This window comes from Vibrio sp. Vb0888 (assembly GCF_033338835.1).
GTDB lineage: Bacteria > Pseudomonadota > Gammaproteobacteria > Enterobacterales > Vibrionaceae > Vibrio > Vibrio alginolyticus.
Genome location: NZ_JAWOTL010000001.1, coordinates 459149 through 501194 on the forward strand (window position 1 = coordinate 459149; position 42046 = coordinate 501194).

Sequence of the window (42046 nt, forward strand, 5' to 3'; positions counted from 1 at the left end):
CACTATTGAGACCCGAAGCAAACCAAACAATCTTGTTTAACAGTGCTTTTTCGCTACCACTTGCCGATTTACCATTCTCTACCACACGGCACTTTATCATTTTGTAGGTATTTTTGTCGATCTGGTATGGATGGGTCTCCTTCTCTTCTGCATACAGGTATTCAAGTAATGTTCCTTTAGACATCGACTGTTTTTTTTCACCAGAATTAGTAGGCACATCACTATGTTTGAAAGTGCGTACATTTCTCGCTTCTTGTAAACGGTAACGCGTGGTTATAGATGAATTGGCGCCAATATCTGAAGGTGGCGCAAGGTGCATATAAAGTGTATAGAACTTAAATACATCTTCATTATCTTCGGGGTTTACAGCCTCATGCTCGATAAGCACAAAGTTATTACTATACTTAAACTCTTGCTCTTGGTACGTTGATGTTAGGTAATCAGGATTTATGCGAAATGTCACTATTTTTCCATCAAGCATCGCTTGAATAGGTCTGAGCCCTTTCCCCCACGGTAACATTTTTGATGTTAAGTGAATGCCACTATGCCAACCGTACCCTTGTCCTATTAAATAACGACCGCTCTTAGCTTGATCAAACAATTTCGTAAAATCACTGAGCGTGTAGTAAGCGTCACCTTCTCGTTGCGCTATCGGAAAAACTGCATCCATGATTTAAATGTCCTAGTCAGAAAAGTTATCGTCAAAAGTGACAAATGATGGGCGGTTCAAGTTGTTTGACTTCGTGTACACCACCGCATTAACCCTACCTAAATTAGTAGCAAAGCTAGATTGGCTCGCTATGTTAACGGTACTCCCAAGGGCCATTGCCGATATAGAAATTAGGGTGTCATTTTTGGTTTCGAAAATTTGGCTAATGACGTCAGGAAGTGCTTGTTTGAAGTGGTTAAGTGCTTTTTTATAACCGTTTATACCCTCTTCAACAGAACTCAACGATCTTGCAGAAGCTTGGCTTTGTATGAAATCTAAACGACCGATGATTTCACTGTTTAGCTCATCGATGTATGAACAGATTTGATTGTTTATCAACGTCCATAAAACAAACTGCAAATACTTCACAGTATTCCCAGTCCCTAAAAAGCGAAGCTTCGCTAATAATTCATAGGGAGGCTCAAACACATCAGCTTGATATAAGACTCTCAATATATCGCCATTTTCGTGCACTTGCTCCAAGAGCAGTTCAACTAAAGGTTCATATTTCTCTAGCGCAGTAGTATCAGTTTGGATGTGATAAAGTGCCGAAACATAAGCATCAGAAAAGTCTTTAGAGTGATTTTGACTAATCGCATAAGGAGACGATATACGGCTTTGCTCTAACACAATGTCTTTAAAGTCATCATCACTGAAGGATGGGGACATCAATATCCCCCAGTCATTAGCAACCCCAACACGATCTTCCCAAAATGGTGAGCGGCGACCTGCGACAAACGTACAAAAATCATTCGGATCAGGGTAAGTTTCCGTCACAATATTTTCAGCTAAAGATTGGTTCGGGGTGTAAGAGTCTTGAGTTTCACTGAGCACTAACTTGCATTCTTTTAGAGCGAGACCATTAACAGATGCTTTTCCGCTAGAATCCAGCACTCCACTCCCAATGACAGCACCTGAAGGTTCGACTAAAGAAAATTGTGCATTAGAGTAAGGGAGCCCATTTGGATATTTGCATTCTATATCCAGCGTATACGTCCCTTCCTGCTCTTCACTCACAGAAACCGATGGATTTTGTGCGCCGCCAAGACACACAGTGTTGGCTTTATTCATGGTCATTTGATCGGACAGGCGACATACGCCCTTACCTTCAAACTTAACCGTTGGTGAAGCTGAAATGAATTTTGCTTCGGCTTCTATCGTGCCTGAGGCAACGCCTTTTCTGTCACCGCCCGCATCGCCGGTACTTTTTGAGAACGTACTGCCCTTGATAGCGACACTGTTACCGCCATCCATAGAGACTGTCGTAGTCCCACCTGCAAGGTCTGCTGATTTAGCATTGTTGCCATAAGGGATAGGAACGACTGGCTTGCCGACCTTAGTTAAACAAACATCTGGGAGCGTTGCATTCGCTTCACCACCTGAGCCTTTATGAACTATCGAAAGTCCATTCGCACCAACTGTTACGCCCATAACCAATCCATTTGAATTTTATTGATTGAATGATAAAAGAGATCGCAAACTGCAATCTCTCTAAATAACTAGTGAATTTCACTAAAAGACCAGTGATATTCACAATAAGCCCTAAAACTGACAGAAGATCTCATTTTAGATCTCTGGTTATCTATACATTTCAAGCAGTTGCTGAAATTTTAAGTCTATGACGATGTAGGTTGCCGCATACATAAGCGCAAACGTCATCGCACTAAGACTCAAGATCAGCTTGGGTGAAATTACCCTTTTTAACGGCTTCTTTAGGTATTTAGCTTTAAGGTTGATTAAAGAAACTTTTTCTTGTTCTGCTAGGCGGTCATCTCGCACTAATCGATAAATGGTGCTGCCAATTTCCGCTAACTTTTCGTTACCACGCTCTTCACGGCCGTACTTGCCTTGGAAACCAAGTTGAAGCAATAAATAGAGAAACTCTATAACGTGACGGTATTTGCGAGGGTCGGCTTTTAAGCGGTCGAGAATAACGAAAAACTTGTCACCACCAGATGTTTCGTTATGGAATTCAGACAGTAAGCTGTTCTGGCTCCAGTGACTATTTGCCCCCCACTCTTGCCGACAAACAGATTCATCAATCGCCGCACACAAGCAGTAACGAATAACAAGAACCGAAGCACGATCGAGCTCCATTTCATTAAGTTTTCGTTCACCTTTTCGAATCTCACGTGCCACTTGTTCACGAAATGGCATCGGGTCATCAAGCCAAGGGATCGAAGACATACAAGACAGACTAGCGATCAACCATGAGAACTGGTCCACTAGCGGGTTAATACCCATGTTATCGATAGATAGATCTTGTACTGCGATGTTTCTCGACAAGTCAGGCGCTGGCATTACCTCCATTGGTTTGCCAGGCTCTGGTTGGAATAAGACTACGGTGACGTCGGTTTCTGCGTAACTCATAGACGAACGGCCCAAAGTTGCAATGATAAGTTAGCGAAATCGCCCGCAACGTGAATCGCAATCGCAGCAGTGTTCTTCAATGCCATCCACTCTTCGCCCGTTTTATCGAGCTCGAAATAGGTGTAGCCAGCGTGATACGGCAGCGCGCGTGGCACAACTGGCATTGGTTTGATCTCAATCCCAGGCAGTTGAAGGTTAATCAAGTCACGTATGTTATCGATAGAACCGATCTTCGTTTGGCTGACAAACTGGGTATGCAGAACATCCAAGGTCACGTCGGCTTTAACTGCGAGGATAAAGGTTGTCGTATCAATGATCTTATTGTCAGGGATTGCTGCCGTTCTGATGCCATAGTTCTGATCTTTTAAGGTCAGTGGAATTGCTCTTTGCTCAGACATCACGCTCAATGTCATTTTTGCACTGTCTAGGACGCGAGAAAGACAGCTAGTAAGATCACCATGATTGTACTTCGTAAACTCAATAGGTCGGCGTGTCGTTGAGCACAGCGTCGAAAGCTCACCTTCTGCCTGAAGAAGAATTCGATACAAAGACTCAGGATGCACAGCTTCTGTGCTGGCGAAATGCCAAAACAAGGGTTCGTATCGGTTGAGCGCTTGCAATAGCATAAAGTCAGAAACCGATGATACGCCTTGTTGATCCACCACCCCTAATCGCTGAACTATCGATTCCGCGCGATGCTTCAACATAGAAGCAAACTCGGTCGCAAATTTACTCAGTACTGTCGACGCATGAATATCGATACAGGTAGGAATGAAACTATCATCTAAGATCACGCTGCCATCAGGCTTCACTTCTGAGATCTTTAAGATCGGAATAGACGTGTAAGCACTCTTATCTTCATGATCGTACATTAAGCAAAAGTTAAGCTTACCGACGACGATATTTGCCATGTCTTCCGAATCATAACAAGCGTCAACCGCTTCTTGAGATTCCATCGTATAGCGCGCACCGTCTTTTTTGGTACCAAACAACTCAGAACGTTCCGATGGTAACGGACAGCACAAATAAACGACTTTATCGGCAATCGAAGGATCTACATCTTTCACTTCAGGCAGCTCAGCAAGCAACGGAAGCTCAAATGGTGTCCGGTCTTGTAAAATACCTTCAGCACGAGTAATACCGATTTTACCCAGTGCTAGTAACTGAGAGTTGATTTCTAAACGTTTAATTCCCCAATGCAAAGGCGATGCATTGGCACTCAGTAGGCTCGATAGTTTACTTTGCGAACGATCGAGTTGTTGAAAATGCTGCGGCTTCATGAACATTCCATCTTGCCAAACAACTGGATTGTATAAAGACATGTTTCTATCCCTTAAAAGTAAACCTGTTCAATGCCGCGAGTGTTATCAGAAATTAACTCACTGCCCTCTAACTTGAGCTTGATGTAGTACTCGCTCTTCTCTTCAATAACTTCCACTTTTCGCCATGACGAACCATCAATATCACGAAAAGCCACTGAAAAACCGACGGCACGAGTGTCAGGGTCTAGCGTTAGCATTTCATGAACTTTTCCACCTGGCTGTATTTGATATTCGTAACGTTTGATGTACTCATCACCCAACGACGCTTTATCGCTCTCAAACAAGGCAAAGAAATCTAAGCTTCGGAACAATACTGGCGAACTTAATTCGTGAAGACGGAGAATAACTGGAGATGACTGGCCCCCATTTCTCACATTGAGTACAGGTGATGCCTCAATAACCAATTCAATCGACGAAGTTTCTGGTGTGATACCAGTGGACTCTTTAAATTGATCCCACATGGAACAACCGGACAACATGGCAAATCCGAGTAATACGGCGATACTACGCATGGTTTCCCTTAATCACTTTGTTATAGTTTTTCTTAATCAGCCCTTTTAAGGATGTTTCATTAAGCAGGCGACGATTATTAGTGTAGAAATCTAGGTATTCGGCCCACAGCTTTGACTTAGTTGAGAACAAAGACTGGCTAGCGACCCTGTTAGCAAATGCTACGGGATCGTTCGTTTCTGACTGTTCTAAAATGAGCTCATTCAGTGCTTTGTTAAACATAACTTGGTGGTCGTTCAGCTCATCGAGCATTTGTTCAACCAGTTCATTTGGAGCCAGTAATTGCTGACTATTCAAAGTAAGCATTAGCTCTGCAATGTTCGAGTTAGCCTCACTCGCACTCTGCTCATCTTTTAACGATTCCACTTCGTGCAACTCTTTCTGTAGGTTATCAATACATAAACGCAAGCAAGTACCCATTTGCTTGAATAACTGCGCCTCGTTTGTCATCAACTCTGGGTTTCGAATACCCAAACCATCAAAAAACGCTTGCGCTATATCTTGAGAGCAAACGGCCGCATCAGTATCGACTTGTGCTTTCGTCGTACTGTTTATCGCGTGCTCTGCCGTAGGTATTTGAAGTTGCTGATTAGTGTTAGGAGAAGGCGTAAAAGATTGGGTCATCTCTTCCCATTTTGACCCTGTGTTAGCCTGTTCTACGACCATCTCAGTAACATTATGCGTACGATGTTGTCTTTGAATCGTGCTATCTGGGGCTACTGTGCCAAGTTGCATCACCTCAGCTGAGGCAATATCGGCTCTATGTGCCTTACCGCTTTCTGGCGCTAATGCATCATTGACCGATGCGTTACTCTTGGTTTCCACAGCCATCCAGTCTTCAGGGATTAGGCTTGGTTGATCAAATTCGGAATATATACTGAAACTGTCATCGACCACCTGACGTGTGCTTTCCACGGTTCTAGGTTGTTCAGATTCTGTACGCTCATTATCACGAATTAAGTAATCGTCATCTCGCTGCATCGAAAAGTTAAGGTGAGCAACAGGATCATGACAATCAATGTCATCCTGTTTAGTCTCCATAAACAAATCTTCTAAGGCACCGACTTTTTCTTCCTCTTCGACAACCGCATCTCCTAGACTAACCAGAGGATCGCTAGATACTCGCTCAGGAGCAATATCAGCGGCGATGTCTAGTGTTGAGGTAACGTGCTCAAGAGAAACACCAATCTCATATTGCCCTAAAGAAATGATGTCGCCATCAACTATCGCAACGGGTTGATTTTTTAATATTTTATTCCCATTTACCATTGTGCCGTTAGTTGATACGTCACTTATATAATAGGTATCTCCATACACGCTGAGCAAACAATGAGTGCCCGATATAAAGCGGTTGTGATCGGCTAAAGACACGCTACAGCTTGGGGAACGACCTATCGAACCACCACTTTCAGGCATTTCAATATGCTTTGCACCGGTGTATTCCTCTGGACACTTTGAGATAAATAAAACTAGCTGATTTGAGTACATTTACGAACCTCAAAAGAGCAAAGAAACTGATAGTTCAAGCCCACCAATTCCATCATTTACAACCGGAAGGATATAAGAGGCCTGCGGGATAATTTGTATATGGGCGTCAGGATTACTGCCTAACTTTATAGCAGTACCAAGGGTCACAACCGCACCTAACTCAAACTGGTCGATGTCTTCAACACTCTCATAACGATAGCCCTCTTGGTCTACTTGCCAGCGATTAGAATATTGCGAGTAACCGACAGACAAGCCCGCACCAACGTATGGCGTGAAAACACTCCAAGAAGTCAACGCATATTGAGGAACAACACGAAGTTCATAGTTCGTCGCTTCTTGATATAAGCCGTTTGCTGGCGCTTCAATATCTTCTGCTAGATAGTTTAGCCCTAACCACCAACGCCAACGGTTATTGTTTTCATCAATAGGACGAGTATGAACCAAGCCGAACCTAAGCGTATCCTGCTCACCACTTTTACCTTCATCGTATTTAATGCTATCGATAGTCAACATACTGGTAGAGAGTCCATATCGCTCCCCTTTTGCCATTGCAACAGAAGAAAATAGACACATGGCTGAAATCAGCCCAATTTGACTTGGTTTTAGCATTTCGTCCCTCTAGGAAAACCGATATTCTACTTAGAGGCGAAAGATATCAATTATATTCTCTTTTTCAATAAGCCTAAAAAAACACCTATAATTTAATACATTTCAACTATCAGGTTGGTTGTTTTACCTACAAACAAAAACTAAAGAACCGACTACAGATTAAGTGACGAGACAGTAAATCTTTCTATTTAAATAGAAGTCACAGAATTTGATTGCTAATTGAACAAACCGTAATCTCCGATAACAATTTAGTTACTTTTTAATCAACGTTCTCATCTTCATATATAAGTTTCTTCTTATAAATAGACTTAACTATTGATATTAATATTATGAACAAAGATCACACTAAAAGTAATTTAATTTCTTTTAATGAATTTTTATTATCTAATCCGCTTATTTTGTCTATAGAATTGCGGCAGATGTGCACTGCTTATAATTTAATATAACAGTAGTGAAATCCTATATAACTTAATACTTCTATATGATCAGTTGGAACTTTCCTTATGTTTTTTACCGACTTCGCTCGAAGACCAATCGATGAAAATAACCCAAGCGGCTCTAATCCTAATGGTTCTGAGGATTTTGACGAAATTAAACGTCAAATAAACAACCTGAATAAAGTCACAGGGAGAGTCTCGTGGAAAACGGTTCAAACACTCTCAAAAAAGATCTTGAGTACCCAAGCGAAAGACCTACGTTGTTGCTGTTACTTTACCGTTGCGTCAACCTATAACGACGGCTTAAGAGGCCTTGTTGAAGGGTTAAACTCAATACTTGATGTGTGTGTCGTATATTGGTTCAACGCGTATCCAGAGCATTCAAAGTCAAAGGCACGAATGAGCGCTATTGAATGGATGGTAGAGCATACTGAAAAACGAATTAATAAGCATCGAGCGTTACCAGAAGAGCTTCCATTGATAGAGGCAGCACATCAGTTATGCTTGAGGATTGAGGAAGAGCTTCGTCTTCATTACGGTATTGAAGCGCCGTCATTAGGTCGCATTCGCCGTATTTTGAATCAATGGATTGAGCAGATAAAAGAACAACAGATTGCGGCTGAGTTACGCGAGAAAAAACAAGCCAACACTAGCGCTCCTGCAGCAACGCAGAAGGCACCTGAAATTAAAGTGAATGTGTCTCCCTCTCCAGCACCGGTGTCACCACCCAACCTAAATAGCCAAGAGAAAGCATCACCGGCAAAGTCTGGTCGATTTATGATCTACTTCGTTATTGGTTTGATTGTTACTGCGATATGTTCACATTTCATGTACGAGCAACAACGTTATCGAACATTGGAACAAAAAATTAATCAAGCTTCACTTAATGAACTTGTAAATTTGGTCGCCTCGTTAGATTACGAAAATAAAAAATATGCTCAGTCATTGAAAACGCAGGCCATTAATCGTGTCGATATTATGATGAATAACTGGTTTTTAGACTCGGCAAAAGTAAGTAACGTCAGCGAGCTCGATAGCTTGACCAATGAATTAATCGCGATCTATCCGGATTCGTCTTCTGCACAGCAACTACGTCAGAACTTTTTGACACAGAGCGCCCATTTAGAAGACCAGTTTATGGATGTTTATAAGCGATTCTCAGACGCAAGAACGGTGTTTGCCAACGTAGCTAGACAGAATGTAGATAAGAACTCTGAAAAGGCGTACGAATACAGTAACTCGTTATTCCCGCTTTTAGGTCGTATTGAATACGCTGAAAAGTATTCACAGCAAAAGGAAATTGACCGCGCAACCCTTTTACTGAACATCTACCTATATAAATTGAGTCAGCTACAAGCTGAAAAAACTGACAATAAATAACAATACAATTAAAGAAGTTTTAGGCTTATGTTCAAACAAAAACTGTTTAGAAATCCAGTGGTGATTTCTACTATATTGATGTTTTTAGTGGCTGCAATTATCACCACTATTTATCTGCTTTTTCTTGACGAAATCGATCAACTTTATCTTTGGCTGACCCTTGGTGCTATCGCCATTGTTTACGTCACTTTTCAATTCACATTATGGTTGAAGAAAAAGAACAACGCTAAAGCTCAACATTTGGAAACCGAGGAAGAAGCACTTTCTATGGTTATCCAGCCTCTTCTTGCTAACTCAGGCAAGAAACCAATTTACCTGATGCTTGGTAATAAAGGGTCAGGGCGACGTCAATTTTTATTTAATTCTAGTGCAATCAAACCGATGGATCGCACTAGAACCGCTAAGAATGACTTTTTTGAATGGTACGAATCTGACAGCGCTGTATACATCAAACCAGACCAACGCTTAGTGTTCCAGGAAGTATCAAGCAGTGATGCTTCTTTATGGAATACGTTCATTGAAGAAGTTATTCATCATCGACCTCGAAAGCCATTTTCAGGCTGTCTATTCTTCACCGATTTCGAGTTCATGATCGTCTCTGAGCCAGAGCAAAAAGAGTACACCATTTCGTCGTTATTGGCGCGCTTGAGTACCATCAACTCTAAAACGTCTTCGGCATTGCCAATCTATTTGATTATGTCAAAGCTAGACAAGTTAGATGGCTTTAAAGAATACATGCACTTTAGCTCTCTCAAGACACGTGTTGAGTTCCTCTCTATCCCACTAAAAGAAGCCAAAGGTGTATTTGCAGAGTACTACCGCGATAGCTATCGAAATCTAGTGAGAGTGCTTGAAAGTAATGCGCTAGATGCATCCGCTAATTCAACGGACATTGATGAGAAACAAGCAATACTCGCTTTTCCTAAGCAGTTTGAGCTATGTCAGTCTGAGGTCAGCTATGTGCTTGAGCGTCTATGTGATGTTAACAACGGTGTCTATTCACTAGACATCCGTGAGATTTTCTTTAGTTCGAGTCTGCAAGGCGGTCGCAAGTACAATTTACTTGCAAAAAGTTGTAGTAATTACTTCAACTTACCTATTATCGCGTCAGAGCATACTCAGTTAACAGAAACGCCTTATTTCTCTCGCTTTCTGATTGATTCACAAATATTGCCGGAAAGCGACTTTGCGGGCGAAAACAAGACGTATCTTCGTCTAATTCAGAGACAAAGCCGTTTGGCAATACTCGGCTCTATTATCCTGCTTACTGGGGGCAGTTACTTCTTTTTCACGACATTAGACAGTAACTTACATGTGATGAATCAACTCTTGAGTATCGATGACAAATCACAAGTGGAGCAAGATGCAAGATTCAAAGAGCTTTTAGCGAAGGCGACGAAAGCAATAGAGCCTTCTTATGGGGCGTGGCTTAAAGGTTCTAAGGCTTTGGATGAAGAGATATTACCACTCAACATTAGCCGTTTGGATCAAAGCACTCGCATCGCATACGAAGCATTACTTAAGGACGTTGCTCAACAGTTGATACCTCTCATTGAGAAAGGTTACCGTCTACAACTGACACAAAATCAAAACACTTTTACACGCGCTTTACCTCTATTGAAGGGGTATCTAATGCTAAACGATCCAACAAAGCGTGATACCCGTTTTTTGCGTCATCAAACTCTCCAAATGATGAACGACTTGAGCAACCAAAGTGACGTCGTCAATCAGGCGATGCGCTATTTGGACGCTTACTTTCGCACGCAGTTTGAGCCAATTGATATCAATATGGATCTTGTTCGCGCAACACGTCGCTCATTGCTAGCAAATTCGAATGTTGATCTCGTTTATGCAGGCATTTTAAACGAAGCAAATTCGATTGATTTAGGAACCCTAGATCTGCAACGAGCTGTGGGTTTTGAGTTTAGCAATGTATTCAACACACCAATCGATAGCGAACGCTTGATCGTAGATAAGATCTATACCTCCACTGGTTTTAGCACTTTTTATCGACCACGCGTGGACCTAATGTCACAACAAGTCATCAGTGACAACTGGGTTTTAGGTCTGTCACAACACGTTATTCCTACTAGTGAAGAACAAGAAGCCTTCAAAGAGGAAGTACGTAAAAAATACACTGATGACTACATCAGTAATTGGCGCAATGCGCTGAGTGAACTAAAAGTCCAGAACTATGACAATGTCGGCGATCTAACGAACGCGATAGACTTAATCTCGGGCCCTTCTTCACCAATGACAACCGTACTGAAACAGGTCTATGCCAACACACAATTTTCACCCGTTGGTGAAAAAAATGCTCTGATTTCAAAACTAGACCCGAAACTCGTGGCAGCGGCAGACTCCGCATCAGACGCAGTAGAGGAAGTAGTTAAGCCTGATTACTTGTTGATGAAACGTGTTGAACAAGCTTTTCACTTATTAAACCAACTTCAGGTCAGTGAAACACCAAACTCCCCTACTCCTTGGGATGAGACCGTAACAGCGTTAAGCCGTGTTCGCACATATATGAAAGACATCGCTGATGCACCTGACCCGCAAATGGCGGCGCTAGCGGCAGCTCAGCATCGAATGAACAGCAGTGAAGCTGACCCATTAATCAAACTTAAACAGATTGCCCAAAAATCACCGGAACCCGTTCGTAGCTGGTTGTTAGATGTGGTTCAACAAAGCTGGTCAGTCATGATTAAAGAGTCCGCTAAAGGCATTCAAACCCAATGGTACAGCGAGATTTACACCAAGTTTAAAGAGATAGGGCTGGGACGATACCCATTTGATCTAACAGCGACCGAGGAAATCTCAATTGAAGATTTTGAATTACTGTTTGCTTCAGGTGGCTTGTTAGACACATTTATTCAGAAAAATTTTGCACCGTTCTACGATACCAATTTATGGACGCCCAAACAGGTGGATGGCGAGACGATGCCAATCTCTCCGGCTCTGTTAGTGCAACTGCGTAACTATAACGTTATTCGAGACACATTAATTAATAAAAGCACTAACCGCGTTCATATTCCGTTTAGTGCAAGAGTACTCGATCTTGATTCTAGTGCGATTAGAGCGAGCTTAAAAATTGCAGATACCAATATAAGTTACTACCACGGTCCAAGCCGCATTCGTGAAATGGCATGGCCACCGCAAAATGGTGACTTCAATATTAGTATCACACTCCAGGATGTAACCGATGAAGGCAGACAGCACGTTTTAAATAAGAGTGGTCAATGGGCGATATACAGATTGCTAGGTGACTCGACCTTGACAAACACTCATAACGGCAGCTTTGTCAGTGACATAAAAGTGTCAGGGAGGGACTTGAGCTTACGCATCACTCCGTTGACACAGAAAAACCCATTCACTCTTGCTGAGCTGTATAACTTTACGCTCCCAGAGTCGATTTAATAACAATATAAAAACAAAATAGGCAGAACACATGATTTCAAACATGACTTTACAAGGTTTAGATAAATTAGATCGAAAAATACTTTCAAGTCTATTGTCGAATGGGCGAGAGTCGATTGCGAATCTATCCCGAAACATTGGTTTGTCTCGAACAGCAGTAGCAGAAAGAATTAATCGTTTAGAAAAGACCGGTATTATCAAAGGCTATACCGCACAGATTCGTGTAGAAAATGAAGGGCGAAAAGCCGCTAGTTATCTACTGATCTCTTGTGAAAAGGGTAAGAAGAATGATGTAACGAATGCACTTAAAGAAATCCCTGAGGTTCGCTTAACGAGCGTTGTTGGTGGCAACTTTGATATTATTGCCCTAATTGAAGCGCCCGACCTGCAGTCTATTCATCATCTTTGTAATGAAATTGAATCATTTAACGGCATTCAAAGGCTTGATACTACCGTTGTACTGCACCAGCCGATCAGTCGTTAAGCTTTTCTGACCTCTTTGAGGAAAACATAAAGGGCCGCTCGTTGAGCGGCTTTCTTATATGCTTCCGATAAGTCGAATTTTGGCGTCTTTATCACCTGGGTTGCCAAGCCAGAACGTTTGACCTAGTTGGTTCCCTTCTCCATTACCCAGTTTGTTTTCTGGAATACTGTCGAGGTTAACTGTCAACTTTAGGTCCCACGACATTGGGTCACGCAGAATAAAGCGCATCAAGCCCACCAGCGTCTTATGTAACTCACCATCGTAGGAAAACTGCTTAAACGTTTCAAAATCAATGTTGTCGATACACAAGTTAAACTTGCCGTTCAAATCCGCAATGCTTTGTCCCAAGTGTAAGCTTTGCCCCAATACACAATTGGAACGATTGAGTTTGTTACGCTGGCTTTCAGCGATTTCTACGCGTCTATAAACCCATTCTTCGATTCGCACATTCGGCAGCGAAAAGTAGTGCGAAACAATACCGGAAATAAGCTTGGGTGAGCGTGTACGCGTAGATAACTGGTTCACGTAAGACAGAACTTTCGCTCGATCTAACTCCGCTACTTCACAATCTTGCATAACGCTAGAAAGACCAGCCAAATGCAGTATGCGCCCAGAAAAAGCATCGCTTGCCCCGCTTTTGTACTGCACGTGATATCGGTATTTCTTCCAAACACGATACAGTAAGCTTGTATAGCGGTTGTGGAAAAAGTCGAAGAAATCCTTCACTGGGTTATCATCGGGATCACGACCGACGAGTTTCTCAGTGTAAGACGCAGGCAGGGGCGAGCTTGAACCATGCAAGCCAAGAAAGTTCGTCTCAATACGTGAATATTGCTGTCCGTTTCTTTCCATATGAGTAATAAAGTCCATATCACTCTTTGGAAAGCACAGGTTTGGCGACACGCTGAACTCAATTCGCTCTTGATGGAAGTATTTGTTCTCGCCCACGGCAACAAAATTTGAGTTTGGCTCCAGCTGGTAGTGTTTCTCTAACAGCAACACTGCTTGGTAGAAACTAAACTCATTCGACTTATCAGAAAGTGTATTAATCATAGTATCGTCTGCTGCCCGATTAGGCTTGCCCAGTTGTAAACCTCGCCCGTCGCTTCATCGAACACCTCTAGTTCGGTAAAGGAGTTCACACTCGAATACAAACGGATAAATTCATTCAATACCGTGGCCATAAGGAACATATCGCCTTCATTTACGAAGAACTTAGAGTCCGTCACGAGCTTGAATTGGTTACCACGCACAGATACACCACGAAATACGCGATCGATTGGTTTCATCTCTGAAGAAATAATGCCATCAAGTCGATGAATCGACGCGCGGTGGGCTTGTCTATCGATTCGAGAGTGGAAGTCGTAAGTCGAGAGCAACACTTTCAACACATCGATATTGGCCAAAGACAAGTAGTTGAGCGACATGTTGGCAATCAACTGCCATTGAAGTTCACCATTAACCTGAGGACTTACTGACTGTGTTGGCTTAGTAATGTTTTTAAACGTCGCATACGTTGGCGATTTGTGCGTCGCGTAAGTGATGTCTCCTACTGACAGGCGCTCCGCTAAGTCTGCGTTACTGCATTGCAGTTTCATCAATACTGTTTCAGTCCCTAAATCCGCGATGTCGCCATTGTGAGTATGGAATGAGATATAGCGCTCTAACCCTCTTCCGCTTACTCGCTCGCCCACTTTGGATTTGTAGAATTCTCGCTTATCACGCTGGTTGATTTGGTGCTCAAACGATTCAAATTCAATCAGTGGTTTTCGGCGACGCTCGTCTTTACTCCAGCTCTCCACTTGCTCAATGGAATAAACCTCGTAATGCTCCTGAGTGTTACTTTGTGGACGCACCTTGTACTCGTTTCGTCGATGCTCTAAGCGGATTGGATCGCCGTCTTTTTCAAACAAGTTAACCGCAGGTGTGCAGTGCAACCTTAAGTGTTTATCTTTAAGTACCACTTCTGAAGGCAAAGCACGCTTAAAGTGGAATTTGATTTTGACCGTGCTGCGTTGCGGAATGCCTTTTAGCCACTCTAAGCCCTTGATGTCGAAGAACATGAACTTATCTGGCAAAGAGAAGAATTCTTGCAGCAAACGGTAGCCTGCAAAGGAATTTTTGCTGTAAGGCAACAGCGCCTCGTCCTCTTCATGCCCGACTGGCTTAACGTATTCTGGCCCTAAACGATGTTTGTAGCCGCCACCAACATCCAGCTCGACGTGATCTAGATAACGGAACAGCCATAAGAAGACAGTGCGAGTAATATGAATCTCACCATGCAGGTGCAATCGCAGCGTGTCTAAACCTATCCGAGACAGCTCAAGGCCATGCTCCGTCGATAACGTCACATCAATCATCGAGCTGGTGCGGCTGTTAGTTTGTTCGATGTTAGTAATCGTAATTGGGTATAGATTGACGTCATAACAAGTACGGAACAAACACTGCGTGCCTTCTACCTGCTCGCTGGCCATTTCCGCACCACGTTTCACCACGGTTTTCTCAGTAACACTTCCGGTATGCGGTTTTAGTTCGCTAATACACAAAGACGGAATCGAACGCATGTAATGTGGCCACAGCAAAGTCATCAGAGATTGCGTTAGCTCAGGAAGTTCATCGTCAATCTTTTCGCGGATGCGTCCGGTCAAAAAAGCAAAACCCTCCAGCAATCGTTCGACATCTGGATCAAAAGTTCCTTCAGAGAGAAAGTGAGTTAACTTCGGATGATATTTGGCAAACTCACTACCCGACTCGCGTAAATACGTGAGTTCATCTTGAAAGTATTTACTGTTACTCAAGTGGCACCTACTAAACGTTAAATTGGCCGTCGGTTCCCATGTAGACATCGATCGACATTGGGACTTTACCGCCGTTATGGGAAACTTCGCCGCGAATACCAAAGCCGAGTTGTAATGGATTATGGTGATCTTCACGGTAATGAACCTCGACATTAAGCAATCGGGGCTCAAAGCGTTCTATGGTTGACGTAATGTTTTTTTGAATATGGCGAACGAGGTTTGTGTTGTTAGAAAGTACGTCGTTAAAATCTGGCAGACCATACTCATTGTCGATCATTGCGTTGCCGGAATGCGTATTCAACAAGTCAGCGAGATGCGAGTGAATGGATTCAATCAAATGCTTATGAGACACCACTTTCTCGTAGCAGTTTTTTGGTTCTCCTAGCTCGATCCGCTCTAAAAGACGGTAACCTTTTTCCATATGCGGTCCTACGAAAAAAGCAGCCAGTCTTCACTGGCTGCTTGATGGTTTCAGTAATGGGTTATTGGTCTAGCTTACCAACTAGAGACAAGTCGAAGCTTGCGCCCATGTACTTGAAGTGAGGACGTACAGACATCGATACTTTGTACCAACCTGGATCGCCTTCTACGTCTGATACCTCTACCTTCGCAGCGCGAAGTGGACGACGACCACGGACTTCCGCTGGCGGGTTCTCCTGGTCAGAAACGTATTGACGGATCCACTTGTTCAATTCGATTTCTAGGTCAGAACGCTCTTTCCAAGAACCAAATTTGCTCACGCTGTAGAACTTTTATGTAGTGCGCTAAACGGTTGATAATGAACATGTAAGGAAGCTGAGTACCTAGCTTGTAGTTCATCTCGGCTTGTTTGCCTTCAGGCGTGTTCGCAAACACTTTTGGTTTTTGAACAGAGTTTGCAGAGAAGAACGCCGCGTTGTCAGAACCTTTACGCATGGTTAGCGCAATGAAACCTTCTTCTGCTAGCTCATACTCACGACGGTCAGAAACCAGGATCTCGGTTGGGATCTTAGTCTCGATTTGACCCATAGCTTCAAAGTTGTAAACCGGTAGATCTTGTACAGTACCACCGCTTTGAGGACCAATAATGTTCGGACACCAACGGTACTTAGCAAATGATTCACTGATCTTAGACGCCATCGCGTACGCTGAGTTACCCCATAGGTAGTTATCATGGCTGTCTGTCACTTGCTCATCGTAGTCAAACGCCTTAATTGGGTTATCTTCAACAGAGTAAGGCGTACGTAGCATAAAGCGAGATGTACATAGACCTAGGTAACGTGCATCTTCGTGCTCACGCAGACCACGCCATTTCGCGTACTGTGGACCTTCGAATACAGACTTAAGATCTTTTAGGTTTGGCAGCTCTTCGTAGCTGTCTAGACCAAAGAATTTAGCCGATGCCGACGTGATGAATGGTGCGTGAGACATTGCACCTACGTTCGCCATATATTCCATCAGTTTGATGTCAGGCGACGAAGCTGACATAGCGTAATCACAAATGACGGCGCCAACAGGTTTACCACCGAACTGGCCGTATTCACGTGTGTAGATTTGCTTGTACAGGCCAGACTTCACCACCTCTGGCGCGTCTTCGAAGTCATCAAGAACTTCGTCTTTCTTTGCAGAGATCAGTTCGATTTGAATGTTCTCGCGGAAGTCAGTGTGATCAACCAGGTACTTAAGGCCACGCCACGTTGATTCAATCGCTTGAACTTCTTCGTTGTGAAGAATTGCATCAACTTGCTTAGACAATTTTTGGTCGATTTCAGAGATCATCAGATCAACCAGAGATTGGTCGACTTTCTCTGTGTTCGAACTACTTAGTAGCTCACTGATGAATGCTTCTACGCCGCGTTTTGCAACGTCAAAACCTTCATCACTTGGCTTTAAACGTGTTTCGTTAAGAATGCTATCCAGAAGTGAGCCTGATTCAACTAAGGCTGCTTCTTGTTCTGGCGCTTGTGCTTCTGCAGACATGATATCCCTTACTCTTCTTTCGCGTCTTGGTCGTTGCCAATGCTTAGTTCATCCAACAGTTTCTTTCTCGCTTCTTCATCTTGAAGAACCGATGCGATCTTCTTACGGAACGCAGGAACATTTCCTAGAGGACCTTTCAGTGCAACCAAGGCTTCGCGAAGCTCAAGTAGGCTGTTTAGTTCAGGTACACTTTTCGCGATCGCTTCAGGAGAGAAGTCCTTCATATTTTGGAACGTCAGATCAACACCAATCTGGCCGCCTTCTTCATCAGAAAGACGGTTTTCAACGTTGACTTTAACGTTTGGAGACATGCCCTCTAGCACTTCGTTAAAGTTGTCTTTGTCGATGTTAATTGGAGTACGTTCTTCAATTGGTGTCTCATCTGCACGCGCAGTAAAGTCGCCAACTACCATCATGCTTAGCGGCAGCTCTACGTCTTCTTGCGTATCGCCAGTTGCTGGAACATAACGGATATTAATTCGCTCTTTAGGAGCCACCGAGCCGTCACGTGACATAATTCGTTCCTTATCTAACTCTTTAATTAGTCGTAAATTGCTTTCCACTCTTCATACTTCTCAGGTAGAAGATCCTTGCTTCCAAATAACCGATGGAGTGTTTTTCGAATTAGGTCTTCTAACTGTGACGATAAGTGGGGTTCCCAGCTCGCGAGATTAAACGCTTTTTGTACTTCCCACCCCTTCTCAAGATACGGCAAACACAAAGGGTATAATCCAACAGACTGGTAAGCTGCTATCAATTGCAAATACAGCATGAACTGCCCACGTCCCGAGCTATCCAGCTCAAGTTTGCGGGCAAGCTCTGCGGCACATTCCCCTAGATTTTCTAGAGTGATATCCTCCATTGGCAGCGAGTCTTCCTGCGAAATCACAACCGTTTGAACAACGGGTTGAGAAGTCGAAGAAGTAGTATCTTGAGTCGATAACCAGCTCAAGGTCGCTTCATCTGCAAATGGTATAGAATTCTTAAATGAGAGGTGCTCGATGCCCTCTAGCGATTCAACAAAACGCGTCACTTCTTGTTTCACAGCAAGCGCTGCATCATCAAAGCCCAAGTTATTAAGCATCGAATACACGAAGTAATGGCCCGTCAGCCAAAACGGCGCATCCGTTAATGTGCGCTCCAAACGCTTAATGGTGTCGATGTCGCTTTCTTGTTCAGCTTTATCTCGGTATTCCGCTTGTTGATCGGACGACACTGCCAAGCTCAAAGGCGTTTGATTATTTTGGTGGTCGGGTAGACCATCAATGTCATCCCAAGTCAGATGACGATAAATCCGGTAAGCCAGCGGATCACTTGGGTTCGCATGAAGCATGACTTCCGCAACCTTCTTCAAGGTGCGCTTAGAAGCCGTAGGCGAAGAGAAGTCCGTATCGACATCGACTTCTTTTGCTACCGCTTTCTTAACTGGCGCAGGTTTAGGGGCCGGCGGAACCGCCTTCACCGGTGCGGTTTGCACTTCATTCTGCGCTGGCGTTTCTTCGGCAGCAGACTGCGTAGCTGGTGCAGGCGCCGCTTGTTCAACGTTAACGACTGCATCATCGCTCTGCTCATCAGCCGCCGCTTGTTGAGATAAAACATTGAGTTGAGTGCGAATCTCAAAGAAATCCGCTTCTGAGTCTTGATAAACCTCGTCGTACTGACGCTGCACTTCTTCAATAGTCGAAATGCAGTTTGATACCAAATCCCATGACTGAGCACTTTCCGCTAACTTGCTGCTGACCAGTTTAAACTGATGGTTCAACCATTCGACCGCGCCATCTCGACCCCGCTTTCGGGAAGGATACAATTCAACGCCAAAGCGACTTAACGCCTCACTAAGCAGCTTCAGACCTTGTTCAAAGCCTTGCAGACCAAACTCTTCTGTTAGCGCGCGAACGAGGTAACAAATGGCTTTTAAGTCTTTACTGTGGTGCTCTAGAACTTCAGTCGCGTGCGTTTTTACCACGCTCCAATCTACTGTTTCGCCAAACAAGGAACCGAATTTCTTCACTTCGGATTCCATCATTTCATAGCAAAACTCGTAACGGGCATCGTTACCCACTGGAGATTCATCAGAAATAGGATTAAGCAGACGATCGATATCAATGTTGGACAAAATTCACGTCTCCTTCAGTCAAGTAATCTCTCAACGCACGCGCTACCGCAATTGCGCCATTTGCTGGCTTAGATAATCGATGGCTCTGCTCTATCGCATCCGACGCCATGCTATCTAGAATTTTCGTGATTTCTGTAAATTTACTTGGTGCATTCCGTTCTAAATCGGCAAGGGATTCATGTAGCTTTTGTTTGTCGTAAACGGATTGCTCCATCACGGTGCTAAACAAAATAAATTCGCTTCTTGCGACGATTAAATCTTTTATTTTTTTGTCTAGTTCTGGCGTATTCCCGAAGTAGGCTTTGGCTAATTCAGCTTCTTCAATTGCTTTGGTGTAAAAGTGCGCCTCTGCATGTTTATCGATGGAGTCATTAATATTTTCCATCACAGCCTTTGGTAAGATTTGGTTGTAGAAATAGGCTTGTGACTGGTTTAACAACCATGCCTCTTTCATTTCATTTTCTGCGAGCTTAGCTTCACCATCTAAAATTAAGCGAGCAATCTGCTTATCTCGACTGCCAGCTATGGCAGATACTCTCATGGAATCGATAGACGCGACATTTAACCCAGACATCACTTTAGTCAACGCCTCATCTGCATATGGAAACAGGGCACCGTCACGAACAAGGGTTTCTCGCAAGGTGACAAGCTCCTTACGTAATTCGACTAATGCCATTGGTAAGCCATCCGCTAACGATTGATACGACGTTAACTGAGCCTGTTTTTCTTCATATAAATTCGAGAGGCTTAACTGCTGAGCTTGATATGCTGTTCGATAAGCTTCTGTCATATCAATACTCTGAGTAGCTTGAGACAATTCTTCTTTGATTTTCCATGGAGGCTGAGCCAAAAAAGAAGCCGTTTCAGAGGGCGTAATAACGTGAGTTACAGTAGTGACACCTCGGGAAAAAATGGCATCCAATTGATCTTTATTCTGTTGATACAAATAACTTCCTGCTGTTGCCAGCACACTCAACACTAAGCTCGCCTCTAATATTTTAAAGCGACCATACGCCGTTTTATCATTTGGCTTACAGTGTGTAAGCAGCAAATCCGCGTTACGCAAGCTACTGAAAATTGGTGCGTTAGAATTTGAGCTAATTGATTGCGTATCGATTCGCGCTAACTGTTGAGCAAAAGAAATAGCGGTATAGCCATGCCCTCTTGGTTTGTTGATGACTTCTTTCAGCAATTTCCAAATATGAACCGGGATCAAAGCTGGACGCTTTCGGTCTTTTAACTGCTTATTCCAAGCATCACCAAATATTGAGCCTAAAAATAGATGTCCAGCGAGCAAAGCGAGAGAGTAAACATCATCTTGCGGTTCCGCGATGCCAGTTTCTATATAAAGAGGGGAAGCGTAGCTCAAGCTTGCTTCTGCGTAAGGTTCTGTCTCTCCAATGTAACGAGCAGCGCCGAAATCAATGAGCTTAACGTAATCGCCTTCACTCACTAATACGTTAGATGGTTTAATATCAAGATGGCAGATACCTCTTGTATGCATAAACTCTAGAGCGCCAGCGAGTTGATACACCAACCAAGCGATGTGGTCGTGGCGGAAGCCTTTAGAAGAATGACGCTCCATTTTTTCTGCCAGTGACTCACCTTGGATCCACTCGTACATCAAATATGGGCGTTCGAATTCGTTGCCGATTTTTACAAAGTTAGCCACGCTAGGGTGTTGAGAAAGCTCCAGCCTGCTCGCTTCGTTAATCAACATTTTGCTCGCAAATTCTGGCGAGTCATCATTGATAACTTTGCAACAGATTTGCTTCTCTGGCTGCCCTTTTTTTGCAAGATGGTAAACCGTTGTCTTACCATTTTTAGAAGGAAGCTTGTCTAATACATCAAACTGTGAAAAAAGCACGTACTCAAGCTTCGGCTTATTTTTTTCTGCTAGCCTTTGCTCATTCAGTTTCTTTTTCTCAATAGCTTTAACAACCAACTGATCGATATATCCTTTGGCTGTACTCTGATTATTAGACACTTAGTACTCTTTCATAGAATAAATATTATTAGAGTTGAATAATATTTTCTTGAACGTACTTGTATCAAGGTTGGTATTTAAAACAAACAGTAAGCCTATTATTTTAGTTATTATTACTAACTTATTAGACCTTTTTACTTACGCTTTCACTGCATGAGTTATACGCTTTTTCGTGTTACAAACTTCAACCTAATAATATGAGTATATTTTCATTGCCATTTGATCGATGAGTGCCCGCTAACATTGCAGTAATTGGAGAACTCCTTTGTCACCATGAAAGTCGAACATTAACAACGTAGTTGGTTGCTTAAAGTGGTGCTCTCTGACCGCAAAGGCAATTAAAGCGAGAGAAGAACAACTGCCCATTGTGCCCCACAACTCATTGATAAGCTGCGGTTGTTCTGGGTTCGTGAATCGTTCTGCTTTAGCCCCCAGAGCAAAACCGTAATCTTCCGAATGCATGCGCAGGTTCGTCATATCGGAATACACTTCACCAAATGAATCAAGCTTTTTACTCGCACGTTGAACAAGTCGAAACATGCCTCTTCGGTCTGAAGTGTTTAATTCCGTATCAATGTAGCCAAGCTGCGCTTGAGGCTTAAGTTTCAATGTTTCTACGGTGTTTTTTCGACAAAGAATTAAACCCGCCCCACCCTCGCTCGGAATAACGCCCCATGGATTATTGGTACTCATTACCATCGCATCGTCGATGAGTGTTTGCATCGAACTCACCAAGGAATCGACACTGATACACATCATAGCATCATATTTATCCAATGATTTCATGGCCTGGAGAACGAAACTGGGCCCACTGGCATGAACAGCATTCACCACAGAGAGAAATTCAGCATAGTTACTTTCACCAAGCCATTCTTGCACCTTTACTAGTGAAACAGACGCAGGCACCGCTATAAGCAAAGGTATTGGTCTCAATGAACGTGGTAACTGTGCTAACAATGAATCAAGCAAGTGGGTGATTAACTCACACGTTTTCGCAAACTGCTCACTTTCTTTGGTGTATTCGATTTTGGCGTAAGTAAAACGCTCGATACCATCATCCCCTAAACATTGGTCGAATCTTCCTAAATCAGCATACGAAACTGCACTAGCAATATCTAAATTCATACCGGTTGGCGTCATCACTTCCATCCCTAGCACGTAACGGCCTGTTGAATTATGCATGCTCGCTTACCTCTTCCAACTTAGTGATCGATGTCGACACCAACAAATGCTCCTTGCCCTGACAAGGAAACGCAGCGGTGTAACTGATTGATATAGTTTTCTTTTCCGCATCAACGAATAAGGTGTACATCGCCATATCAGCTTGATAACTTTGATCTTTGAACGTCGCGATCGCACGGTATTTTTCTTTAGGAATTCGAAATGAAAGCGTGTCATCATGACAAAAGCCACTCATCATCAAACGCTCCCCCCCACGAAGGAAGCCTTTGCTCTGTTGATCAATAGGCGCGCTTTGGAAGAACCGCTTATCAAAATCGAGTGGCAACATTGGCTTGCGGTTCTCAATCCAATCGTCATCGAACGTGCCGGCCAGCTTCTGGCGCACCTCAAAGAACGGAGGTACTGGCCCGAACCCCGCAACGCGTAGTTTTTTCGCGGCGGCACTCCAGTCCTCTCGGGGATAAAAAACCGAGGGTACTTTCTGTTCAAGCAATTCTTTGTTGGAGTCGGCAACCCCACCACCTATCCGGTTACGTAAATCACCGCCTACCGCGCAAGTGTAATCAATGTCTTTTTCAATAAATGGGACTGGATTGCTCAGCGTGATACTGCCAGCATGCTCAACCCATACGCGATCCCCGTGAATAGCGAGAGTCTTATCGATATGACCATCAATCAACACACGACACTCTTGGTATGTCACTGGCTTTTTCGCGTAGCTGCGCGCTTTGCCGTAAACAAGCACATCTGTGTTGTCTTTGGTATACGCAAACTCGTGGTCAACTTTCATCGCAGAGAAACCTTCTTCGCCCAAATATTGGGGATCATCAAAGATTTCACTTTCACCTAATTCGTGCCAAACCACACCATCGAATTGCCAAGTACGTTTAGCGACCACAACCCACACTTCATCGCCGTTTTCGTCACGTTGAAAACGACCTTTAAGTGATAGCTCAGGGTGCGCCTCAATATCCCATAACTGCATTGCTATTCCTTAAGTTGAATCGTTCGCTCGCAGAAGGTGCGGCCTTTAAATTGTTAAAGTTCCAGTCTTGTTGATGAATCGGCATTGCCATATCCCAAGGCACGTAGGCTCTGGATTGAATACAGATTTGGCGCCATAGCCAGTCGCGGAACAGCACATCAACGTTAGAATCTTGCATCGCAGCTAACGTAGACTCGAAGCTCAATGCGTAACCCAAGCGGCTTGGTAGATTTTGGATATATTTTTCATCTTCCACCCACTCATTGAGCAGATCGACGATCTCTTCCCATTCATACTCGACACCAACATCTTGGGGAGTCAGAGGAAGAAGCTTTCCGTAGACGACATACAAGGCATGAAGCCAAATTTCACCTTCAGCTTCCTCCAAACTTTCCAAGTGCTCGATGATTTGGGGCACCAGTTTCCAATCACCACTCAGCGCAAAATCAACAGGTGCTAATGAAGAAGAGATATCAAACGCCTCAAACTCTTTTAACTCAAGCAACTTGGCATAAGTGAGCACTTGCGCTGATGGTAATCCATTTGGTTCGATGCCAAAGCACTGACGGAACCAAGTGCCTCTGTCACGTTTGGTAATCAAACGTTCAAATAGATATTGTTCGCTGCCTGCATTGTCATTGAGCCAATCAATCCCCTCTTTCACGTCTTGTAAAGCGAGCAGTGGCAAAGCAACATGAGAGCTAATGATGCTGGCTTTGTGCCAGCGCTTGATGAGAGAAACACTTAATGTTTGACGTACACGTAAGCATTCAAAGTAAAACGCACTGGATGTCGCATTACCCTCAATAAGCTCCGAAAGCGTGCTATCCATAGATTCAACCGGAGATTGTACGGCAATGACCATTGCGGTTTTAGCGTCAATATCTTCGAGTAAAATCAAGCCGCACAAAAGGTTATCCAACTCTGAGCCCAACTCGCCCTGCAGCATCAGCCAGCTGTAGATTTCTGGCTCTTGGCCTCTTAATTGATGAATCAAGCCCGGTGCTAATCGATAAAACGACAAGTAGACCTGCTTGAGCTCTTCAATTTGACGTTCAATAAGTTTGAGATACTCCAACTCACGACTTGGATAACCCCTTTTGTGAATTTGAACTCGCTGCCTGATTAAAAACCCGATACTTTCAGAAGCAATGGACAGCTTTTCATTACAGAAATCCAGCCATGTTACTGGCAACTGGGAAAGGTCATTCACAGCGCGCTCAGCTTTTGCTAACGCGCCTTCGACTTCTTGATTGGTTATGGGTGCCTTTAGGTGCTCAACACCGATTCTTTGTCGCATCTAGTTATCCGTTATTAGCGTGCCATAACGCGATTGCAATTAGTTAATACAAAGTAATTAGCTAACTCGACGTAAATTAGCTAATGCTAGGTAATTAGTTAATTGCGATCGTTCCGCCTTGAATTTTTTGTGCTTTTTCTGCTTGAGAAGTGACATACTTTGCTTTAGTGGTAATTCGTCCATCGCGCCCGCTATAGCGAGTTTCTGTCTCACCACTTTTGACTACCAACTCTTGTTCTGTCTCGATAACCATCTTCTTCGCTCGCAATACAAACTCGTCAGAGTCATCCAGAATGGAGAAGAGAATGTCCGTCACAAGAGGCAAGCTTAAGTCGTCGTTCAAAAACTCAACTCGACAACTTAATCGATTATCGATAGCCATTTGCAGTTCAGAACGACGAAAGCCACGTCCTAGTCTCGCAGTGAGTGGCTGCTTAAATGGGTTACCATCAAAATCAACTCGCACACTGCCCATAGACTCATTGATAGCCACTATTCTTCCAAAACGCGAAAAGCAAGCCGTTGATTCGGCTTGCTGCTCTGATATTACTTCTGTTGTAAGAGGTTGTTTTTCCATTGTTAGTTAACCACTACGTTGCCACCTTTCACGACGACTTTGTCACTGCCTTCGATCGTAATAGCCGAGCCTGATAACTTTATTGAACCATCACTGTTCATCACTAAAGAGGAGCCACCCGTTTTCAATACAATCTTGTCGCCACTGATAATTTGCGTTGCACCATCAGCTTTATAAGCGGTGTTCCCTTTCACTGATACCGTTAAGTTGCCACCAACCGTCTGGTTATCATCCGCACCAATATCTGAACTCTTAGACGCACCGATAGTAAGGTTACTGTTTTCGCCTATATCTAAGTCATCATTTTTACCGATCTTAGTCGTACGGTTATCACCAATTTCTAAGTCAGAATTGTTTTTCACATACTGGGCTTCGTTCGCGTTGTATGTGACGGTAACGTCTTGCTCGACTGTCTCGGTAAACGTACTGTTTACCTGTGTCGTTTTATGCCCATGAATGGTTTCTTTATGGTCACCATGAACTTCATTCGTTTGGTGACGTGCAACCTTCAAGAATTCATCTTGACCGATATCACGGTAACGGTTGTTGAGCACCTTGGTCGACATGTCTTTTTGAGCGTGAATATAGACTTCTTCTTGGTTCGCTTCGTCTTCAAAACTCAACTCGTTGTAACCTGTTCCTTTGTGCGTTTGCGTGCGGAACGTGGTACGAGTTTTGTTTTCTGGCAAAGAGTAAGGTGGGAAATGCAAACCGTTGTAAACTGCGCCCGTAACTAACGGACGATCTGGATCCCCCTCAAGGAAAGTTACTACGACTTCGTGGCCAATACGCGGCAAATAAACTGCGCCCCATGTTGGCGCCGCCATGGATTGGCTTACACGAATCCAACAGCTTGAATGCTCGTTGTTATCACCGTAGCGATCCCAATGGAACTGTACTTTCACTCGACCAAGCTTGTCGGTGTAAATCTCTTCACCTTCTGGTCCTACAACAACCGCCGTTTGAGGGCCATCAACCACTGGTGCTGCTAGTTTAGGCGCTTTAAATACCACATCACGTGGAATACATGAGAACTGGTTGTAGTAAGTAGTTGGCATACCACTCGCTTCATCTTCATGCACTTGCGGATCTTGACCTGTGTGCATTACAGACAACATAAGGTAATCACGGTTAATCTCAGAACGCGGGTGGTCACTGACGTTAAAGCTGTAACCAGATGCTAAGCGCATTACGTCACTCGTTGCTTCCACTTGTTGATTATCGACTATGTGTTCCGACATCCACTCCGTGGTTCTCACCTGCCCCATCAGCGGGTCGACGTATCGTCCAGGATAATCAAACTGCTTGAGATCTTGGTCTAGCTCGCCAGCCTGTGTCATCTCTTGTGGAATTTTAGGGTGTTCGTAGTTGTAATCTGTGTACGTAACCTGTCCCGTTCTAACGCGGTTAACTAACTCGAGATCAGAGATATGTTCGCGATCGGCAACACCGCCACCATCGGCATGATAAACAATCGGCCCAATGTAAGAAGCATTTAGTGGCGAGCTTATCAAAGGTGCAATCGCGTCATTACTGTCGACAATGACCATCGTATGATTTGAATCGCTATGGTCAAAGTAATACCACATACCGTGTTCAGCCATCATACGCTGCACGAAGTGCAAGTCAGACTCACGGTATTGCAGAACGTATTCTTTTGGAGGATAAGTACCCGACACTTCAAATCGGTAATCGGTGACTGCCCCATCATCGAGTACTTCTGTGATGATGTCTTGCGCTGACTTTTGCTGGAAAATACGACAATCTTGGCGCTGAGATAAGAACCAAGCTTGAGGAACCAAGACTAATTGATAACGAGAAAAACGACGCCCAGTCCCTAAGTAACGAACTTCATTCACCACGCCGTTGAACACACGCGCAGCCCCAACACCTTGTCCGTAAAGTGTCAATGTTCCTGCTTTACGTATTAACTCATCGAACGAGATATCTGGATCAAGTGAAAGTAATGAGAGATTGATGTGGAAAGGCTTAGATAACTCTTCATGAACATGAAAGCTCTCGACCCGAAATTCATGCCCACATCCAGGCACTTCAAATTTAAATTCTACGTCATTCACCATATCTTTTACCTGATACAAATAATCGAATTAGGGCCAACAATCGTTGGCCCTGAATCTTTACGCGACGAGCAATTAAGCTTCGCGTGGAGCACGCCAGTCGTCGTTACCCGCAGTACCACAGTTTTCGTGAGTTACTTCGATCGCACGGTAAGTGAACTTAAGCACTTCTTCTGTCACGCGGTCAGCTGTTGCTGCGTCTTGACAGTGGTTCATACGAGTTTGGATATCGACAAGTAGCGCATCAATCAATTTGATTGAGTAGTAGTGCTCTTGTTTACCTTGAACTGAAGTGCGGTAGAAGCGGATCACACACTCAGGAAGTTTTTCGCCAGATACTAGTGCGTTGAATAGTAGTGGAGATGAGCGATCTTGAACTTTAGTTACAACAAGTGGACGGTGTACACGTTGACCAGTTGGCTGACCACTTTGTGGATCACGTGGAACTGTTAGCACGTGATCAAGTTCTTGTACTAGGAACTCATCAACGTGAGCTTCTTGCCATGTGTTACCTACTGAATCTGCAGAGTAAGTATCTTTAGTAATATGGCCTTGAGTCTCACCTTGGATAGACATATATGCTGGAGTTGGCATCGCTATTTCCTTTTCTAAAATCTGTTTTGTTTAAATCACCAAATCGCTTATCACCGCGACTAGTTGGTATAATCAAAGTCCGTGCCAACTTTAAAAATCAAACAAAAACAACAACTTAAGTAATACCAGGCATTGTTCACTAATATATTGAGTACAATTTATTGGATAAAAAACCAAAAAGTTGGATTAAGATAATAATAAATTGTTCTAACTTTAAAAAGTGAAAATAACCATATAAAACCGTGTAAATAAAGTCATTAAAACTAATAAATCCGACACTTTTACTATCAATTAATTTAGAATAACAACGCCATTAAAATAACCACAAACATTAATGTCACAATAATCATTAAAAATAACCAACAAACGATAGTCAAAATATCTTGATAAAAAAAGAACGCAATTACTTTTAGTATAATAGCCGCTACCTCTTTTCCTCTAAAGAATAAAATGGCTATGATAAATATAAACCTTTCTTCATTAATTCAGCGTCTACACCCGATTGCAAAAGTAGCATTAGAAGACGCCGCTGCACTTGCAGTCTCTGAAAAAGCAAACGAAGTTCAAATTGAGCATTATTTACTGAGTCTATTAGAAAGGCCAAATAGTGATTTTGACGTCTTATTGAGTCATTTTGATTGTTCTGAGAACTTATTAAGACAATCGGTTCGATCCACACTCGACACCAACGCCAAAGGAAATGGCAGCAAACCTGTTTTTTCTGCTTTATTAATCGAATGGTTGCAAGAAAGTTGGCTGGTTTCTTCTTTAGATCTATCCGAAACACAAATCCGCTCTGGTGCCCTGCTCCTTACTCTTGTTAGCAACCCTCTCCGTTACGGCCAACATGGTTACGCCTCTATCCTTGAAGCGGTAAACCCTGACAGCCTTAAGCGTAACTTTGCAGAGCTAACAAGCCACTCTATTGAGGCGCAAGTTGCTACTTCAGAAAAAACACAAGCTCGTGAAGATGGTTCAGCACTGAGCAAGTTCACAACCGACTTCACTGGTAAAGCACGCAAAGGCGAAATCGACCCTGTTTTCTGCCGCGACCAAGAAATCCGCCAAATCGTGGACATCCTTGCTCGTCGCCGTAAAAACAACCCTATTGCTGTTGGTGAACCGGGCGTTGGTAAAACCGCAGTAGTAGAAGGCTTGGCACTTAAGATTGTACAAGGTGACGTACCAGACAACCTCAAAGGTGTTGAGCTTTACGGCCTGGACATGGGTCTTCTGCAAGCTGGTGCAAGCGTAAAAGGCGAATTCGAAAAACGCCTAAACGCAGTATTGGATGAAGTGAAAAACTCGCCAACCCCTATCATTCTTTTCATCGATGAAGCACACACCCTTGTTGGCGGTGGTAACCAAGCGGGCGGCAGCGACGCGGCAAACTTGCTAAAACCAGCCCTAGCGCGTGGTGAAGTGAAAACCATCGCTGCGACAACATGGTCGGAATACAAGAAGTACTTCGAGAAAGATCCTGCTCTTGCGCGTCGTTTCCAATTGGTGAAACTCGACGAACCGTCTCCTGAGCAAGCAGCATTGATCATTCGTGGTCTGCGCCCAGCATACGAGAAGTCACATAACGTTTACGTGCGTGACGATGCTATCACTGCTGCGGCAGCACTTTCTGCTCGTTACATCTCTGGCCGTCAACTGCCAGACAAAGCGATCGATGTACTAGATACGGCGTGTGCACGAGTGAACATCAGCCTTAATGCCATTCCTGCTTCTGTTGAGACTCTGCAGCAAGAACTTGCAGCTCAACAGCGCGAGCTTGAAGCACTTGAGCGTGATGCTCTGCAGCAAACTGGCGACAAGCACAGCCTTGCTAACATTCCAGACCTAAAACTGGCAATGGAAACAACGAAAGAAGAGCTAGCAGAACAAGAAGCGCAATGGCACAAAGAAAAAGAGCAGATCCAAGAGATGATTGCTCTACGCTCTCGCTTACATGAACTGGTCTTTGGCGAAACAAACGAAGAAGAGCTTGTTGCAGACGAAGATTCAGAACAAGAGCAAGACGTTTCTCCATATGCAGAAATGGATGAAGAAGCCGTTCGCATTGCAATTTCGGGCTGCCAAGAACAGCTAGATGTAATCCGCAATGGCAACCCACTGGTTCACTTTGAAGTGGGCCCAGATGAAGTCAGCCATGTGATCTCGGACTGGACTGGTATTCCAATGGGTAAGATGCTTCAAGACGAAGCAGAAACCACGCTAAAACTGAAAGAAAGCCTAACACAAAGCATCAAAGGCCAAGAATACGCTATCGATGCACTGTCTGAAGGCATTCAAACCGCAAAAGCAGGCTTAGGCAACCCAGACGCACCAACAGGCGTATTCCTGCTGGTTGGCCCAAGTGGCGTGGGTAAAACCGAAACTGCTCGTGCAATTGCTGATCAAATGTTTGGTGGTGAGCGCTTTATGACGACCATTAACATGTCTGAGTTCCAAGAGAAGCACACGGTATCTCGCCTAATTGGTTCACCTCCGGGTTACGTAGGTTACGGCGAAGGCGGCATGCTGACAGAAGCGGTTCGTCAACGTCCATATTCTGTTGTTCTTCTTGATGAAGTGGAAAAAGCCGACCCTGAAGTGTTGAACCTGTTCTACCAAGTGTTCGACAAAGGCACGCTGAACGACGGCGAAGGCCGAACCATCGACTTCAAGAACACGCTGATCATCATGACCAGTAACCTTGCAACACACGAGATTGAATCTTTGGTTCATCAATCAAAAGACATCGATGCAAACATCATCGCAGAAGCTATTCGCCCTACATTGAACCAACATTTCAAACCAGCGCTGTTGGCACGTATGTCAGTACTACCATTTGTTCCGCTGTCTGATGAAGCAATGACAGAAATTATTCACCACAAGCTGAACAAAGTTTCTCAGCGTCTACAGAGCCATCACAAGTTGTCGCTAAGCTACGAAGACAGCTTGGTTGAGTTCGTACTAGGTAACTGTCGCCTTGCTGAAACGGGCGCGCGTAACATCGACGCGGTCATCAACCGTCAGTTGCTGCCGCAACTATCGACTCAGCTATTAGTGCATGACAAGGATGATTCACATACGCAAATCGAAGTGTCTGTCGATGAGCAAGGAACACTAACCTATGCGTTCAGCTAACCATAGCGAACTTAGTAACGCCCTACTTGCGATCAGTCAGTCTTTGGCTGATCGCAGCCAGCTTACCCAAACCTTGGATGCTGTGTTGACCGCTGCGAGACAAATGACCCTCGCAAAGCACGGCATCATTTATGTTTTGGACCAGACTGGCCAGGCGTTGATTCCAAGTACCGCTCACCATAACGATAAAACGATTGTTTCCCACCCTTGGGAGGCATTGCAGATTGATTCCGCTAGTGAGAACGATCCATTTAACTTTGCCATTCGTAATGGTGAAGTGGTGTTGATTAACGAGTTGTATAAGTACAACGGCTATGACTGCGAAAGCATCTATCAAACAGAACAGACGCTAGGGCTAAAAAGCGAGAACTTACTGGCTTGGCCTTTGATTGATAGCGAAAGCAAAACCATTGGACTGTTAGTCTTACTCGATTTAAGTGTTATCGACAATGAAGCTGCATTGACTGAGTTTTGTCGTATGGCCGCGAGTAATATTCGCCAAGCTGTGTGGTTAGAGCAATACGGGCAAGTGATTAAAAATCTCAATGCAGACAATCACGCCCTAATGCGTGAGAACACTCAACTCAAAAAGCGTACCCAAAAAACCTATCAGGGTCCTATTGCAGAGAGCGAAGAAATGCTCAATGTCTTGAATCGTCTTGATAAGGTGCTATCTCTTCCTGTCGACGTTCTGTTGCGTGGTGAAACGGGCGCTGGTAAAGAAGTGATCGCGAAATACATTCACGAAAACTCTAATCGTTCAGAACAACCTTTGATCGTACAGAACTGTGCCGCAATCCCAGAGCAGTTATTAGAGTCAGAACTCTTTGGCCATAAGAAAGGCTCATTCACTGGCGCGGACAAAGACAAAGTCGGTTTGTTTGAAGCAGCCAACGGCGGCACACTATTTTTGGATGAGATTGGTGATATGCCAATGCTACTGCAGGCTAAATTGCTGCGTGTGCTACAAGAACGTAAAGTTCGCCCAATCGGCACCAGCAAAGAGATTGATGTGGACGTGCGCGTAATCGCCGCAACCCACTGTAATCTTATGCAGCAAATCAAAGATGGCGGATTCCGTGCCGATTTGTTCTATCGTTTGAATGTCTTCCCGATTACATTGCCACCTTTAAGAGCACGCAAGTCGGACATCCTCCCTCTCGCAGAGCACTTCGTGCAACACACCACCAACACGCTAGGTTTGCCGCAAGCGCCAGGGTTAAGTGCCAACGTACGTAAACAGCTGCTTGCCTACCAATACCCAGGGAACGTGCGTGAGCTTAAGAACATCATTGAGCGCTCGGTGCTACTGTCCGATTTTGAAACCATTACTCACATTGAGTTTGGCGAACAAATCCCAGAAGATGTACCAAGTATCGACATGAAAGCAGCTTCACCTACCCCAGAGCAACCTGCTTACGAGCAGCAAGCACAAGCGGATTTAGAAGACGTTTCAAAGAGCCTTAAAGACGTCGTTAGCCAATACGAGCGTACAGTGATCATCGATTGCTTAAATGCCTGCAATTGGCACACCAAGAAGGCCGCTGAGCAATTGGCGCTGCCAATGAGCACACTCAACCACAAGATGAAGAAATACGACATTTCTGCAGCGGGTTGATGGGGCTTAAAAAGAAAATTCTAAATTCAGTATGAAGTCATAAGAAAAGAAAAACCGCCCGAAGGCGGTTTTTTTGCATCTAGGAAGGGTTATCAAGTGACTTTTCCAAGGGCTTGGGTGCTTGAGTTACCGCAGGTTGTTTCTCAATCCAATCTTTCAACCATTTCTTGCGTTGAGATTCGTTATACTGCTTCCAAGTTTCAGCCGCAGACTTGTCTACGCCTTCCTCTGTCGACTCTTTCTCAATTAACCAAGGCATATCACTAAAGAAATTACCAGCCAAAGCACTATCCGCATTTAAAGAAGGAATAGAAATTACAGCATCACGACCAATATCATAGTCATCAGCTCCATTTAATCCGACTTGTTTTAGATGAGCAACCGAAAGCTCCAAGTTCGCTTTACCACCAATTACACCACCAAACGGTCTTAGACCTTTTAACCTAACTCCCGTTGGTGCAACATATTCCAAGTTAAACCTCATGCAGTACATCGTATAGTTTTTGCTCTTAGATAGTTCATTCTCTTTAGTGAGACTACCTACAGCTTCACCTATAAACTCACTCATGGCATCAACTTGTTCTCGATGGTTTTCTGAAATAGATTCAGTAAACATCCATTCTTCGTTTTTATAGGCAAACTCACCAATATGATACATATCGGTGAAGTAAAGAGGACCTTTAACTGGCTTGCCATCATTTCCGTCGAGCGCCAGTTGAATACACATATTCACTGCTTCCCACGGCATACCCAAACGTTCATAAAGTGCTTTTTCATGACTCTCACCCAAAATCAGTACATAAATACTGGCAGGATCGTCTTTCTTTTTGTTTCCCCATGAGAAACCATCACGCCAGATATTATCAGCCGATTGGTACCACTTTCTTTCACTGAAAAAGTTCAAACCAGACGCTTTGGTGTCTATAGCCACCAATTGCTGTTTAATGCCATGAAGTATAGGGATGGTATTTTTGTCTCCCTCACCGGCCATTAAGGTAAAGCTCTCTACCATAAGGTCCTGTTCACGTAGACGCAGTTGCTGCTCTCCCAAGTAGGTATCAAGCAAAACCAGTCTAGTTTCTGTACTTAAAGCGCCAATTTGCAACTCATCTTCAGCATCATCAAACTTCTGCCCCAGACTGTACTCTTGTGGTAAATAAAAACTATGTTGCCCTTGATTTGTTCTAATTCCCAAGCAGTAACGCATATTTTGGAAGCCTCCGCCTTTTACATAGCGCTTAAAGGAATCCGCTTCTGCAAAATAGTCGCTTGGCTGACCCGATATCGCTGCTCCGGAAACGGCCATACTGAACATTGCATCAGAGAACATTAGCTTTGCTTTAGAGGTCATTGGTTTCATACCGTCGATCATCACATCACCGAAGCGGAATGAGGGAATATGCTCAATAGCAATCAACGTAGCGCCGTCATCAATCCCCTGTTGCTTGTAAAAAGCACTTATTCGCCCATCAGGATCAGTTTTGAAGTCACTAACCTTCATTGGCAGCATCCAGTCACTGAAAGCTGGGCCTTTAATATTTTCGAGCCCGTCAACGCGATCGTAGCCAATCGTAACTGGCTTCGCATACTTGTGTTCTTTTTTAAGTATCAACTGCACTTTCACTTTATCGTATGGACCTAGGCGACTGTTGCTAGATTGCTGAATCCAACTATCATATGACATCCATTCTGGTTCATCACTTTCAGTATAACGAGCTGACTGAACAAGTATTCGACAATAACCGATTTCATCTTTCTTTAACTCACTTCCCTGCGGGTTAAATGACTCGGTAAAGTTATCAAACATCGTTTCATTTGGGTGTTCAAACAACATGGTTTGTATCGGGAAGATTTGATTAAATGCACCTGACGCTTTAAAGCTATCCCTGTTTTCGGTTATAGAGAGATGAGAAACTTTGCTATTAGTTGTTATTGGAGCAGGCCAATGCTGCGCACCTTGTGGCATCTTTGTCGATAATTCGGTGTAGTACTCGTTATCACAACGGTTCTTCCAGTTAGCCGCTAAGGTGTTTCCTTTGATCGTATGTACAGACCAATCATCGCTCAAAATGTAGTTCTCAATGTATTCCTTCACCTTGTAACGCTCAACCAAAAACCTAAACGAGATATTAGAATTCCGTTTGGTTTGAGATCCTAGGTCAGCGAGTAATAACACTAAGCCATTAATAGCAAGCGCTCGTAGTTGGTAGCGTTTTAACACCTCCTTACGAACTTCTTCGCTCTCAAGGTGAGTAATGAGTTCCTGATAAGACCTACATTCAATACCTACATCTACCTTACTGCGTCGCAAATCGTTAAGTAACTCGATATGTATTTTTGCCAGCCTTTCAAGCTCACTGACAACCTCATGGCTTTGCTTTAACTCTTCTAGGAAGGAGTCCAACATTAAACTATCAATCACTTTCACCGCAGATATTGCTGTCTTTGAACCCTCTATGGCAAGCATAAACCCTCTTGCCGCAGGAGCTATAGCAGGAATATAGGAAGCGACGTCAACGACACTGTCAAAAATCGCCATTCGCAGTGCGACTTCTGCTTTATCTTGCGCAACCATCTCAGCTTCTAGAGCAAGCCTAGAGCGTTCCATTGCATGCGAGCCATAGCGACTGGGGTGAAAGAATATGTTCAGGGATTGCAGGTAAATACGGATTACAACCCGACGGTTTTGTCTTAGATTAGGGTTGTTGCGGTCGACTTTTTCACCTTGTTTGGGAACATAGACAGGTTTACTTTCACCAAAAGCGGCTACCGAAACACGACCTTCAAAAACAGGGAACTCCTTCATGAGCAGCTTTTTCGCATATTCTGCGCGCTCTGCCGAGACCTGCATATTTGCTTTCTCGGTACCGACTTGGCAAGCATGCCCTTCTATCTCTACTCTAAGGTTTGGCTCATTCTCTAAAACGTTGGCAAGAGAAGCAGCAAGCTGTTTAAATATAGGTGCATGATCCTTTAACTCTTTTTCACGCGAGTTAAAGGCAAATTCTATTTTTATTCCTGCGCCTCTAGAGCTATTTACGAGAATGGCGTCAATCTGATTGCCAGATTGATCACGCGCATCTTTTAAAGCCTGTTCTAGTTTTTCTTCCTGGATATGGTTAGCTGTCTTCCAAACTGGAATTTGAGCAAGGTAGTCTTTTGTAACTTCTTCTGTTCCTTGCTCTGCTTTATCAACCTTTTTATTTTGATTAACCAGCTGTTTAGCTTTTTTATACAAACTAAGTGCTGTCAATCCCGTTCCGAAGCCATTAAAACCAACGGTTTTACCACCAGAAAGCCAAGCTTCCGCAACTCGCCCGGCAACCACACGTCGGTTACCCAGACGTGATTCTAAAGAAAGTGCAAGTGCGCTTGACCGAGCTTCATTGGTGTTAAAAACCTTATCGTGAAATAGCGCCTTCCAACCAACACCCGCGATAGTTGGAGTGTGGAGTTCCTGCAACTTATCAAGCGCTTCTTTCGTACTGTAAATACCGTAATACAATTCGCCCGCCGCTTTCATCGCAGGCGGCATCTCGGACTTAACTGCATCCCAATACAGTTTCGAGACGTTATTAAACACCGCTTGGCGGCCATCACGGTCTAAAGTGTCTTGCAAGCTACCGCTCAGCAGCCCTGCTCCTAGCTGAGCAGACACATCTCGGATATTCTTGAGTAACGCAATACTCCTTGAAGCTGGCGTATTGGCTGTTACACCTTGTACATTACCGTGAAGGTAATGTTTCATATTTCCAAAGTACTGAGGGTATTGATAAATCAAGGATTCCTCAAGGGAGATCATATCGCCACTGACAATGGCAAATTTCCCTAACGGAGTGCTTGAAGAAAAGGTAATCTGTTCACGTAGCTCGTAAGTATAGACTGTATCTAAGCCTTCAGAAAATTGCTGAATATGAGCGTCTTTAATGAACTGTGGAACACCATTTTTCATCTGGCTTGGAATAAATTCGACACGGATACTGTATAAGCCTTCTTTAAAATCAGCAGGATCAACGTGAAACATCGCGCATGGATATTGCTTAGCATTTTCTTCTGAAAGCTCATCTTCAGGTAATGCCGCTTGTACTGAAGAGCCTATCGTTTTGTATTCCCCACCTTCTTTGGTTGAGTCAAACTTTTGCAAAGTAACCGTCGCACTTTCATAGCCTTGATCAGAAAAAACCACCGCGCAACTCGCCACAACAGGTAAAACGAAGCCTTTTAGTGTCTCTCCCGATTCACTTACATCTTCATACCACTTATTATATTCTGCCTGTTCTTCGCTGAGCCCCCCGTTCGCAGCTGGTTCGTAAGGCTTAGCCAATTGTTCAATGCTGACCTCTGTCAAGGTGAGTTTTGCTTCGCTGTTTTCCAACTGGCTACTCAACTCTGCAACTTTTGTAGCTAACTCTTTGGGGTTTAACTCAGAAAGTGAAGCTATTAAAGGCAAGGGCGGAAAGCGGAAAGTGAAGGTCTGCTCACCCTCTTTGGGTAGATCCCTACCTAACGCATGAATTGTGTGCTCTGGTGTCAGGACCTCAAAAGCCCCATATTGATCGGGCTTTCCGTTACCCAGTGAACATAACTTAAATTTATGGTCGGTAGCCCAAAGCTTAGGGCTATCGCTATCAGTGACGTTAAGCATCGGCACTTTCGCTAAAGGGCGAATATTAGCGATTTGTTTTCTTACCAAGCTTTCCTCTGAATGCCAAGATGGGAATTCAGTTGTTTTAGTTTGAGAGTTAAATTCCCCCTCATAATAAACACCAAACAAATAGTAATTTGCACACAAAGGTATCGCGTTACTGGTATCATGAGTGCTCACAGTTCATCCCCTTTAACAAAATCACCATTGTTGGCAAAGGCGTTGTAAAGAGAAGAGTTACTGGCACTATGACCCGTCCCTATTTGCTCCCATTTTAAATAAGAACCAAATTCTTTATTTTCTTTTAGTTTACTGAGGATGGCCCGCGCCGCTCCATCCCGAGCATAATTCGCATCTTTACTCAAAATTTCAAAATAGCGCAGTTTACCTACCGCTCGCGGTACAATTTCTTCTTGTTGAAATAAATCCTGCTCGATATCAATTAGATAACGAAACTTCCTACTTTCACCCCAAGCGTACTTACCGTCTGGACTAATACTACGTTTGTTAAACTTATAATCTCCCAGATTTTGTTCATCAGGATTAATTCCCGTGCTAAAGAGAAATTCGTCTTTTGCCTCATCATAAACTGCAACGCCAAAGTCGTTTAGTACGTATCTTTTTCCTTTTTGAATCACGGAATACTCATTAAACTCTGTGTCTACTTGCTGTTTGTCGCCTGTCGCTAAGGTGTACTTCCAGTCTTTAAACTTGTCTACGTAGTAAAGATAGCTGCTGTCTTCTGCCCATAGAAACTCTGGGTAGCCACGTGAACGACCTAGTTCAATATACTCACCCGTCTTAAGATCTTTAATTACTTTAAACATCCCTTCTGAGGCCGAATAGGCCAAAGCCAAGTAGCGATTATTTGGAGAGACACGCATTAGACGAACTTTGCCAACAAACTCATCTGCTACCAGACGCAAGTCCGTCCCATCCGTTTTGATACTCCACACTTTATCCCTTTGATCATAGTGGTCTTTCGCTTCATTTCGGGCGTTATCCCAACGAAACACTACACGTGGTAAATCATAAGAGCTTTCATTGGTGAGATCTTCACGTGGCCATTCTTTAGCTTTAAAAATAAAGTGTTTAGGTTTACCCGTCTCTTTGTCATAAATAACGTAATTGTTTTCTGTAATATAAACACGACCATCTTCCCACTGTTGAGCATTTTTTTCTGCGATTCGGTCTTGAACCGTCTGAGGTTTTGGCGCGTGTTGTTCTGGTTCCTTGGCTGATTCTTGATTACAACCAGATAAGACCGCTAAGGTAATCAAGCATAATGTATGACGTAGGTTCATCTTATATTCTCTTCGTTATCTTTCTCGATCGCGTTTAATAATGTGACAACGCAACCCGAATAAGTTGTTTTGTTAACTTGGCTGATCTTTTTTCTTATAAGCCAGTAAATCCGCAATGGGTGTTTGAGCAAAAATGACCGTTTTATTATCTCTTCCGTGATGACTATTGCCCTGATAACCACGGAGAAGATCCACTTCTTTAACCTCTGCAGGCCAACCAGTAAAACGAATCAACCTAGAACCATTCTCTTTTTTTATACATTGGCGCAAGCACACTCGCTGCGACCAATCACCATCGCTTTGCCTTAACTCAAAGTAATCATCTGACTCGTCCAGCGTCGTATAGCCCGGATATTCGAAAACTATCTCGACAGATTTAAGTAAATACACGACCGCTACATTTTTATTTAGCTGGCTTCGTAACATTGCGTATTTTTCAGGTTTTGAGGTCGCAGCACTTGGTAATACTGAGAGCAGACGAACAGAACCGTCTCCAATTTTAAAGCTTTTCTCACTGCTATAATGGTTAAGATCAGTGACTTTTATGGCCTTGGTTCCGGGATCACTTTCTAGTTGAGATAGTTCACTCTCGCTCAATCGTTTACTGTTATAAGCCAAATATACTTCTTGAGGCTCACCTTTAATCTTGTAAGGAAGCCATATATGCGGGAGAGGGTAACCTTGCGCGCTCCGCTCCACTGGGCTAGAAGCATTAATAGGGCTCAAATTTGTTTCAATCTTTTCTTTGATTTGTGGCTCATAGCCTGTCATGACTATCTCAACTTCTTCCTCAACTAAGTTGAACACTCGAGCCTCTCCAGAGCCATTCAAAGAGCCTTCACTTACCACCTTGCCGTTCTGCACGATTTGGAAAGGCTCATAAGCGAAAACACCGCCTGTTTCAGGATTGGTCATATAGATATCGGCGTGCCTTTTGGGTCTAGAGCCTTCACGAACACTATTAATGTCCGTATCTGAAAAGTAACCATTTTCCGTAATTGCCACTTCGCGCCAAATTTTATTGTTCCAAACAACATACACGTAGCCTGATTTAAACACTTCTGCAGCTTCATCTGATTTATCGCTACCAGGGAAGTGCAGCGGAACCACAGGCACCAACACGTTATCCCACTCATCCATTTGAGTTTCTTTATCAACGGGTTGCAGGTCTTCGGCGAGTTTAAGCAAAATTGGCTGAGGCTGGTCAGTGCAAGGGATTTTGATATAGAGCGTTTTGCCCTCAGCTTCGAGATCTTTAAATATCGCGAGGCTGCGGTGTTTGTTTTCTGTATCAGCCTTGCCTACAGTCACTTTTTCTTTTTGAGCTTCGGTTTTTCCCAACATCAAACATGCCGCGTTGCTAGACCACTGCCCTGCAAACTCGACAACGATTTTTTGATCTGGGCTTGGCTCAGAGGGGACATGCGTGTAACTACGAACTAAAGCAACATCGTCGGTAACCTGCTTGTATCCTGCTTTAAAAGCTTTGCTTTCATTCGAAGCAGATACAGAGTCAACGAGTGATTTAAGTCTAGGGAAGCTTTGCAGCTGAGAGTCCGTCAATGGCGAACGACGAGCAACGGTAGATAATGACACCCAATTGCCTTTCCCCAATTCGATTCTTATCGCAGCTAGCAATGCGCTGGTCGTGTTTTTGGCAGAGATGGAAATCTTTTGCGCCAATTCTTTAGGGAGGTTTCTAAGGATGTCATCTGAATTTCGCAAACGCGAAAGCTGTCCTATACACTCGTCCGGTGTAAGAACATAAGATAGCTCGTTGGAGGATAGCTTCGAGCTAGGTATAAATTTGCAAACTAAATGCATTTGAATTCTCCACAACCAACATCGTAAATATGGCTGCGGTGACAATTAAGCTGATAAGGCTTACAAGTACGATTTGGTCTGCGTATCCTACTTACTTAGCCATTTATTTTCAACGAGATAGAAAAATCGCCCGAAATCAAAAACACCAAAAAAATGGCGACTTTTACTATTAAAACATGCGATTTAACCACAATAAAAGCCAGTAACATCACCCACTCTGTCAAAATGGTAAAATCTTACTATCTAAAAAAATTTAATTTATGGACTGAAGTTAACAAAAATTGTAGTCACGTGCGCTTCAGGTAAGCACGAGGAAATTCAGAAGTTTATGAGGTGCCCTCCTCAGCAACAAACAACAAATTGACTGTTACTGAGGAAGTTTAAATAAAAAGGTGAGCGCATTACGCACTCACAAAAGTAACTGCTCTGAAGCTTGCTAGGATTAAATTTGCTTCATCGCGAGTTAAAGAGGCGAGGTATTACCCATCGACCTCATGCAGAACACTATACTCAGAGTATAGAAACGAGCGTAAATATATAATATTTAAAAAGATTTTCAACGCGACACATTCACCACAGCACCTGCCGAGCGACCATCACAATCACTTCATACACACCTAAAAGCAACATTGGCCTAGTTATTATAGTTATTCAGCCTTGTATTAAGACGATTCATTAATTCGAGTAACTTATCAATAAAGGCAATTATTTTGATAAATATCACAAAAAATCCCAAAGAAATAAAGCGAGCTAAACGCTCGCTTTATTTATGCCGCATTTTTTAAAGTTTTGTTCTCACTAAAATATCGGTTGTAAACAGCACCTAAGGAGGCTGTACTTGCGAAACGATCATAGTTAAATGTTGCTTGAGCCTCTTCGGCAGAGGCGGAAAGCTTATTGGTACCATTTACATAAATCGTCACTACCCCCTCCTTCAGTCCTGAAAGATCTAAATCAGTTGTCCATGAGTCTGAAAGCACGGTAGCCATGCCTGTGGCTTCTGTACCATCAGCGTCGACTGCTTTAATATCTATGAACTCACCATCTTCAAACCGTTCACTGCTACCACTTACTGTCACGCTTTCCACTCCAGTAACATCGTTGATAACGTCTAGGTGTATTGTCGGTGTAATTGGCATGGAGTAAGCCGTGTTCTGGCTACCGGTATTTCCTGATAAGTCTTGGTAGTCACGAACAAGCAACGCCACATTCAGCTCT

At 43.6% G+C, this 42046-nt stretch carries 27 protein-coding genes and 2 pseudogenes (1 of these 29 only partly in view); 5 read left to right on the forward strand and 24 right to left on the reverse strand.

What is annotated here, in order from left to right:
* The 7 genes and pseudogenes from R7P72_RS02040 to R7P72_RS02070 form a co-directional block, all read right to left on the reverse strand.
* Window positions 1-670, reverse strand: partial view of a hypothetical protein gene (locus tag R7P72_RS02040; protein WP_213906996.1) — the 5' portion only. It extends 1487 nt beyond the left edge of the window; 670 of the gene's 2157 nt are visible here — the first part of the coding sequence; its start codon is at window positions 668-670; the stop codon falls past the left edge of the window.
* A 1022-nt stretch (window positions 671-1692) separates the two neighbouring features.
* Window positions 1693-2140, reverse strand: a pseudogene (locus R7P72_RS26355) (DUF4150 domain-containing protein); the annotation flags it as partial.
* A gap of 147 nt (window positions 2141-2287) precedes the next feature.
* The gene (gene icmH, locus R7P72_RS02050) at window positions 2288-3079 is read right to left on the reverse strand and encodes a type IVB secretion system protein IcmH/DotU (protein ID WP_005373354.1); all 792 of its coding nucleotides are present in this window, start codon (window positions 3077-3079) and stop codon (window positions 2288-2290) included.
* On the reverse strand, window positions 3076-4401 hold the full coding sequence (gene tssK / locus R7P72_RS02055; protein WP_005373357.1) for a type VI secretion system baseplate subunit TssK: 1326 nt from the start codon (window positions 4399-4401) through the stop codon (window positions 3076-3078). The genes icmH and tssK overlap by 4 nt, the downstream gene beginning before the upstream one ends.
* Window positions 4402-4412: 11 nt before the next feature.
* A complete protein-coding gene (tssJ, locus tag R7P72_RS02060; RefSeq protein ID WP_005386118.1) occupies window positions 4413-4913 on the reverse strand; it encodes a type VI secretion system lipoprotein TssJ in 501 nt (166 codons plus the stop codon).
* The gene (locus tag R7P72_RS02065) at window positions 4906-6399 is read right to left on the reverse strand and encodes a type VI secretion system-associated FHA domain protein (RefSeq protein WP_213906995.1); all 1494 of its coding nucleotides are present in this window, start codon (window positions 6397-6399) and stop codon (window positions 4906-4908) included. The genes tssJ and R7P72_RS02065 overlap by 8 nt, the downstream gene beginning before the upstream one ends.
* Window positions 6400-6408: 9 nt before the next feature.
* Entirely contained in the window at window positions 6409-7008 is a 600-nt protein-coding gene (locus R7P72_RS02070; RefSeq protein WP_017633753.1) for a hypothetical protein, read from the reverse strand.
* A 503-nt stretch (window positions 7009-7511) separates the two neighbouring features.
* Between R7P72_RS02070 and R7P72_RS02075 the strand changes: the two genes are divergently transcribed.
* The 3 genes from R7P72_RS02075 to R7P72_RS02085 are packed head-to-tail and all read left to right on the forward strand — an operon-like array spanning window position 7512 to window position 12726.
* Window positions 7512-8825, forward strand: a complete 1314-nt coding sequence (locus R7P72_RS02075) for a type VI secretion system ImpA family N-terminal domain-containing protein (RefSeq protein ID WP_172563743.1) — start codon at window positions 7512-7514, stop codon at window positions 8823-8825.
* Window positions 8826-8852: 27 nt separating this feature from the next.
* Entirely contained in the window at window positions 8853-12242 is a 3390-nt protein-coding gene (tssM, locus tag R7P72_RS02080) for a type VI secretion system membrane subunit TssM (protein ID WP_213906994.1), read from the forward strand.
* A 31-nt stretch (window positions 12243-12273) separates the two neighbouring features.
* Window positions 12274-12726, forward strand: a complete 453-nt coding sequence (locus R7P72_RS02085) for an Lrp/AsnC family transcriptional regulator (protein WP_005373369.1) — start codon at window positions 12274-12276, stop codon at window positions 12724-12726.
* A 54-nt stretch (window positions 12727-12780) separates the two neighbouring features.
* On the opposite strand, the gene tssG is transcribed toward R7P72_RS02085, so the two are convergent.
* The 13 genes and pseudogenes from tssG to R7P72_RS02150 all read right to left on the reverse strand — a co-directional run bounded on the left by tssG (window position 12781) and on the right by R7P72_RS02150 (window position 28302).
* Window positions 12781-13779, reverse strand: coding sequence for a type VI secretion system baseplate subunit TssG (gene tssG, locus R7P72_RS02090; protein WP_005373373.1), 999 nt, complete (start codon window positions 13777-13779; stop codon window positions 12781-12783).
* Window positions 13776-15524, reverse strand: a complete 1749-nt coding sequence (gene tssF, locus R7P72_RS02095; protein WP_005373374.1) for a type VI secretion system baseplate subunit TssF — start codon at window positions 15522-15524, stop codon at window positions 13776-13778. Before tssF ends, tssG begins: the two co-directional genes overlap by 4 nt.
* 10 nt (window positions 15525-15534) lie before the next feature.
* Entirely contained in the window at window positions 15535-15945 is a 411-nt protein-coding gene (gene tssE, locus R7P72_RS02100; protein WP_005373376.1) for a type VI secretion system baseplate subunit TssE, read from the reverse strand.
* 61 nt (window positions 15946-16006) lie between these two features.
* Window positions 16007-17483 (reverse strand): annotated as a pseudogene (tssC, locus tag R7P72_RS02105) (type VI secretion system contractile sheath large subunit).
* 8 nt (window positions 17484-17491) lie between these two features.
* Window positions 17492-17998, reverse strand: coding sequence for a type VI secretion system contractile sheath small subunit (gene tssB / locus R7P72_RS02110; protein ID WP_005373381.1), 507 nt, complete (start codon window positions 17996-17998; stop codon window positions 17492-17494).
* A gap of 26 nt (window positions 17999-18024) precedes the next feature.
* Complete coding sequence (gene tssA, locus R7P72_RS02115; RefSeq protein ID WP_005373383.1) at window positions 18025-19599, reverse strand: type VI secretion system protein TssA; 1575 nt, start codon at window positions 19597-19599, stop codon at window positions 18025-18027.
* Entirely contained in the window at window positions 19586-21586 is a 2001-nt protein-coding gene (locus tag R7P72_RS02120; RefSeq protein ID WP_005373385.1) for a serine/threonine protein kinase, read from the reverse strand. The genes tssA and R7P72_RS02120 overlap by 14 nt, the downstream gene beginning before the upstream one ends.
* Window positions 21587-21823: 237 nt before the next feature.
* On the reverse strand, window positions 21824-22768 hold the full coding sequence (locus R7P72_RS02125) for a hypothetical protein (protein WP_005373388.1): 945 nt from the start codon (window positions 22766-22768) through the stop codon (window positions 21824-21826).
* Window positions 22761-23753 (reverse strand): DUF2169 domain-containing protein, encoded by a 993-nt coding sequence (locus R7P72_RS02130; protein ID WP_005373398.1) that lies wholly within the window; start codon window positions 23751-23753, stop codon window positions 22761-22763. The genes R7P72_RS02125 and R7P72_RS02130 overlap by 8 nt, the downstream gene beginning before the upstream one ends.
* Window positions 23734-25053 carry a hypothetical protein gene (locus tag R7P72_RS02135; RefSeq protein WP_005373407.1) on the reverse strand — a complete coding sequence of 440 codons (1320 nt, stop codon included), beginning with the start codon at window positions 25051-25053 and terminating at the stop codon, window positions 23734-23736. Before R7P72_RS02135 ends, R7P72_RS02130 begins: the two co-directional genes overlap by 20 nt.
* A gap of 94 nt (window positions 25054-25147) precedes the next feature.
* Window positions 25148-25630, reverse strand: a complete 483-nt coding sequence (locus tag R7P72_RS02140; RefSeq protein WP_005373409.1) for a hypothetical protein — start codon at window positions 25628-25630, stop codon at window positions 25148-25150.
* Between the two features lie 2 nt (window positions 25631-25632).
* A complete protein-coding gene (gene tssI, locus R7P72_RS02145; RefSeq protein ID WP_005373412.1) occupies window positions 25633-27711 on the reverse strand; it encodes a type VI secretion system tip protein VgrG in 2079 nt (692 codons plus the stop codon).
* A gap of 72 nt (window positions 27712-27783) precedes the next feature.
* Window positions 27784-28302: an Hcp family type VI secretion system effector gene (locus tag R7P72_RS02150; protein WP_005373415.1), complete on the reverse strand. Its 519-nt coding sequence runs from the start codon at window positions 28300-28302 to the stop codon at window positions 27784-27786.
* Between the two features lie 456 nt (window positions 28303-28758).
* Here R7P72_RS02150 and tssH point away from each other — a divergent pair, with 456 nt between their 5' ends.
* Together tssH and R7P72_RS02160 are read left to right on the forward strand one after the other, a co-directional pair.
* The gene (gene tssH / locus R7P72_RS02155) at window positions 28759-31437 is read left to right on the forward strand and encodes a type VI secretion system ATPase TssH (RefSeq protein ID WP_054576207.1); all 2679 of its coding nucleotides are present in this window, start codon (window positions 28759-28761) and stop codon (window positions 31435-31437) included.
* Entirely contained in the window at window positions 31424-33055 is a 1632-nt protein-coding gene (locus R7P72_RS02160) for a sigma-54-dependent Fis family transcriptional regulator (RefSeq protein WP_213906993.1), read from the forward strand. The genes tssH and R7P72_RS02160 overlap by 14 nt, the downstream gene beginning before the upstream one ends.
* Before the next feature lie 79 nt (window positions 33056-33134).
* Here the strand turns inward: R7P72_RS02160 and R7P72_RS02165 are convergent, their stop codons facing one another.
* The 4 genes from R7P72_RS02165 to R7P72_RS02180 form a co-directional block, all read right to left on the reverse strand.
* Window positions 33135-37880 carry an OmpA family protein gene (locus tag R7P72_RS02165; RefSeq protein WP_213906992.1) on the reverse strand — a complete coding sequence of 1582 codons (4746 nt, stop codon included), beginning with the start codon at window positions 37878-37880 and terminating at the stop codon, window positions 33135-33137.
* On the reverse strand, window positions 37877-39004 hold the full coding sequence (locus R7P72_RS02170) for a hypothetical protein (RefSeq protein WP_005373423.1): 1128 nt from the start codon (window positions 39002-39004) through the stop codon (window positions 37877-37879). The genes R7P72_RS02165 and R7P72_RS02170 overlap by 4 nt, the downstream gene beginning before the upstream one ends.
* A gap of 72 nt (window positions 39005-39076) precedes the next feature.
* Complete coding sequence (locus R7P72_RS02175) at window positions 39077-40828, reverse strand: hypothetical protein (RefSeq protein WP_005373425.1); 1752 nt, start codon at window positions 40826-40828, stop codon at window positions 39077-39079.
* A gap of 767 nt (window positions 40829-41595) precedes the next feature.
* On the reverse strand, window positions 41596-42046 hold a 451-nt coding region (locus R7P72_RS02180), incomplete at its 5' end, for a hypothetical protein (RefSeq protein ID WP_318110369.1).

Bases quoted from the DNA above. Each gene is read 5' to 3' on its own strand.
- icmH (WP_005373354.1), bottom strand. From the start codon at position 3,079: ATGAGTTACGCAGAAACCGACGTCACCGTAGTCTTATTCCAACCAGAG.
- tssK (WP_005373357.1), bottom strand. From the start codon at position 4,401: ATGTCTTTATACAATCCAGTTGTTTGGCAAGATGGAATGTTCATGAAG.
- tssJ (WP_005386118.1), bottom strand. From the start codon at position 4,913: ATGCGTAGTATCGCCGTATTACTCGGATTTGCCATGTTGTCCGGTTGT.
- R7P72_RS02065 (WP_213906995.1), bottom strand. From the start codon at position 6,399: ATGTACTCAAATCAGCTAGTTTTATTTATCTCAAAGTGTCCAGAGGAA.
- R7P72_RS02070 (WP_017633753.1), bottom strand. From the start codon at position 7,008: ATGCTAAAACCAAGTCAAATTGGGCTGATTTCAGCCATGTGTCTATTT.
- R7P72_RS02075 (WP_172563743.1), top strand. From the start codon at position 7,512: ATGTTTTTTACCGACTTCGCTCGAAGACCAATCGATGAAAATAACCCA.
- tssM (WP_213906994.1), top strand. From the start codon at position 8,853: ATGTTCAAACAAAAACTGTTTAGAAATCCAGTGGTGATTTCTACTATA.
- R7P72_RS02085 (WP_005373369.1), top strand. From the start codon at position 12,274: ATGATTTCAAACATGACTTTACAAGGTTTAGATAAATTAGATCGAAAA.
- tssG (WP_005373373.1), bottom strand. From the start codon at position 13,779: ATGATTAATACACTTTCTGATAAGTCGAATGAGTTTAGTTTCTACCAA.
- tssE (WP_005373376.1), bottom strand. From the start codon at position 15,945: ATGGAAAAAGGTTACCGTCTTTTAGAGCGGATCGAGCTAGGAGAACCA.
- tssB (WP_005373381.1), bottom strand. From the start codon at position 17,998: ATGTCACGTGACGGCTCGGTGGCTCCTAAAGAGCGAATTAATATCCGT.
- R7P72_RS02125 (WP_005373388.1), bottom strand. From the start codon at position 22,768: ATGCATAATTCAACAGGCCGTTACGTGCTAGGGATGGAAGTGATGACG.
- R7P72_RS02130 (WP_005373398.1), bottom strand. From the start codon at position 23,753: ATGCAGTTATGGGATATTGAGGCGCACCCTGAGCTATCACTTAAAGGT.
- R7P72_RS02135 (WP_005373407.1), bottom strand. From the start codon at position 25,053: ATGCGACAAAGAATCGGTGTTGAGCACCTAAAGGCACCCATAACCAAT.
- R7P72_RS02140 (WP_005373409.1), bottom strand. From the start codon at position 25,630: ATGGAAAAACAACCTCTTACAACAGAAGTAATATCAGAGCAGCAAGCC.
- tssI (WP_005373412.1), bottom strand. From the start codon at position 27,711: ATGGTGAATGACGTAGAATTTAAATTTGAAGTGCCTGGATGTGGGCAT.
- R7P72_RS02150 (WP_005373415.1), bottom strand. From the start codon at position 28,302: ATGCCAACTCCAGCATATATGTCTATCCAAGGTGAGACTCAAGGCCAT.
- tssH (WP_054576207.1), top strand. From the start codon at position 28,759: ATGATAAATATAAACCTTTCTTCATTAATTCAGCGTCTACACCCGATT.
- R7P72_RS02160 (WP_213906993.1), top strand. From the start codon at position 31,424: ATGCGTTCAGCTAACCATAGCGAACTTAGTAACGCCCTACTTGCGATC.
- R7P72_RS02170 (WP_005373423.1), bottom strand. From the start codon at position 39,004: ATGAACCTACGTCATACATTATGCTTGATTACCTTAGCGGTCTTATCT.
- R7P72_RS02175 (WP_005373425.1), bottom strand. From the start codon at position 40,828: ATGCATTTAGTTTGCAAATTTATACCTAGCTCGAAGCTATCCTCCAAC.